This window comes from Kribbella sp. CA-293567 (genome assembly GCF_027627575.1).
In the GTDB taxonomy this organism is placed as follows: domain Bacteria; phylum Actinomycetota; class Actinomycetes; order Propionibacteriales; family Kribbellaceae; genus Kribbella.
The window spans coordinates 2,331,286-2,387,489 of sequence record NZ_CP114065.1 but is presented as its reverse complement, the minus strand read 5'-3'; the positions used below and the strand labels follow the sequence as shown (position 1 = coordinate 2,387,489).

57 protein-coding genes and 1 tRNA gene (2 of these 58 only partly in view) are annotated in these 56,204 nt (G+C 69.0%); 20 read left to right on the top strand and 38 right to left on the bottom strand.

The features are described from left to right. The 11 genes from atpD to OX958_RS11495 form a co-directional block, all read right to left on the bottom strand. Window positions 1–57: the beginning of a F0F1 ATP synthase subunit beta gene (atpD, locus tag OX958_RS11545; protein WP_270137289.1), read on the bottom strand. Its footprint begins 1,398 nt before the window's first position; 57 of the gene's 1,455 nt are visible here — the first part of the coding sequence; the start codon lies at window positions 55–57; its stop codon lies off the left edge, out of view. 5 nt (window positions 58–62) lie between these two features. Further along, on the bottom strand, window positions 63–974 hold the full coding sequence (locus tag OX958_RS11540) for a F0F1 ATP synthase subunit gamma (protein WP_270137288.1): 912 nt from the start codon (window positions 972–974) through the stop codon (window positions 63–65). 6 nt (window positions 975–980) lie between these two features. After that, window positions 981–2,618: a F0F1 ATP synthase subunit alpha gene (gene atpA, locus OX958_RS11535; RefSeq protein WP_270137287.1), complete on the bottom strand. Its 1,638-nt coding sequence runs from the start codon at window positions 2,616–2,618 to the stop codon at window positions 981–983. 87 nt (window positions 2,619–2,705) lie between these two features. Beyond that, window positions 2,706–3,503, bottom strand: coding sequence for a F0F1 ATP synthase subunit delta (locus tag OX958_RS11530; RefSeq protein ID WP_270137286.1), 798 nt, complete (start codon window positions 3,501–3,503; stop codon window positions 2,706–2,708). After that, window positions 3,503–4,069, bottom strand: coding sequence for a F0F1 ATP synthase subunit B (locus tag OX958_RS11525; RefSeq protein ID WP_270137284.1), 567 nt, complete (start codon window positions 4,067–4,069; stop codon window positions 3,503–3,505). Before OX958_RS11525 ends, OX958_RS11530 begins: the two co-directional genes overlap by 1 nt. A gap of 29 nt (window positions 4,070–4,098) precedes the next feature. Beyond that, window positions 4,099–4,326, bottom strand: coding sequence for an ATP synthase F0 subunit C (gene atpE / locus OX958_RS11520; protein WP_270137283.1), 228 nt, complete (start codon window positions 4,324–4,326; stop codon window positions 4,099–4,101). Window positions 4,327–4,397: 71 nt separating this feature from the next. Beyond that, a complete protein-coding gene (atpB, locus tag OX958_RS11515; RefSeq protein WP_270137282.1) occupies window positions 4,398–5,180 on the bottom strand; it encodes a F0F1 ATP synthase subunit A in 783 nt (260 codons plus the stop codon). A 97-nt stretch (window positions 5,181–5,277) separates the two neighbouring features. Beyond that, window positions 5,278–5,490 (bottom strand): hypothetical protein, encoded by a 213-nt coding sequence (locus tag OX958_RS11510; protein ID WP_270137281.1) that lies wholly within the window; start codon window positions 5,488–5,490, stop codon window positions 5,278–5,280. 126 nt (window positions 5,491–5,616) lie between these two features. After that, on the bottom strand, window positions 5,617–6,081 hold the full coding sequence (locus OX958_RS11505) for a hypothetical protein (RefSeq protein ID WP_270137280.1): 465 nt from the start codon (window positions 6,079–6,081) through the stop codon (window positions 5,617–5,619). A 204-nt stretch (window positions 6,082–6,285) separates the two neighbouring features. After that, window positions 6,286–7,404, bottom strand: coding sequence for a glycosyltransferase family 4 protein (locus OX958_RS11500; RefSeq protein WP_270137279.1), 1,119 nt, complete (start codon window positions 7,402–7,404; stop codon window positions 6,286–6,288). After that, window positions 7,404–8,159, bottom strand: a complete 756-nt coding sequence (locus OX958_RS11495; protein WP_442913260.1) for an L-threonylcarbamoyladenylate synthase — start codon at window positions 8,157–8,159, stop codon at window positions 7,404–7,406. The genes OX958_RS11500 and OX958_RS11495 overlap by 1 nt, the downstream gene beginning before the upstream one ends. Window positions 8,160–8,269: 110 nt before the next feature. Here OX958_RS11495 and OX958_RS11490 point away from each other — a divergent pair, with 110 nt between their 5' ends. Continuing rightward, window positions 8,270–9,286, top strand: a complete 1,017-nt coding sequence (locus tag OX958_RS11490) for an adenosine deaminase (protein WP_270137277.1) — start codon at window positions 8,270–8,272, stop codon at window positions 9,284–9,286. Window positions 9,287–9,332: 46 nt separating this feature from the next. Further along, the gene (locus OX958_RS11485) at window positions 9,333–10,292 is read left to right on the top strand and encodes a hypothetical protein (protein ID WP_270137276.1); all 960 of its coding nucleotides are present in this window, start codon (window positions 9,333–9,335) and stop codon (window positions 10,290–10,292) included. Here the strand turns inward: OX958_RS11485 and prmC are convergent, their stop codons facing one another. The 11 genes from prmC to OX958_RS11430 all read right to left on the bottom strand — a co-directional run bounded on the left by prmC (window position 10,293) and on the right by OX958_RS11430 (window position 22,432). Beyond that, a complete protein-coding gene (prmC, locus tag OX958_RS11480; RefSeq protein WP_270137275.1) occupies window positions 10,293–11,126 on the bottom strand; it encodes a peptide chain release factor N(5)-glutamine methyltransferase in 834 nt (277 codons plus the stop codon). It abuts the gene before it with no gap. After that, entirely contained in the window at window positions 11,123–12,199 is a 1,077-nt protein-coding gene (gene prfA, locus OX958_RS11475; RefSeq protein WP_270137274.1) for a peptide chain release factor 1, read from the bottom strand. Before prfA ends, prmC begins: the two co-directional genes overlap by 4 nt. A 98-nt stretch (window positions 12,200–12,297) precedes the next feature. Beyond that, window positions 12,298–12,504: a 50S ribosomal protein L31 gene (rpmE, locus tag OX958_RS11470; protein ID WP_270137273.1), complete on the bottom strand. Its 207-nt coding sequence runs from the start codon at window positions 12,502–12,504 to the stop codon at window positions 12,298–12,300. Window positions 12,505–12,650: 146 nt separating this feature from the next. Beyond that, complete coding sequence (gene rho / locus OX958_RS11465; RefSeq protein WP_270137272.1) at window positions 12,651–14,888, bottom strand: transcription termination factor Rho; 2,238 nt, start codon at window positions 14,886–14,888, stop codon at window positions 12,651–12,653. 268 nt (window positions 14,889–15,156) lie between these two features. After that, window positions 15,157–16,197 (bottom strand): homoserine kinase, encoded by a 1,041-nt coding sequence (gene thrB / locus OX958_RS11460; protein ID WP_270137271.1) that lies wholly within the window; start codon window positions 16,195–16,197, stop codon window positions 15,157–15,159. Window position 16,198: 1 nt separating this feature from the next. After that, on the bottom strand, window positions 16,199–17,275 hold the full coding sequence (gene thrC / locus OX958_RS11455; protein WP_270137270.1) for a threonine synthase: 1,077 nt from the start codon (window positions 17,273–17,275) through the stop codon (window positions 16,199–16,201). Window positions 17,276–17,277: 2 nt separating this feature from the next. Beyond that, entirely contained in the window at window positions 17,278–18,576 is a 1,299-nt protein-coding gene (locus OX958_RS11450) for a homoserine dehydrogenase (RefSeq protein ID WP_270137268.1), read from the bottom strand. Then, window positions 18,573–19,976 (bottom strand): diaminopimelate decarboxylase, encoded by a 1,404-nt coding sequence (gene lysA / locus OX958_RS11445; RefSeq protein ID WP_270137266.1) that lies wholly within the window; start codon window positions 19,974–19,976, stop codon window positions 18,573–18,575. The genes OX958_RS11450 and lysA overlap by 4 nt, the downstream gene beginning before the upstream one ends. Continuing rightward, entirely contained in the window at window positions 19,973–21,634 is a 1,662-nt protein-coding gene (argS, locus tag OX958_RS11440) for an arginine--tRNA ligase (protein ID WP_270137264.1), read from the bottom strand. Before argS ends, lysA begins: the two co-directional genes overlap by 4 nt. Window positions 21,635–21,706: 72 nt before the next feature. Further along, window positions 21,707–22,219, bottom strand: a complete 513-nt coding sequence (locus OX958_RS11435) for a hypothetical protein (RefSeq protein ID WP_270137263.1) — start codon at window positions 22,217–22,219, stop codon at window positions 21,707–21,709. A 27-nt stretch (window positions 22,220–22,246) separates the two neighbouring features. After that, the gene (locus OX958_RS11430; protein WP_270137262.1) at window positions 22,247–22,432 is read right to left on the bottom strand and encodes a PspC domain-containing protein; all 186 of its coding nucleotides are present in this window, start codon (window positions 22,430–22,432) and stop codon (window positions 22,247–22,249) included. 154 nt (window positions 22,433–22,586) lie between these two features. On the opposite strand from OX958_RS11430, the gene OX958_RS11425 reads away from it, so the two are divergent. The 4 genes from OX958_RS11425 (at window position 22,587) to OX958_RS11410 (ending at window position 26,600) form a co-directional block, all read left to right on the top strand. Continuing rightward, window positions 22,587–22,658 (top strand) — tRNA-Arg (locus OX958_RS11425). A gap of 280 nt (window positions 22,659–22,938) precedes the next feature. Continuing rightward, window positions 22,939–24,024, top strand: coding sequence for a serine hydrolase domain-containing protein (locus OX958_RS11420; RefSeq protein WP_270137261.1), 1,086 nt, complete (start codon window positions 22,939–22,941; stop codon window positions 24,022–24,024). A gap of 69 nt (window positions 24,025–24,093) precedes the next feature. Further along, window positions 24,094–25,605, top strand: a complete 1,512-nt coding sequence (zwf, locus tag OX958_RS11415; RefSeq protein WP_270137260.1) for a glucose-6-phosphate dehydrogenase — start codon at window positions 24,094–24,096, stop codon at window positions 25,603–25,605. Window positions 25,606–25,619: 14 nt separating this feature from the next. After that, window positions 25,620–26,600, top strand: coding sequence for an alpha/beta hydrolase (locus OX958_RS11410; RefSeq protein WP_270137259.1), 981 nt, complete (start codon window positions 25,620–25,622; stop codon window positions 26,598–26,600). Between the two features lie 18 nt (window positions 26,601–26,618). Here the strand turns inward: OX958_RS11410 and OX958_RS11405 are convergent, their stop codons facing one another. Further along, a complete protein-coding gene (locus OX958_RS11405; protein ID WP_270137258.1) occupies window positions 26,619–27,734 on the bottom strand; it encodes a DNA alkylation repair protein in 1,116 nt (371 codons plus the stop codon). Between the two features lie 83 nt (window positions 27,735–27,817). On the opposite strand from OX958_RS11405, the gene cobF reads away from it, so the two are divergent. Further along, entirely contained in the window at window positions 27,818–28,597 is a 780-nt protein-coding gene (gene cobF, locus OX958_RS11400; protein WP_270137257.1) for a precorrin-6A synthase (deacetylating), read from the top strand. 127 nt (window positions 28,598–28,724) lie between these two features. After that, the gene (locus OX958_RS11395) at window positions 28,725–29,810 is read left to right on the top strand and encodes a chitinase (protein ID WP_270137256.1); all 1,086 of its coding nucleotides are present in this window, start codon (window positions 28,725–28,727) and stop codon (window positions 29,808–29,810) included. Here OX958_RS11395 and OX958_RS11390 read toward each other — a convergent pair. Then, window positions 29,801–30,424 carry a TMEM175 family protein gene (locus OX958_RS11390; RefSeq protein ID WP_270139036.1) on the bottom strand — a complete coding sequence of 208 codons (624 nt, stop codon included), beginning with the start codon at window positions 30,422–30,424 and terminating at the stop codon, window positions 29,801–29,803. The genes OX958_RS11395 and OX958_RS11390 overlap by 10 nt on opposite strands. Window positions 30,425–30,507: 83 nt before the next feature. On the opposite strand from OX958_RS11390, the gene OX958_RS11385 reads away from it, so the two are divergent. From OX958_RS11385 to OX958_RS11355, 7 genes are all read left to right on the top strand, one after another. After that, on the top strand, window positions 30,508–31,662 hold the full coding sequence (locus OX958_RS11385; protein WP_270137254.1) for a N(5)-(carboxyethyl)ornithine synthase: 1,155 nt from the start codon (window positions 30,508–30,510) through the stop codon (window positions 31,660–31,662). Between the two features lie 105 nt (window positions 31,663–31,767). After that, complete coding sequence (locus OX958_RS11380) at window positions 31,768–32,904, top strand: precorrin-3B synthase (RefSeq protein ID WP_270137253.1); 1,137 nt, start codon at window positions 31,768–31,770, stop codon at window positions 32,902–32,904. After that, on the top strand, window positions 32,904–33,539 hold the full coding sequence (locus OX958_RS11375) for a precorrin-8X methylmutase (protein ID WP_270137252.1): 636 nt from the start codon (window positions 32,904–32,906) through the stop codon (window positions 33,537–33,539). The genes OX958_RS11380 and OX958_RS11375 overlap by 1 nt, the downstream gene beginning before the upstream one ends. After that, window positions 33,536–35,053 carry a precorrin-2 C(20)-methyltransferase gene (locus tag OX958_RS11370; protein ID WP_270137251.1) on the top strand — a complete coding sequence of 506 codons (1,518 nt, stop codon included), beginning with the start codon at window positions 33,536–33,538 and terminating at the stop codon, window positions 35,051–35,053. Before OX958_RS11375 ends, OX958_RS11370 begins: the two co-directional genes overlap by 4 nt. A 63-nt stretch (window positions 35,054–35,116) precedes the next feature. Then, window positions 35,117–35,788 (top strand): hypothetical protein, encoded by a 672-nt coding sequence (locus OX958_RS11365; RefSeq protein ID WP_270137250.1) that lies wholly within the window; start codon window positions 35,117–35,119, stop codon window positions 35,786–35,788. A gap of 63 nt (window positions 35,789–35,851) precedes the next feature. After that, window positions 35,852–36,499, top strand: coding sequence for a hypothetical protein (locus tag OX958_RS11360; protein ID WP_270137249.1), 648 nt, complete (start codon window positions 35,852–35,854; stop codon window positions 36,497–36,499). 29 nt (window positions 36,500–36,528) lie between these two features. Then, complete coding sequence (locus OX958_RS11355) at window positions 36,529–37,590, top strand: FAD-dependent oxidoreductase (protein ID WP_270137247.1); 1,062 nt, start codon at window positions 36,529–36,531, stop codon at window positions 37,588–37,590. On the opposite strand, the gene OX958_RS11350 is transcribed toward OX958_RS11355, so the two are convergent. Both OX958_RS11350 and OX958_RS11345 read right to left on the bottom strand, forming a co-directional pair. After that, a complete protein-coding gene (locus tag OX958_RS11350; protein WP_270137246.1) occupies window positions 37,507–38,784 on the bottom strand; it encodes an MFS transporter in 1,278 nt (425 codons plus the stop codon). The two genes, OX958_RS11355 and OX958_RS11350, sit on opposite strands and share 84 nt — an antisense overlap. 53 nt (window positions 38,785–38,837) lie before the next feature. After that, window positions 38,838–39,902, bottom strand: a complete 1,065-nt coding sequence (locus OX958_RS11345; RefSeq protein WP_270137245.1) for an ArsR/SmtB family transcription factor — start codon at window positions 39,900–39,902, stop codon at window positions 38,838–38,840. A gap of 174 nt (window positions 39,903–40,076) precedes the next feature. Between OX958_RS11345 and OX958_RS11340 the strand changes: the two genes are divergently transcribed. Beyond that, on the top strand, window positions 40,077–41,366 hold the full coding sequence (locus OX958_RS11340; RefSeq protein WP_270137244.1) for a glycoside hydrolase domain-containing protein: 1,290 nt from the start codon (window positions 40,077–40,079) through the stop codon (window positions 41,364–41,366). Window positions 41,367–41,370: 4 nt separating this feature from the next. Here the strand turns inward: OX958_RS11340 and OX958_RS11335 are convergent, their stop codons facing one another. Continuing rightward, entirely contained in the window at window positions 41,371–41,742 is a 372-nt protein-coding gene (locus OX958_RS11335) for a cupin domain-containing protein (RefSeq protein WP_270137243.1), read from the bottom strand. Between the two features lie 63 nt (window positions 41,743–41,805). Between OX958_RS11335 and OX958_RS11330 the strand changes: the two genes are divergently transcribed. Next, window positions 41,806–42,270 carry a MarR family winged helix-turn-helix transcriptional regulator gene (locus OX958_RS11330; RefSeq protein WP_270137242.1) on the top strand — a complete coding sequence of 155 codons (465 nt, stop codon included), beginning with the start codon at window positions 41,806–41,808 and terminating at the stop codon, window positions 42,268–42,270. A gap of 33 nt (window positions 42,271–42,303) precedes the next feature. Here the strand turns inward: OX958_RS11330 and OX958_RS11325 are convergent, their stop codons facing one another. From OX958_RS11325 to OX958_RS11300, 6 genes are all read right to left on the bottom strand, one after another. Then, window positions 42,304–45,153, bottom strand: coding sequence for a DEAD/DEAH box helicase (locus tag OX958_RS11325; protein WP_270137241.1), 2,850 nt, complete (start codon window positions 45,151–45,153; stop codon window positions 42,304–42,306). A gap of 137 nt (window positions 45,154–45,290) precedes the next feature. Next, window positions 45,291–46,163 (bottom strand): chitosanase, encoded by an 873-nt coding sequence (locus OX958_RS11320; RefSeq protein ID WP_270137240.1) that lies wholly within the window; start codon window positions 46,161–46,163, stop codon window positions 45,291–45,293. A 108-nt stretch (window positions 46,164–46,271) separates the two neighbouring features. Next, entirely contained in the window at window positions 46,272–47,144 is an 873-nt protein-coding gene (locus tag OX958_RS11315) for a diacylglycerol/lipid kinase family protein (protein WP_270137239.1), read from the bottom strand. Then, a complete protein-coding gene (gene tatC, locus OX958_RS11310; RefSeq protein WP_270137238.1) occupies window positions 47,144–47,905 on the bottom strand; it encodes a twin-arginine translocase subunit TatC in 762 nt (253 codons plus the stop codon). Before tatC ends, OX958_RS11315 begins: the two co-directional genes overlap by 1 nt. A gap of 76 nt (window positions 47,906–47,981) precedes the next feature. Next, on the bottom strand, window positions 47,982–48,290 hold the full coding sequence (locus tag OX958_RS11305; RefSeq protein ID WP_270137237.1) for a twin-arginine translocase TatA/TatE family subunit: 309 nt from the start codon (window positions 48,288–48,290) through the stop codon (window positions 47,982–47,984). A gap of 50 nt (window positions 48,291–48,340) precedes the next feature. Continuing rightward, window positions 48,341–48,532, bottom strand: coding sequence for a hypothetical protein (locus OX958_RS11300; protein ID WP_270137236.1), 192 nt, complete (start codon window positions 48,530–48,532; stop codon window positions 48,341–48,343). Window positions 48,533–48,648: 116 nt separating this feature from the next. On the opposite strand from OX958_RS11300, the gene OX958_RS11295 reads away from it, so the two are divergent. Next, on the top strand, window positions 48,649–49,845 hold the full coding sequence (locus OX958_RS11295) for a winged helix DNA-binding domain-containing protein (protein WP_270137235.1): 1,197 nt from the start codon (window positions 48,649–48,651) through the stop codon (window positions 49,843–49,845). 1 nt (window position 49,846) lies between these two features. Here the strand turns inward: OX958_RS11295 and OX958_RS11290 are convergent, their stop codons facing one another. Both OX958_RS11290 and OX958_RS11285 read right to left on the bottom strand, forming a co-directional pair. Next, window positions 49,847–50,827 (bottom strand): helix-turn-helix transcriptional regulator, encoded by a 981-nt coding sequence (locus tag OX958_RS11290; protein ID WP_270137234.1) that lies wholly within the window; start codon window positions 50,825–50,827, stop codon window positions 49,847–49,849. After that, on the bottom strand, window positions 50,824–51,786 hold the full coding sequence (locus tag OX958_RS11285) for a helix-turn-helix transcriptional regulator (protein WP_270137233.1): 963 nt from the start codon (window positions 51,784–51,786) through the stop codon (window positions 50,824–50,826). The genes OX958_RS11290 and OX958_RS11285 overlap by 4 nt, the downstream gene beginning before the upstream one ends. Before the next feature lie 103 nt (window positions 51,787–51,889). Here OX958_RS11285 and OX958_RS11280 point away from each other — a divergent pair, with 103 nt between their 5' ends. Next, complete coding sequence (locus OX958_RS11280) at window positions 51,890–52,960, top strand: DUF3866 family protein (RefSeq protein ID WP_270137232.1); 1,071 nt, start codon at window positions 51,890–51,892, stop codon at window positions 52,958–52,960. On the opposite strand, the gene OX958_RS11275 is transcribed toward OX958_RS11280, so the two are convergent. After that, complete coding sequence (locus tag OX958_RS11275) at window positions 52,957–53,412, bottom strand: hypothetical protein (protein WP_270137231.1); 456 nt, start codon at window positions 53,410–53,412, stop codon at window positions 52,957–52,959. The two genes, OX958_RS11280 and OX958_RS11275, sit on opposite strands and share 4 nt — an antisense overlap. A gap of 151 nt (window positions 53,413–53,563) precedes the next feature. Next, the gene (locus OX958_RS11270; RefSeq protein WP_270137230.1) at window positions 53,564–54,748 is read right to left on the bottom strand and encodes a hypothetical protein; all 1,185 of its coding nucleotides are present in this window, start codon (window positions 54,746–54,748) and stop codon (window positions 53,564–53,566) included. A gap of 374 nt (window positions 54,749–55,122) precedes the next feature. On the opposite strand from OX958_RS11270, the gene OX958_RS11265 reads away from it, so the two are divergent. Next, window positions 55,123–55,392: a hypothetical protein gene (locus OX958_RS11265; RefSeq protein ID WP_270137229.1), complete on the top strand. Its 270-nt coding sequence runs from the start codon at window positions 55,123–55,125 to the stop codon at window positions 55,390–55,392. Between the two features lie 19 nt (window positions 55,393–55,411). On the opposite strand, the gene OX958_RS11260 is transcribed toward OX958_RS11265, so the two are convergent. Next, window positions 55,412–56,204: the 3' portion of an FKBP-type peptidyl-prolyl cis-trans isomerase gene (locus OX958_RS11260; protein WP_270137227.1), read on the bottom strand. 179 nt of this gene lie beyond the right edge of the window; the window shows 793 of its 972 coding nt (coding positions 180–972); its start codon lies beyond the right edge, outside the window; the stop codon is at window positions 55,412–55,414.

Below are 56,204 nucleotides of genomic sequence, written 5' to 3'. Positions count from 1 at the left end.
GCGACCAACGGCGCCTGCCGCGCCGCTGTTGTCCTTCTCGGTAACCGTGGCAGTCATCTCTCTCACTCGCTCCCGGCGTTGGCATCGGCCAGCGCGTTCGCGCCACCGACGATCTCGCTGATTTCCTGGGTAATGGCCGACTGCCGCACTTGGTTGTACTCGCGGGTCAGTCGTTCGATCAGATCCTGCGCGTTGTCCGTCGCGGACTTCATCGCGCGCTGCCGGCTGGCCAGCTCGGAGGCCGCCGCCTGCAGCATGCAGTAGTGGATCCGGCTCGCGACGTACTTCGGCAGCAGTCCGTCGAGCACGTCCTCGGCGGACGGCTCGAACTCGTACAGCGGCAGTACGTCCTCGGCGGCCGGTGCCTCCTCGCCCTCGACGACCTCCAACGGCAGCAACCGGATGACATCCGGGCGCTGGGTCAGCATCGACACGAACCGGGTGAAGACGATGTGGATCTCGTCCACGCCGCCCTCCTCGGTCGGGGTCAGGAAGGCCTCGATCAGGGCGTCGGCGACCTCACGCGCCCGGGCGAACGACGGCGCGTCGGAGTCACCGCTCCACGACTGCGCGATGTCGCGCTGCCGGAAGGTGTAGTAGGCGATCCCCTTGCGGCCGCTCAGGAACGGCACGATCTCCTTGTCGTCCTCGCGCAGCAGCTGGTTCAGCCGCTCACCTTCGCGAATCACGGACGAGGAGTACGCGCCGGCCTGGCCGCGGTCGGAGGTGATCAGGAGCACCGCGGCCCGCTTGGGGTTCGGCTTCTCGGTGGTCAGCGGGTGGTCGACGTTCGAGAACGTCGCCACCGCCGACACGGCTCGGGTGAGCTCACGCGCGTACGGTCCGGCGGCCTTGGCGCGTTGCTGCGCCTTGACGATCCGGGACGCCGCGATGAGCTCCATCGCACGGGTGAGCTTCTTGATCGTGGAGACGGAGCTCCGCCGATCCTTCAGCTCACGTTGGGTTGCGGGCATGGACGATCAGCCCCGCTTCTGCTTGGTGATCTGCTCCTGCTCGACGTCCTCGGAGTCCATCGCCTTCGTCTCCTCCTTGCCGGCCAGCAGCTGGCCGTCGGAGGTCTGGAAGGTCGGCTTGAACTTCTTCAGCGCCTCGGTCACCGCGTCGCCCGACTCCTCCTCGAACTTGCCCGACTCGCGGACGGCGTCGAGCACGTTGCTCTCCCGGCGCAGGAAGTCCAGGAACTCACGCTCGAACCGGAGCACGTCGTTGACCGGGACGTCGTCGAACTTGCCGGTGGTACCGGCCCAGATCGAGACGGTCTGGTCCTCGACCGGGTACGGCGAGTACTGCGGCTGACGCAGCAGCTCGACCAGTCGCTGACCGCGGTCCAGCTGGCGGCGCGAGGTGGCGTCGAGGTCGGAGGCGAACATCGCGAACGCCTCCATCGCGCGGAACTGGGCGAGGTCCAGCTTCAGCGTGCCGGAGACCTTCTTCATGCCCTTGACCTGGGCGGCGCCGCCGACCCGCGACACCGAGATGCCGACGTCGATGGCCGGCCGGATGTTCGCGTTGAACAGGTCGGACTGCAGGAAGATCTGGCCGTCGGTGATGGAGATGACGTTGGTCGGGATGAAGGCCGAGACGTCGTTGGCCTTGGTCTCGATCACCGGCAGACCGGTCATCGAGCCGGCGCCCAGCTCGTCGCTCAGCTTCGCGCAGCGCTCGAGCAGCCGGCTGTGCAGGTAGAAGACGTCACCCGGGTAGGCCTCACGGCCCGGCGGGCGGCGCAGCAGCAGCGACATCGACCGGTAGGCCTCGGCCTGCTTGGTCAGGTCGTCGAACACGATCAGGACGTGCTTGCCCTGGTACATCCAGTGCTGGCCGATGGCCGAACCGGTGTACGGCGCGACGTACTTGAAGCCGGCCGCGTCGGACGCCGGGGAGGCGACGATGGTGGTGTACTCCATCGCGCCGGCCTCTTCGAGCGCGCCGCGGACGGCGGCGATCGTCGAGCCCTTCTGGCCGATCGCGACGTAGATGCAGCGAACCTGCTTCTTCGGGTCGCCGGAGTCCCAGTTGGCCTTCTGGTTGATGATCGTGTCGATCGCGATCGCGGTCTTGCCGGTCTTGCGGTCACCGATGATCAGCTGACGCTGGCCCCGGCCGATCGGGATCATCCCGTCGATCGCCTTGATCCCGGTCTGCAGCGGCTCGCGGACCTCCTGGCGGTCCATCACGCCGGCTGCCTGCAGCTCCAGCGCGCGGCTGCCCTCGATGCCGGTGATCTCACCGAGGCCGTCGATCGGCTTGCCCAGCGGGTCGACGACGCGACCCAGGTAGCCCTCGCCGACCGGGACCGAGAGGACCGTGCCGGTCCGGCGGACCTGCTGGCCCTCCTCGATACCACCGAACTCGCCGAGCACGACGACGCCGATGTTGCGGACGTCGAGGTTCAGCGCGATGCCCTGGGTGCCGTCCTCGAACACGAGCAGCTCGTTGGTCATCGCCGAGGGCAGTCCCTCGACGTGCGCGATGCCGTCGCCCGCGTCGATCACGGTGCCGACCTCTTCGCGGGCGGCCTCGTCCGGCTCGTAGTTGCGGACGAACTGATCCAGGGCGTCCCGGATCTCCTCCGGCCTGATCGTGAGCTCAGCCATTATCTTCCGTCCCTGCTTCCTTGACCTTCTGGCCTGGTGATGGGCTCTAGAGGCTTGCTGACCACTAGCGCCGTTATGTCGTTAGGGTCAGCCCGCGATGCGCCGTTGCGCCTCGTCGAGCCTGGCCGCGATGGTTCCGTCGATCACTTCGTCACCGATGTCCACCCGGACGCCGCCGACGACCGAGGGGTCGACGATCACGTTCAGCTGGATGTCGCGGCCGTACTGCCGGCCGAGCACCGCGGCGAGCCGGGTGCGCTCCGCCTCGGACAGCTCGGCGGCGACCCGGACGGTCGCGATGCTGGCGCTGCGCCGGGCCGCGGCCGCGACCTGGTAGGACCGCATGGAGCCCGCGAAGTTGCGGCCCCGGCCGTCCACCGCCCGCTCGGCCAGCCGCACGGTGGCGGGGTCGGCCTTGCCCTGCAGCAGTCCGTGGATCAGTTCCTGCCGGGCCGTCACCGCGATGTTGCGGTCGCTCAGCTTGTCGTTGAGCTGCCGCTCGGCGGTGACCACCCGGTCGAGCCGGAACAGCTCGTCCTCCAGTTCGTCCAGCTTGCGCTGGCCGTCGGCGTACGCGACGTCGGCCTCCACGCTCAGCTGGTCGAGCGCGTCGGCGAGGTCACGGCCGCTGACCCAGCGGCCGGCCACGGCGGCGGACAGGATCGTCTGCGCCGGGGCGGAGATCTTGCCACTGAACAACTGCTCGGCGAGCTCGGTCTTGGTCGCGCCCGAGCGGCCCGGGTCGGTCAGCGCCCGCCGGAGCGAGCCGTTGCCGTCGAGCAGCTTGGCCACCGAGAACAACTCGGCGCCCAGGCCTTCGGTGACGGTGACACCCGCCAGGGCCTCCTGGGCCCGGGCGAGTGACTCCCTCGATGCGCCGCGCATCAGCCGTCCGTTCCAACTGCCTGGCGAGCCGACTCCGACGCTTCCAGGTCCGCCAGGAAGCGCTCGACGGTGCGGCGCTGACGCGCCTCGTCCTCGAGCGATTCGCCGACGATCCGGCCGGCCAGCGTGGTCGCCATGGTGCCGACCTCGCTGCGCAGTGACGCGACGGCCTGAGCCCGCTCGGCCTCGATCTGGGTCCGGGCGTGCGTCACGATCCGCTCGGCTTCGGTGTTCGCCTGCTCGCGCAGCTCCGCGATGATGAGCGCACCCTGCTCACGCGCGTCCTCGCGGATCTTCGCAGCTTCCTGCCGGGCTTCCGCCAGCTGCGCGTTGTACTTGTCGAGCGCTGCCTTCGCCTCGGTCTGAGCCTGCTTGGCCGCCTCCATGCCGCCTTCGATGGCCTGGGTCCGGTCGGCGTAGGCCTTCTCGAACCTCGGGACGACGAACTTGCGGGCAAGGATGGTCAGCAGGATCAGGAAGACGAAACCGAAGATCACCTCGGACAGGTGCGGCATCAGCGGGTTGTTCTCGCCCGCTGCCGACAGTGGAAGCACTTTCGTCAGCATGTCTTGATCCTGTCAGTCGGAGAGTTCGGTCAGCTGCCTTGGAAGACGAAGGCCAAGGCGATACCGATGATCGCCAGCACCTCGACGACGCCGAAACCGATCCAGGCGATGGACTGCAGCTTGCTCTGCGCCTCCGGCTGACGGGCGGTTCCGTTGATCACCGCGGCGAAGATCAGACCGACGCCGATACCAGGTCCGAGCGTGGCCAGCCCGTAGCCGAGCATGACGATGTCGCCGGTGATTTCAAGAGCCATCATTGGAGTGTGGTTCCTTTCGATACGGATAAAGCTGTGGGGTCAGGGGTGGTGCGGGGTCCGAAGCGGACCGGTCAGTGGTCCTCGGCCAGCGCGCTACCGATGTACTGCGCCGAGAGGATGACGAAGATGTAGGCCTGGATGCACTGGACGAACAGCTCCAGTCCGGCGATGGCCAGCCCCATCAGGAAGGTGACGACACCGGCGCCGGCGACGGCGATGCTGCCGGACTCGAACAGCATGTACTCGCCACCGAGCACGAACACCAGCAGCAGGATGTGCCCGGCGAACATGTTGGCGAACAGCCGCACGGCCAGCGAGAACGGCCGGACCACGATGTTCGAAACGAACTCGATCGGGATCATCAGCGGCAGCAGGGCCAGCGGCACACCGGCCGGCATCGTCTGGTGCTTGAAGTAGCCCCACAGTCCGTGCCTGCGGATACCGACCACGTTGTAGACCAGCCAGCTGGAAACACCGGCGGCGTAGGCCCAGCCGACGTGGCTGAAGGTCGGGAACTGGAGGAACGGGATCGACGCCGCGACGTTGTTCAGCAGGATGAAGAAGAACAGGCCGAACAGGTACGGCACGAACTTCATGTACTCCTTGGTGCCGATCGTGTCCCGGGCGATCGTGTTGCGGACGAAGTTGTAGCCCAGTTCGCCGGCGAACTGCAGGCGGCCGGGCACGACCGCGGACTTGCGGGCGGCTCCCCAGAAGAACCAGGCGATCACGACGACCGACAACGTGGCCACCAGGACAGGCTTGGTGAACCATTCGACGCCGTCGATGATGGGCGGTAGGTCGAAACTTCCCGGACCGGGCGGGATGAACTCGGTCGAAACTCCGGCGATCACCGGGTCTCCTCTCGCGTCGTGCTCAAGTCGTTCGCCATATGGCTAAGGGCAGGGCGGCTCAGGGCAAGGCGGTCAACTACGTCAGACCCGGCAGGACTCAGGATCGCCCGTACCGGAACAGCAGCATCGCAATGGTCAGTCCGGCACCGACGATGATGCCCAGCGGAAGAAAGAAAGGGGTGTCCAGCCAGCGATCCAACCCGAATCCGATGCCCCCGTAGACGACGATTCCGCCGATCAAGTAGGACAGGACCCGCCAGCCATCGCCGGATGTGTTCGGCGTCGGCTTCGGATCCTCGGGCTGGCTCATTGGCACCCGAAAGGTACCAGTCGGCGACACGCCGGGTCACATCGGCCCGGGCGGAGGGCGCAGTGCGGTTCACCACACCCTCGATCAGGCCGGGAAGACGGCCACTGGTGGTGTCACGCAGCGTGCTCACGTGTTCACCTCGTGGTCAAGATCGTAGATCGGGACCCGCAGCCGCGACCAGGCCCAGATCTCGCCGGCCATCCAGCCCATCACCACGAGGATCGCACTGACTCCCAGCGTGGTCAGGTTGACGTTCGCGGCGAGGCTGTCGGAGCTGAGGGCAATGATCAGCAGACCGCCGAAGACGGCGATCCGGCCGGTGTACGAGCCCATCGCCACGGCCAACTGCAGGGTGGGCGAGGCGTGCCGGGCCAGGTGCAGCGCCAGCAGACCGGCGCCGGAGAAGATGATCACCATCAGCAGGCCCAGCAGGGCACCCCACAGGCCCTTGAGACCGGCAGCCACCACCGAGACCGCCGCCGCGTTGAGCCCTACGACGACGCCGGCCACGAGAGCGCCGCGCAACATCGCCAGAGCCGGGTGCCTGGTCGCTTGACCGGCTTCGCTCGGGGGGCTTGCCTGGGGAGCCATCTGGTGGTTCCGTCCTGCTGGCGACCGGGATTGCTGCCCTCGGTCGTCTGGTGGGCGGGGTCAGGGTGAAGCTGTTCCTGCTGGTGCTTGTGAAAACTAGCACAAAGTCTGTCACGTCAGCAAAACGAGCATCCCTGCCGCTGTACACGCACACCCTATCGGTAGGCCAGGAGGCCCACTGGTCTGGTCCCCGTCAGGCGTCCGTCAGACCTTCGAGAGGGTCCGTCCGGCGCGCCGGGGCAGGCCGGTGGTGAGCAGGATGGCGGTGACCGCGACCGCGAGCACGAGCAGGGCCGTCCACCACTTCAGTTGCAGCCCGAGGACCACCACGCCGAACGAGATCAGGAACGTCCACAGGTACATCAGCAGGACCGCGCGACGGTGCGAGTGGCCGCGTTGCATCAGCCGGTGGTGGAGGTGCAGCTTGTCGGCCGCGAACGGCGAACGGCCGGCCTTCGTCCGGCGGACGTAGGCCATCGTCAGGTCGAGCGCCGGGATCGCCAGCACCGCGATCGGCAGGATCAGCGGGAGCAGCGCGGGCAGCAGGCTGGAGCCACCGACCTCGTACGGAACGGCGTTGGGGTCCATCTGACCGGTCAGGCTGATCGTCGACGCGGCCAGCATCAATCCGATCAGCAGGGCGCCCGAGTCGCCCATGAAAACCCTTGCTGGAAAGAAGTTGTGCGGCAGGAAGCCCAGGCAGGCGCCGGCCAGCGCGACCGTGATCAGCGTCGAGGTGGTGGCCCGGTCGAGGTTCTGCTCGACGTTCAGCAGGTAGGAGTAGGTGAAGAAGGCGCCGGCGCCGATCGCGGTGACGCCGGCGGCCAGACCGTCCAGGCCGTCGACGAAGTTCACCGCGTTGGTGGAGACCAGCAGGATGCCCGCGGTCAGTACGGCGAGCTGGGCCGGTGGCGGCGAGAAGATGCCGCCGGGCAGCGGCAGCCAGTACAGCTGGATGCCCTGGACAACCATCACGCCGACGGCCAGCACCTGACCGGCCAGCTTGGTGATCGCGTCCAGTTCGTACAGGTCGTCGATCACGCCGACGGCGCAGATCACCACCCCGCCGACCAGGATCGCGCGGGCGTCGTGGGCGACCTGCAGGCTGTCGCCGAGGAAGGGCAGGTTGGAGGCGACCGCGAAGCCGGCGATCAGGCCGGCCAGGATCGAGACGCCGCCGAAGTACGGGATCGGGACCTTGTGCACGTCCCGGGTCCGGACCTTGGCGACGGCGCCGTACCGCAGGGCGATCTGCCGGGCCACACCGGTCAGCAGGAAGGTCGTGGCCATCGCCACGAACAGGACCAGCAGATACTCGCGCACTAGTCCGCAGGCCTCACATCGGTCGCCTTCTCCTGCTTCGCGGTGGGCTCGTCGTCCTTCTTCGTCTCTTCCTCTGACGCCTCGGGTGCGACTTCGGTTGGCTCGTCGTCCGTGGTCGCCTCGGGCACGACGTCGCGGATCTGCCGCACCGACAGAGCGCCGATCCGGACGATGTGCGGGAAGTCGCCGGTCAGGTCGACGATCGTCGACGGCTCGCCGCCGTCCACCGCGCCACCGTCGAGGTAGACGGCCACGGTGTCCAGCAACTGCTCCTCGGCGTCGTACACGTCCAGCGCCGCCGGCTGACCGCTCAGGTTGGCGGAGCTCACGGCCAGCGGTCCCGTGCGCGACAGCAGCTCGCGGGTGTTCTCGTGGTCGGGCACCCGCAGCGCGACGGTTCCCTGGGTGTCCCCCAGGTCCCACATCAGCGATCCCTGCGCGTGGCAGATCACCGTCAGCGGACCCGGCCAGAACGCCTCGCACAGCTTCCGTCCGGCATCCGGTACGTCGGTCGCCAGCGCGTCCAGCGACTCGACCACCGAAATCAGTACCGGGGGCGGCATGTCGCGGCCACGACCCTTGGCGTCCAGCAGCCGCTGGACGGCGTCGGCCTTGAAGGCGTCGGCGGCAATCCCGTAGACCGTGTCGGTCGGCAGCACGACCAGGTCGCCCGCCTCGATCGCGTCCACGGCCGCGCGGTAGGCCGGCGCCAACTCGTCACCGGTGAAGTCAAAGCGCTCGCTCACGGGGTGCATCGTGTCACCAACGGGCCTCCGCGCTCCACTTGGGTTCACGCAGCGCACTTCTGACAATCGATTGTCAGCTTCCCGGCGCGGTACCGGTGGGCGTGCATAAGATCCCCGCCATGACTGTGACGCGTGAGTTCCTGGCCGGCCTGCCGAAGGCCGAACTGCATGTCCACCACGTCGGTTCGGCCTCGCCGCGGATCGTCGCCGAGCTCGCCGCCAGGCACCCCGGGACCCGGGTTCCGGCCGATGCCGCCGCGCTCGCGGAGTACTTCGTCTTCACCGACTTCGCCAAGTTCATCGAGATCTACCTGTCCGTGGTCGACCTGATCAGCACGCCCGAGGACGTCCGGCTGCTGACCTACGAGGTCGCCCGCGAGATGGCCGGCCAGAACATCCGGTACTGCGAGCTCACCGTCACGCCGTACACGTCGGTACTGCGCGGAGTCGCGCCGGAGGCGTTCTGCGAGGCGATCGAGGACGCCCGGACCGCGGCGGAGAAGGAGCTCGGCGTGGTCCTGCGCTGGATCTTCGACATCCCCGGCGAGTCCGGTCTGCCCGCTGCCGCCGAGACGCTGCGGATCGCGACCGAGCTCCGCCCCGAGGGTCTGGTCGGCTTCGGCCTCGGCGGCCCGGAGATCGGCGTACCGCGGCCGCAGTTCGCCCCGTACTTCGATGCTGCCCGCGCGGCCGGGCTGCACAGCGTGCCGCACGCGGGCGAGACCACCGGCCCGGAGACCATCTGGGACGCGCTGCGGGTGCTGAAGGCCGAGCGGATCGGTCACGGCACCTCCGCCCTGCAGGACCCGGCGCTGGTCGACCACCTGGGTGAGCACCGGATCCCGCTCGAGGTCAGCCCGACCTCCAACCTGGCCACCCGCGTGGTCGCGTCGTACGACGAACACCCGCTGCGCGGGATGGTCGAGGCCGGCCTGGTGGTCACCATCAACTCCGACGACCCGCCGATGTTCGGCACCGACCTGGTCAGCGAGTACGCCGTCGCCGCCGACCTGCTGAACCTCGACAACCAGGGCGCGGCCGACCTGGCCCGTACCGCCGTCGAGGTGTCCTTCGCCGATGACGGCACGAAGACCGCACTGCTCGCGGAGATCGATGAGTACGTCGCCCAGGCGTGACACGCCTCCGCGTGGGTTTGGTGGGACGGCATGGTTGTCTGGTCCGGTGCGTACGACGGCTGTGGTGCTTCTGAGTTCGATGCTGCTGGTGGCGGCGGGCTGTAGTGAGGGCAAGAGCGACGACCGGGCCGAGGCGGGTTCGACGCCGCCGAGCCAGACCGTCGCCAAGCCGTCCGCGTCGGGGACCAGCCCGGCGCCCGCTCCCGTGGCCGATGGCGATCTCCCCCGCGGCGGGCGGCAGCTCTTTCCGAAGTACCAGCTCGTCGGGTACGTCGGCCTGCCGGGCTCGCCCGCGCTCGGGCCGCTGGACAAGGACCTGGACGCCAAGGCGGACAAGCTGGAGAAGCTCGCCAAGGCCTATGCGGTCGGCCGGACCCCACTGCCTGTGCTCGAACTCATCGTGGTGGTCGCCAACGGCAGTCCGGGCAAGGACGGCAAGTACCGCAACCGGATCTCCGACGAGAAGATCGCCGACTATCTCGAGGTCGCCCGCGCGCACAAGATGCTGCTGCTGCTGGACATCCAGCCGGGCCGGGCGAAGATCCTCGACGAGGTGAAACGGCAGGAGCGCTGGCTGAAGGAGCCTGACGTCGGGCTCGCCTACGACCCGGAGTGGGCCGTCGGGCCCGGTCAGGTGCCGGGCAAGGTGTTCGGGCGAACGACCGGCGCCGAGCTGGACAGCATCGCGCAGTACCTGTCAGGTCTGGTCGCCGAGCACGATCTGCCGGAGAAGGCGTTCGTCTTCCATCAGTTGTCGGCGCGGATCGTCAGCAACGAGAAGGCGCTGAAGCAGCACCCGGGAGTTGCCGTGATCAAGTCGGTCGACGGCATCGGCAGCCGCTCGGCCAAGGAGTCCACCTGGCGCAAGCTGACGCCAGGGATGGCACCCGGCGTGCACGGGGGCTTCAAGCTCTTCTACCAGGAAGACACCCGGCACGGGCCGCTGATGACGCCCGCCGAGGTGATGGCGCTCAAACCCCGCCCGGAGTTCGTGGTCTACGAGTAGTCAGACCCGGCGGCCGGTGGCGAAGCGATGGCGGCCGGCCAGGTCCAGCTGGTCGCGGACCTCGGTGAAGAGCCCTGTCGAGGCGAACACCGCCGGCGCGGACTCCCCCTGTACGTCGGCGTGCTCGCAGCCGAACCAGCCACCGGGCTTGAGCAGCCGGCCGGCCGTGGCCGCTACGATCTTGATCTCGTCCAGGCCGTCATCGCCCGACCACAGCGCGAGTGCCGGGTCGTGGTCCCGTACTTCGGCCGTGACGGACTCCCACGCGGTCAACGGAATGTACGGCGGGTTGGAGATGACTGCGTCGATCTGCCCGTCCAACTCCGGCAGGCAGCCGTCGATGTCGCCCTCGTGGAGGGTGGCACCGGTCCCGGCCAGGTTGCGGCGAGCCCAGACACAGGCGTCGGCCGACAACTCCACTGCGTGCACAGTGCTGTCCGGTCGCTCGGTGGCGACAGCTCCGGCGATCGCACCCGAGCCGCTGCAGAGGTCGACCACCAACGGGTTCTCGATGTCGGCGAGCTTGTCCAGAATCCACCCCACGAGCACCTCGGTCTCCGGCCGCGGCACGAAGACCCCTGGCCCGACAGCCAGGTCCCGGTAGCGGAAGGCCGCAGTACCGGTCAGGTGCTGCAGTGGCTCGCGTTGGGCCCGACGGGCCAGCAGTGCGGCGTACTGCGCTTCCTGGTCGGCTGTGGGCTTTACGAGGCCCAGCTGCATGCGGCGTACGCCGGTGACGTGGGCAAGGAGCTCAGCGGCGTCGTAGTCGGGTGAGGCGACACCTGCCTCCGCCAGCTGGTGGGTGGCTTCGGCGAGCAGAGTGCGGACGCTCACTGGCTGTCGACGGCCTCTAGGCGAGCGGTGAGATCCGCTTCGGTCAGGGCCTGGATCACGGCGGCGATGTCACCGTTGAGCACCTGGTCCAGGTTGTGCGCCTTGTAGCCGACCCGGTGGTCGGAGAAGCGGTTCTCCGGGAAGTTGTAGGTGCGGACGCGCTCCGAGCGGTCGACCGTGCGGATCTGCGAACGCCGGGCGTCGGACGCCTCCTGGTCGGCGGCCTCCTGGGCGGCGGCGAGCAGCCGGGACCGCAGTACTCGCATGGCTTGCTCACGGTTCTGCAGCTGGGACTTCTCGTTCTGCATGGAAACGACGATGCCGGTCGGGAGGTGCGTGATCCGGACCGCGGAGTCGGTCGTGTTGACGCTCTGGCCGCCCGGACCGGAGGAGCGGAAGACGTCGATCCGCAGGTCGTTCTGGTCGATCTCGACGTCCACGTCCTCGGCCTCGGGCAGCACCAGGACGCCGGCCGCGCTGGTGTGGATCCGGCCCTGCGACTCGGTCACCGGCACCCGCTGGACCCGGTGCACGCCACCCTCGAACTTCAGCTTCGCGTACGGCGCCTCGCCGGGCTCGGGCGTGCCCTTGGCCTTCACCGCGACGGTGATCGACTTGTAGCCGCCCAGATCGGACTCGGCCGAGTCGAGCACCTCGGTCTTCCAGTTCTGCGACTCGGCGTACTTCAGGTACATCTTCAGCAGGTCGCCGGCGAACAACGCGGACTCGTCGCCGCCCTCACCGGCCTTGATCTCGAGGATCGCGTCCTTGTCGTCGCTCGGGTCGCGCGGGACCAGCAGCACCTGCAGCTTCTCGGCCAGTTCGTCGCGCCGGTGCTCGAGCCTGGTCGCCTCCTCGGCGAAGCTCGCGTCCTCGTGCGCCAGCTCCTTGGCCGCCTCGATGTCGTCGGCGGTCTGCAGCCACTCGTCGTAGGTGCGGACCACCGGTGCCAGCGCGGCGTACCGCTTGCCGACCTGACGGGCCACCGCCTGGTCGGAGTGCAGCTCGGGATCCGACATCCGCCGCTCGAGCTCGGCGTACTCCGCCTTGAGCGTCTGTACAGCTTCGAACATGTCCGCACTCCTTCCTCGGGCCTCAAGATCTCCGGGACAACGCAACGGCGCCGGTCCCGAATCCTCTGGGGGACTCTTGGACCGGCGCCGGAAAGCAGCTACTTCTTGGCGTACCGCTTCTCGAAGCGGGCGACGCGGCCACCGGTGTCGAGAATCTTCTGCTTGCCGGTGTAGAAGGGGTGGCACTGCGAGCACACGTCGGAGTGGATGGAGCCACTCTCGGCGGTCGAGTGCGTGTCGAACGAGGCACCGCAGGCGCAGGTGACCTTGGTCGCCACGTAGTTCGGGTGGATGTCGCTCTTCATGGATCTCCTCGAGTTTGGCGCTCCGGGTCGTCCGCCAGGTGCGAACGTGAACCGGAACCAACAGGCAAGTTTGCCATCAGATCCCCCAACCGCGCGAATCGCCCCGGTATTCCGGGGCGATCCAGGCAGTTCAGGAGTACCGCGGTCTAGCTGCCGTCGTCGGTACTGCGGCCGTTGCCGCCGCCCGTGGACGGGGTGGTCTTGTTGACCTGCATCAGGAACTCGATGTTCGACTTGCTCTCCTTGAGCTTGCCGATCAGCAGTTCCAGCGCGGCCTGGCCGTCCAGGGCGGACAGCACCCGGCGGAGCTTCCAGACCACGGCGGTCTCGTCCTTGGACATCAGCAGCTCTTCGCGGCGGGTACCGGAGGCGACCACGTCGATGGCCGGGAAGATCCGGCGGTCGGCGAACTCGCGGCGGAGCCGGAGCTCCATGTTGCCGGTGCCCTTGAACTCCTCGAAGATGACCTCGTCCATCTTGGAGCCGGTCTCGATCAGCGCCGTCGCGAGGATGGTCAGCGAACCGCCGTCCTCGATGTTGCGGGCCGCGCCGAAGAACCGCTTCGGCGGGTACAGCGCCGACGAGTCGACGCCACCGGACAGGATCCGGCCGCTGGCCGGGGCCGCGATGTTGTACGCCCGGCCGAGCCGGGTGATCGAGTCCAGCAGCACGACCACGTCGTGACCCAGCTCGACCAGCCGCTTGGCCCGCTCGATCGCCAGCTCCGCGACCGTGGTGTGGTCGTCGGCCGGCCGGTCGAAGGTGGAGGCGATGACCTCACCCTTGACCGTGCGCTGCATGTCGGTGACCTCTTCGGGCCGCTCGTCCACCAGCACGACCATCAGGTGTACTTCGGGGTTGTTCGTGGTGATCGCGTTCGCCAGCGCCTGCAGCACCATCGTCTTGCCGGCCTTCGGCGGCGAGACGATCAGGCCGCGCTGGCCCTTGCCGATCGGGCTGACGATGTCGACGATCCGGGTGGTGAGGATGTTCGACTCGGTCTCGAGCCGGAGCCGCTCGGTCGCGTACAGCGGGGTCAGCTTGTTGAAGTCCTGACGCTGCTTGGCGACCTCGGGGTCCGACCCGTTGACGGTGTCGATCCGCACCAGCGGGTTGAACTTCTCCTTGCGCTCGCCGTCGGACGGCTGCTTCACCGCACCGGTGATCGCGTCACCCTTGCGCAGGCCGTAGCGCTTGACCATCGACAGCGCGACGTACACGTCGTTCGGGCCGGGCAGGTAGCCGCTGGTCCGGACGAAGGCGTAGTTGTCGAGCACGTCGAGGATGCCCGCGGCCGGGACCAGGACGTCGTCCTCGCTGATCGTCGGCTCCGGCTCGAACCGGTCGTTGCGGCCACGGCTGCGCGGGTTGTCCCGGGGGCCGCGGTCGTTGCGGTCACCGCGGTCGTTGCGCTCGTTCGTGGGGCGGTCGCCGGTACCGCGCTCGCGGTCGCGGCCCCGGCGGCGACGGCGGCGGCCCTCGCCCTCCTCGCCACGGTCGGCCTGGTTCTGCCGGTCCCGGGGGTTGTCGCGGTTGCCGTCCCGATCGGTGCGGTTCTGCTGACCGTCGCGGTTGGCGTCCCGGTCGGCGCGGTTCTGGCCGCCGTCCCGGTTCTGCTGGCCGTCGCCGCGGTTCTGCTCACCGTCGCGGGACTGGTTGTCGCGACCGTCGCGCTGGTTGTCGCGGGACTGGTTGTCGCGAGCCTGGGCGTCGCGGCCGTCGCGCTGGTTGTCGCGGGACTGGTTGTCGCGGGCCTGGTTGTCACGGCCGTCGCGCTGGCTGTCGCGGCCACGATTGCGGTCGCGGGTGCCCTCGTTGCGGTCGCCACGATCGTTGCGGTCGCCGCGGTCGGAGTTGTCGGCCGGCGAGTTGTCGGTCTGCTCGCGGGTCCTCTCCGGCGCCTGCACGGCAGCCTCGACCACCGGGCTGGTGGTCTGCGCCACGGCCGGGGCCGTCTCTGCCACCGGGGTGGCGCCGTTCTGGGTGGCCGGCTCCGCGGTGCTCTGGGTGGCGGCGGCGCGGGTCCGGCGGCTGCCGGTGCGCTGCGGCGCGTCCTGGGCGGGCTCGGCCTTGGCGGCCGGCTGGGCCTTGGCGGCAACGGGCTCCGCGGCGGCCTCGTCCAGGGTCGGCTGGCTCGACCGCGAACGGGAACCGCCCGAGCCGATACTCGCCTGGTTGGCCTTGATCGCCTCGATCAGCTGGCCCTTGCGCAGCGCGCCGGTGCCCTTGATGCCGAGCGTCCCGGCGAGCTGCTTGAGCTCGGGGAGCAGCATGCCTTCGAGGCCGCCTCCGGACTTGCGGCGCCGCGTTCCGGCAGCAGCCGTCGCGTCGGTGCCCGGGGCCGAGGTACCGGCTCCGCTGGAGGCTTCAACAGTTTCTGTCACGTGAGGTCCTTCCCACACGGATGGACGAGTCGCAGAAGGCTCATCGCCCGGAATCATCTCCCGCGACCGACGAAACGGCGACGCGGGGTACAGAGAGGCGGCTCTCGCTGAATCTGGGGTCCCCCGGAAATGTCCGGCGCAGGCGGCGCAAGTCTTCCACTGGGAGATCGCCACGTACACCTGGGTGCCGGGACCTTGGCCCGATGCGGCGAGAGTTCGCCGATCACCTGGAGGGGATCGGGTGATCCGAGACTAGCACCACCAAGGGTCAGTCTGCTGCCTCGAGGTGTTCAACGCGTGTCCGGGATCGTTCATTCCCGCCCTCGGCGAGCAGTCTTTCTGCATCCGCCGACCAGACCTGTACGCCCAGTGGATCGATGCCGAGCTCGAATCGATGCCAGCCGTCGGGCGCCTCCGGGACCACGTTCGGCCCGGCATCCGTCGAGGTCACAGGGGGTTTCGACAGATCTTCGTCGTCCACCAGGTCGTCGCCGCCGAGTCCTTCCGGTGGGCTGCCCAGCACCAGTACCGTCGGTCCGGCCCCGCTCACCACCGCGGGCAGACCGCTCCCCCGCAGTTTGTGCACCAGGGCAAGGCTTTCGGGCATGGCGGGTTCGCGGTACTCCTGGTGCAGCCGGTCCTCGGTGGCTGTCATCAGCAACTCCGGCCGCGAGGTCAGCGCCGCTACCAGCAGAGCGGCTCGGCCCGCGTTGGCGGCCGCATCCGCATGCGGTACGGCGGCGGGCAGCAACCCGCGAGCCTCCTTGGTCAGCACCTGCGTCGACGGGACGTAGGCGATCACCGACAACGCGGCCACCGGCTCCAGCCGGATCGCCCGGCCGGTCTCGCCGTCGGTCCAGGCGATCGTGAACCCACCCAGCGCGCTGGCGGCAACGTTGTCGGGATGACCCTCGATCTCGTTGGCCAGTGCCACCAGGTGATCGCGATCGAGCGGCACCCCGGCCAGCCCGTACGCCGCCGCGATCCCGCCGACGATCGCGGCCGACGACGATCCCAGGCCGCGGCCGTGCGGGATCCGGTTCTCACAGCGCAGCGTGAAACCGGGGACGGCGGCGCCCAGCGACTCCAGCCCGGCGCGGATCGAACGCACCACCAGATGGGTCTCGTCCAGCGCGACCTCGCCCTCGCCGGAGCCGGTCACCTCGACGGTGACCCCGGCGCCGCCGGGGATCACCGTGAGTTCGTCGTACCGGGTCAGGGCCAGACCGAAGGCGTCGAAGCCGGGGCCCAGATTCGCACTGGTGGCCGGGACCCGGACCCGGACCGGTCCACCCGTCGCCGGTGCCAACTCACACCAGTCCGGCGACGCGCGCCACGGCGTCGGTGTCGGCCGGCGTGACCGGCGACTCGGCGACGGTCGCGTACGACAAGGCGGTGTCGATGTCCTTGAGGCCGTGGCCGGTCACCGTGATCACGATGGTCGATCCGGCGTCGAGCCGGCCCGCGGCCTTGGTGGCCAGCAGTCCGGCGACGCCGGCCGCCGAGGCGGGCTCGACGAAAACGCCTTCCCGCGCGGCCAGTTCACGTTGCGCCGCAAGGATCTGCTCGTCGCTGACCGCCTCGATCCGGCCGCCCGACTCGTCCCGCGCGGCCTCGGCCAGCGTCCACGACGCGGGGTTGCCGACCCGGATCGCGGTCGCCTGGGTGTCCGGCTTCTCGACGATCCGCCCGGTCACCAGCGGCGCGGCACCCTCGGCCTGGAACCCCCACATCCGCGGGGACTTCGAGGAGATCTTGTCGCGCTCGTACTCCAGATACCCCTTCCAGTACGCCGCGATGTTGCCGGCGTTCCCGACCGGGAGCAGGTGCAGGTCCGGTGCGTCGCCGAGCGCGTCGACCACCTCGAACGCCGCGGTCTTCTGGCCTTCGAGCCGGACCGGGTTGACCGAGTTCACCAGCGCGACCGGGTAGTGCTTGCCCAGCTCGCGGACGATCCGCAGGCAGTCGTCGAAGCCGCCGTCGATCGAGACCAGCTTCGCGCCGTGCACGATCGCCTGGGCCAGCTTGCCCTTCGCGATCCGGCCGGCCGGGATCAGCACCAGCGGCAGCAGGCCCGCGCGGACCGCGTACGCCGCGGCGGAGGCCGAGGTGTTGCCGGTGGAGGCGCAGACGACGGCCTTGTCCCCGGCCTGCGCGGCCAGCGAGATCGCCATCGTCATCCCGCGGTCCTTGAACGAACCGGTCGGGTTGTTGCCCTCGATCTTGAGCCAGACCTCGCAGTTGGTCTGCTCGCTCAGCCACTGCGCGGCCACCAGCGGCGTACCGCCCTCGCCGAGGGTGACCACCGGAGTGTCCGCCGAGACCGGCAGCCGGTCGCGGTATTCCTCGATCACGCCTCGCCATTGGTGAGGCCGCTGTTGCGCCATCTTCAGTCCCCTTCGACCCGCATCACACTGCTGACTTCACGGACGATGTCCATGTCGCGCAGGGCTTCCACGGTCGCGGAGAGGCTTGCGTCGGTGGCGGTGTGGGTGACGACGACGAGCTGCGCCTCCCCGCCCCGGCCCTCCTGGCGGACGGTCTGGATCGACACGCCGTGCTCGGAGAACGCGTGGGCCACCGCCGCCAGCACGCCGGCCTTGTCGGCCACGTCCAGCGACACGTGATAGCGAGTCCGGGTCGCTCCCATCGGGCGGACGGCCCGCTGGGTGTACGACGACTCGCCGACCCCCGGCACGCCCTTGAGCCGGTTGCGCGCGGCGGATACCAGATCCCCGAGGACAGCGCTGGCCGTCGGGGCACCGCCGGCACCACGACCATAGAACATCAGCTGGCCGGCCGCCTTGGATTCCACGAAGACGGCGTTGTACGCGTCCCGGACGGAGGCCAGCGGATGGCTCAGCGGGATCATCGCCGGATAGACCCGGGCGCTGACCGAGTCGTTCGCCTCGTCGAGCTCGCAGATCGCCAGGAACTTCACCACGCAGCCCATCTCGCGGGCCGAGGCGATGTCGGTCGCGGACACCTCGGTGATGCCCTCGCGGTGCACGTCGGCGATCGAGACCCTGGTGTGGAAGGCCAGGCTGGCCAGCAGCGCGGCCTTGGCCGCGGCGTCGAAACCCTCGATGTCGGCGGTCGGGTCGGCCTCGGCGTACCCGAGCGCCTGGGCCTCCTCCAGCGCCTCGTCGAACCCGGCGCCGGTGGAGTCCATCTTGTCCAGGATGTAGTTCGTGGTGCCGTTGACGATGCCCATCACCCGGGTCACGTCGTCACCGGCCAGCGACTCGCGCAGCGGCCGCAGGATCGGGATCGCGCCGGCGACGGCGGCCTCGAAGTACAGGTCGCGCTCGAACTTCTCGGCGGCCGCGAACAGGGTCGGGCCGTCCTCGGCCAGCAGCGCCTTGTTGGCGGTGACCACCGAGGCGCCGTGCTCGAGCGCGGTCAGGATCAGGCTGCGGGCCGGTTCGATCCCGCCGATCACCTCGATCACCAGGTCCAGGTCACCGCGCGAGACCAGCGCCTGCGCGTCGGTGGTGACGAGGGCGGGATCGACCGCGATGTCGCGGGCCCGGCCGGCCCGGCGGACGGCGATGCCGGCGATCTCCAGCGGCGCACCGACCCGCGCCGCCAGGTCGTCGGCCCGCTCGGTGAGGATCCGGACCACTTCGGTCCCGACGACGCCGCAACCCAGCAGCGCCACCTTCAAGGGTTTGCCTGACGGTTTCACTCGGCCCCCATGTCCAGTGCAAGCATGTCGTCCTCGGTCTCGCGACGAACCACGACCCGGGTCCGGCCGTCCTTGACCGCGATCACCGGTGGCCGCGGTACGTGGTTGTAGTTGCTCGCCATCGAGCGGCAGTAGGCGCCGGTGCCCGGTACGGCGACCAGGTCGCCGGGCGTCACGTCGGCCGGCAGGAACTCGTCCTTGACCACGATGTCGCCGGACTCGCAGTGCTTGCCGACCACCCGGGCCAGCGTCGGAGTGGCGCCGGCGTACCGGTTGGCCAGGGTGCAGGAGTAGTCCGCGTCGTACAGCGCGGTGCGGATGTTGTCGCTCATCCCGCCGTCGACGGAGACGTAGGTGCGCTGGGCGCCGGCGTCCAGCGCGACCTCCTTGACCGTGCCGACGGTGTAGACCGTGCAGACGGCCGGGCCGACGATCGCGCGGCCGGGCTCGATCGACAGCCGCGGCGCCTCGACGCTGTACGCGCGGCACTCGTGCTCGATGATCTTGGCCATCTCGGTGGCCAGCTGGGCGGGATCGGCCGGGTCGTCCTGGGTGGTGTAGGCGATGCCGAACCCACCGCCCAGGTCGAGCTCCGGCATGTCGGCGCCGAGCTCTTCGGAAACCCTTGCGTGCAAGGCGATCAGGCGCTTGGCGGCCAGCTCGAAACCGGACGTGTCGAAGATCTGCGAGCCGATGTGGGAGTGCAGACCGAGCAGCTCCAGCTCGGCCGCTTCGTTGACCCGGGCAACGGCTTCGAAGGCCGCGCCGGAGGTGATCGAGAAGCCGAACTTCTGATCCTCGTGCGCGGTCGCGATGTACTCGTGGGTGTGCGCCTCGACGCCCGCGGTGACCCGGACCATCACCGGCGCGACCACACCGCGCTCGGCCGCCAGCTCGATCAGCCGGGAGATCTCGAACTGGGAGTCGACGATGATGCGGCCGACGCCGGCGTCCAGCGCGCGGGCCAGCTCCTGCTCGGACTTGTTGTTGCCGTGGAAGCCCAGCCGCTTCGGGTCGGCTCCCGCCCGCAGCGCGACGGCCAGCTCACCACCGGAGCAGATGTCGAGGTTGAGCCCCTCCTCCATCACCCAGCGGACCACCGTCGTGCAGAGGAAGGCCTTGCCGGCGTAGTACACGTCGGAGTCCTTGAACGCCACCTTGAACGCCCGGGCGCGGGCGCGGAAATCGTCCTCGTCCAGCACGTACGCCGGGCTGCCGTGCTCGGCGACCAGCTCACGCAGGTCGACGCCGCCGACCTCGAGGGCACCGTCGTCGTTCTTCCTGGCCGTGGTCGACCACAGCGCCGGGACCAGGTCGTTGGGGTCCCGCGGCGCCCGCAGCCACGGCGGCGCCTTGTGCCCGATGTCGGCGTGCAGCGTGCCCGCCTCGTGCGCCCTCACATCCGCTCCGGGGCGGAGACGCCGAGCAGGTCCAGCCCGTTGGCGAGCACCGTCTTGGTCGCGCCGACCAGCGTCAGGCGGGCCTGGTGCACCGGTTCGGTCTCCTCGTCGCCGCGCGGGAGCACCCGGCAGACGTCGTAGAACTTGTGGAACGCCGCGGCGGTGTCCTCCAGGTAGCGGGCGATCCGGTGCGGCTCGCGCAGCTCGGCCGAGGTCGCCACCACCCGCGGGAAGTCGGCCAGCGCGCGGAGCAGGTCACCCTCCTTCTCGTGGCTGAGCAGACCGGGCTCGAACTCGTCCAGCTTGATGCCGAGCTCGTCGGCGTTGCGCAGGATCGAGGCGAGCCGGGCGTGCGCGTACTGCACGTAGTACACCGGGTTCTCGCTGACCTGGCGGGTCATCTCCTCGATGTCCAGGGTCAGCGGCGAGTCCACCGGGTAGCGGCACAGCGTGTACCGCAGCGGGTCGACGCCGCTCTCCTCGACCAGCTCGGCCAGCGTGACGATGGTGCCGGCCCGCTTGGACAGCTTCATCTCCTCGCCGTTCTTGAGGATCTTCACCAGCTGGCCGATCAGGATCTCGATGTTGTGCTCGGGGTCGTCGCCGGCACAGGCCGCGATCGCCTTCAGCCGGTTCACGTAGCCGTGGTGGTCGGCGCCGAGCAGGTAGATCGCCACCTCGAAACCGCGGTCGCGCTTGTTCACGTAGTACGCGGCGTCGGAGGCGAAGTAGGTCGGCTCGCCGTTGGTCCGGATCAGCACCCGGTCCTTGTCGTCGGTGAAGTCGGTGGTGCGCATCCAGAGCGCGTCGTCGGCCTCGTACAGGTGGCCCTGCTCGCGCAGCTTGTCGATCGCGTGACCGACCCCGTCCTGCTCGTGCAGGCTGCGCTCCGACATCCAGACGTCGAACTCGGTCCGGAAGTGCGCCAGCTGGTCCTGCTGCTCCTTGAGCTGGCGCACGTAGCCGGCCTCGCGGAAGGCGACCGGCTGCTCGCTCTCGGGCAGCTCCAGGATCTGCGGCTCCTCGGCGACGATCCGCGCGGCGAGGTCGTTGACGTACTCCCCGTGGTAGCCGTCCTCCGGCACCGGTACGCCGTGGGCGGCCGCCTGCAGCGAGGCACCGAACTTGTCCATCTGGGCGCCGCGGTCGTTCACGTAGAACTCGCGGGTCACCTTGGCGCCGGCGGCGATCAGCACCCGGGCCAGCGCGTCACCGACGGCGGCCCAGCGGGTGTGACCGAGGTGCAGCGGCCCGGTCGGGTTGGCGGAGATGAACTCCAGGTTGATCGGCTGACCCTTGAGCGAGTCGGTCGACCCGTACGCCGCGCCCGCCTCGAGGATCTGCGCCGCGATCCTGCCCTGGGCGTCGGCGGCGACCCGGATGTTGATGAAGCCGGGACCGGCGATCTCGACGGCCGTGATGGCGTCGTCGTCCTGCAGTCTGGCGGCCAGCAGCTCGGCCAGCTTGCGCGGGTTGCCCAGGCTGGAGCGCTTGCCGAGCTGCATCGCGATGTTGGTCGCGTAGTCGCCGTGCTCGGGGTTCTTGGGTCGCTCCACCTTGTGCTCGCCAGGCAGGCCACCCTCGACCGTCAGCGTGCCGTCGTCGACGAGCGCGGTCAGGGCCAACAGGATCTTCTCAGCGAGCTGTTCCGGAGTCACCGGCCCAGCCTAATGGCCACGCGCCCAAACCCTTGACTCAGTATCCACAGCGCGGTACGGCAGCCTGCCGGGTCAGTGCCGGGCGTCGACCTCGATCCGGCTTTCGCGGGGCAGCCGGGTGTCCCAGGGAGCCGGGGCGCCGTTGACGCGGACGGTCAGGGAGGCGCAGGCGTCGGCCAGGCAGCGGGCGTCGTACCGGACTCCCCAGAGGGCGAAGAACTGGTTCAGGGTCGGGCGCTCGGCCTTCGTCTTGGCCTCGACGTAGATCACGCCGTCGGTGGCATGGGTGTGGATCGCCGCCTGCTCGGCGCGGACCCGGTCGATACCGACGTCCGCCGGGATCTCGACCGGTTTCCCGTCCACGGTGACCGACAGCTTCACCGTGTACGGCGCCGGGCCGCTGAAGTCGAGCGGCAACCGCTCGAACCCCGCCTTGTCGACGTACGAGACCGCGTCGCGCGGCGCGTCCCACGGCGGCGGACCGGTCCTGATCTCGGCCGGACCCGGCGCCGCGGGGCCGACCTGGCAGCCGCTCACCACGGGAACCAGGCTCAGCGCCACGGCGACTACCAGACCCGCTCTCATGGGAGGCAGGGTTTCATGCCACCCGCGTCAGCGCTCCGACGGCATCAGCAACCACAGCGCGATGTAGAGCAGGATCTGCGGGCCGGGCAGCAGGCAGCTGATCACGAAGATCAGCCGGACCGTGTTCGGCGTCATGTTGAACCGGCGCGCGAGTCCCGCACAGACGCCACCGATCCAGCGACCGCCGGCCGGACGGACCAAAGAGCTAGCCATGAGTCAGTTTTCCTTTCGGTGCTTGGACTTACGACCACTATGACGGCTTCCCGGACGCCTTGGATCCCGCCGCGCGGAGGACCCAGGGACGGGTCAGGGCCTCCCCCGTGCAAACCCGCACCGAAATCCCTGCTAATGTTCTGCTCGTTCCTGAGCCCCCGTAGCTCAGGGGATAGAGCACCGCCCTCCGGAGGCGGGTGCGCAGGTTCGAATCCTGCCGGGGGCGCGGTTGATCTGGGCGTTTCATATTCGCGGAGTGCGCGAGTGTGGATCGCCCTTTGTGTTTTCTGGGGGCGCGGCCCCCAGGCCCCGCCCGGAGGGGCTTCGCCCCCCGGACCCCCCATCGCGGTGGTTGGGTTGGGTGGGTGGGGCGGGTGGGGTGGGTGTTTGGGTGGGGTGGGGGTTTGGGCGGGGTGGGTGTTTGGGGTGGGGTGGGTGGGTGGGGCTGCTGTGGGTGGAGCACGCCGCCTCCGCTGTCGTTTCGTCGTCGGGTTTGAATACTGTCCATGGCGGAACTCCGGGGCACCTGTGACGAACGATTCGCGGCGGTTCGCGAGGCTTTGGCGGCGAGCCTCGACGATCAGGACGTCGGTGCCTCCGTGGCGGTGTACGTCGGGGACCAGCCGGTGGTCGACCTCTGGGGCGGGTACGCCGATGCGGAGCGCACCCGGCCGTGGGAGCGGGACACGATCACCTGCGTCTGGTCGACCACCAAGACGATGGCCGCGTTGTGCGCGTTGATCCTGGCCGACCGCGGCGTTCTCGACCTGGACGCGCCGGTGGCGCGGTACTGGCCCGAGTTCGGTGCCGCTGGCAAGGAAAAGGTGCTGGTGCGGCAGGTGCTCGGCCACACCTCCGGGTTGCCGACCTGGGTGGAGCCGGTGCAGACCGAGCAGCTCTTCGACTGGTCGCAACTGACGGAACTGCTGGCCGCGCAGGAGCTGCTGTCGACACCCGGCACGGTTGGCGCGTACCACTCGATGACTCAGGGCTATCTGCTCGGCGAGGTCGTCCGGCGGGTGACCGGCCGGAGCCTCGGCACCTTCTTCGCCGAGGAGGTCGCCGGTCCGCTCGGGGCCGACTTCCACCTCGGTCTGCCGGCCGAACACGACCACCGGGTCGCACCGATCATCCCGGCCCGGACCAGAGCACCGGGATACGTCACGCACGAAAGCAATCCCCTGGTCCCGGCCGAGATCGCCAACACCGATGCGTGGCGACGCTCGGATATTCCATCGGCCAGCGGCTTCGGTAACGCGCGGTCGATCGCGGCAGTCCAGTCGCTGCTGGCCAACGGCGGCGAGGCCCGTGGGGTCCGGCTGTTGTCCCCGGCCGGCTGCCGGCGAGTGCTCGACGAACAGTTCTCCGGCGAGGACGAGGTGCTGCAGCGGACGGTCCGGTACGGAATGGGCTACAGCTTGATGCAGGGCAGCATCTGCACCTGGGGCGGCTGGGGCGGCTCCCTCGTCCTGGTCGACCTCGAACAACGCCTCACCGTCGCCTACGCGATGAACCAGATGCTGGAAGAAGGCCCGCTGGGCGACGAACGAGGCCTGACCATGGTGATGGCCGCCTACGAGGGCCTGTACTAGCAGATCCCCACCCGGCGGCCCGCCTACACTGAGGTCGTCGCTGGCCGGTCGTCTCCAGGAGGACTCAGAATGACCGATTCCCGTACTCAGACGATCGCCTATCCGGCGGCCGCTTCGAGGCCGTCGCGGCGCGGTCCCGAGCCGCTCGCGCCGCACGTGATCGTGCTGTTCGGGGCGACCGGCGACCTGGCCAAGCGCAAGCTGCTGCCCGGCCTGGCCTATCTGCAGCAGAACCGGTTCGCGCCCGACGTACGGATCATCGGGACGGCGATGGAGGAGCTCACCTCGGACGAGTTCCGGGCCCGCGCCCGGCTCGCGGTGGACACCTTCGGGACGCACCAGATCACCGAGGAGGAGTGGGCCCAGTTCTCCGAGCGGCTCGAGTACGTCTCCACCTTGCAGGGCCCGGACGCGCTGGCCGCCGCCGTGAAGACGGCCGAGGCCGCGCTCGGTCCGGACGCCTGCCGGCTGCACTACCTGTCGGTGCCGCCGAAGGCCGCCCGGTCGGTGATCCAGATGCTGCGCGACGCCGATCTGGTCGACCGGGCCCGGGTGGTGATGGAGAAGCCGTTCGGTGACGACCTGCAGTCGGCGATCGAGCTGAACGACTTCGTGCACGAGACCTTCGACGAGTCGCAGATCTTCCGGATCGACCACTTCCTCGGCAAGGAGGCGGCGCAGAACATCCTCGCCTTCCGGTTCGCCAACGGGTTGTTCGAGCCGATCTGGAACCGCAACTTCATCGACCACATCCAGATCGACATCCCCGAGTCGCTCGGGCTGGACCAGCGGGCCACCTTCTACGAGCCGACCGGTGCGTTCAAGGACATGGTGGTCACGCACGTGCTGCAGGTGCTGGCGTTCGTCGCGATGGAGCCGCCGACCGCGCTGGAGCCGCGGGCCATCTCGGAGGAGAAGAACAAGGTCTTCCGGTCGATGCTGCCGATCCAGCCGGCCGACGTCGTCCGCGGCCAGTACGGCGGCTACCGCGGCGAGGCCGGCGTCGCGCCGGACTCCGACACCGAGACCTTCATCGCGATGAAGGTCGGGATCGACAACTGGCGCTGGGCCGGCGTGCCGTTCTACCTGCGGACCGGCAAGAAGATGGCCGAGGGGATGCGGATCATCTCGATCGCCTTCAAGGAGGCGCCGAAGACAATGTTCCCGGCCGGCTCCGGGGTCGGCTCGCAGGGCCCGGACCACCTGACCTTCGACCTGGCCGACTCGTCCCGGGTCTCGCTGTCCTTCTACGGCAAGCGTCCCGGCCCGGGGATGCGGCTGGAGAAGCTGTCGATGCAGTTCTCCACCCAGGAGACCGAGACGGCGGGCGACGTACTGGAGGCCTACGAGCGGCTGATCCTGGACGCGATGCGCGGCGACCACACCCTCTTCACCACCGCCGAGGGCATCGAGTCGCTCTGGGAGAACTCCGCCCTGCTGCTGGAGGACCCGCCGCCGGTCAAGACCTACGCCCCGGGCACCTGGGGACCGAACGCCATCCACCAGCTGATCGCCCCGCACGCCTGGCGACTCCCGTTCGAACGCGAATGGCGAGAGAAGAAGACGGACACCGAGGCCTAGGCCCTACAGAACAGATGAAAACGACGCTCAGCTGGAAGCCCGACCTGCTCGGTGACGACTACCAGCAGCACACCATCATCCTCGGACTCGACCCCGACGGCGAAGGAGAGGTCGAGGCGACCCTGGTACGGCGTACCGCGCCGGCTGATCCCCGCGGCGTGGTGCTCTACGTGCACGGCTTCGCCGACTACTTCTTCCAGACCGAGCTGGCCGACTTCTTCACCGGTCGAGGCGCCGCGTTCTATGCCCTCGACCTGCGCAAGTGCGGTCGCGCCCGTCGGCCCGGCCAGACCGCGCACTACGTCTCCGACCTGGCGTTCTACGACAACGAGCTCGACCGAAGCCTCGACCTCGTCGCCGCTGAGCACCCGGGACTGCCGATCACCGTCGTCGCCCACTCGACGGGCGGTCTCATCGTGCCGCTCTGGCTGGACAGGCGACGCCGCAACGGGCAGTTGAGCCGGATCGACGCGCTGGTACTCAACAGCCCTTGGCTCGACCAGCAAGGCAGCGCGATGCTCCGCGGCCCGGTCACGTGGGCGCTGGTCCCCCTGGCCCGCGTCATCCCTCAGCGAGTACTGCCCGCTCCGCCGGGCGCCTACGGCAGCTCGATCCACATCACCGGAACCGGCGAGTGGGACTTCGACACGACCTTGAAGCCACTGAGAGGGTTTCCGGTCACCGTCGGCTGGCTCAACGCCGTACGCCGGGCTCATCGCAGGATCCACCGCGGCATCGAGGTCGGAGTGCCGACCCTGGTCCTGCACTCCGCCAAGACTCATTTCTCCCGCACCCACAGCGATCTCGTCGATCGCGCCGACGCCGTCCTGGACGTTCGGCAGATCGCCCGCTGGGCGCCGCACCTCGGAGCGCACGTCACCGTCGTGGTGATTCCCGACGCGCGCCACGACGTCTTCCTCAGTCAGGTCGAGCCCAAGACGACGGCGTACCGCGCGGTGACCGCCTGGCTCGACGGGGTTCACCGCTCCGAGTAGCGGCGCAGCTGCCGGAGTTCAGGGAGCGATCTCCAGGTGGGTGGTGAGGGTGAAGGTGGAGCGGCCGAAGGGACGGCCGTTGATCTGGAGTTCCAGCGCGTGCTCGCCCGGATAGTAGCGGCGGGTGGAGATCGGCTTGAACGAGTGCAGCTTGGTGATCGTGGCCGACTCGCCCGGCGCCAGGGTGCGGGTGGTCAGCTTGAAGACCTTCGGCGTCAGGGTGCCGTTCGCCTTGACGTGGTGGACGACGTAGTCGATGGCCAGGAGCAACGACTCCGGCCCCTGGTTGTGAGCGGTGAACTCGAAGCTCAGCGACTCCCCCACCGCCACCGCCGGTACGGCGAGCAGCGGGCCTTCGACCACCAGACCGGCGGGCGGCTCGAATCCCAGCAACGCAAGGGCTTCTGGGTTCGCGGCCTTGATCAGGGTGCGGAGGGCGTGACGCACGAGCCGCTCGGTGGTCGGCGCCGGCGAGGACAGCCAGTCGCCCGCGATCGAGACGGCGAGCGCGGGATCCAGGCGGCTGAGATCGTTCAGGTGGTTGGCGACGGAGCGGCGTACGTACTCCGATTCGTCGCGGCGCAGCGCTTCGAGGATCGGCCGCGTCACCTCGGGCCGCTCGATCAGGCCAGGAACGCGCTTGGCCCACGGCAACCGCGCCCGGGTGCCTTCACTCGCCAGCCGGCGGACGTGCTCATCAGGATGGCCGGTCCACTCGGCGACCACTGCGAGGGTGCGGTCCAGATCCGCCGTCAGGAAGGTCCGCAGCGCGAACTCCCCGGTCAGCCGGGACGTCAGCTCGGACAGCAGTTCCAGCCCGGCCTCGAACTCCCCGGCCTCCCCCGCGACAGCGCGAACGGCGACCGCCTCCGTGACCGGCCAGATCATCCAGCCGGTGAACCGCGGATCGTCGAGCGCCGTACGGAAGATCTTCTCCAGCGGCGCGTACCCCGGTGGCAGGTCGGCCAGCAGCGCATCGCGGACCAGCCGCCCGCGCTCACTGAACGCCGCACCGGCCAGCCGGCCGGGCGCCGCGTGAACGGCAGTCAGCTCCAGCGAGGGCGCGACCGCGCGCAGGCAGCTGCCCAGAGCAACCACGGACGCAGTACCGAGCATTTCTTCCGCAGTGGGCACGGTGACCTCTCGACCAAGTTACTTCTAAATTAGCAGTTACCAGCCGGACCGCCAACCGGAGGGTCCGCACTACCCTCGGCGCCATGATGGAGATGAAGGTGATCGGGGTGGGGGCCGGCGATCCGGATCACGTCACGATCCAGGCCGTGAAGGTGCTGCAGCGGGTCGACGTGTTCTTCGTGCTCGACAAGGGCGAGGTCAAACAGCAGCTGGTGGACGTCCGTGCGGAGATTTTGCGCCGGCACGCCGGCGAGCGGGAGTACCGGGTCGTCTTCGGGCGGGATCCCGAGCGCGACCGGGGCAGCGACGCCTACGTCGAGTCGGTCGACGACTGGCGCCGGCGCCGCGCGGACGTCTGCGCGGAGCTGATCGCCGCCGAACTGCGGGACGGCCAGGTGGGCGCCTTCCTCGTATGGGGTGACCCGTCCCTGTACGACAGCACGCTGGCGATCCTCGACGACATCGTTGCCCGCGGTGAACTGGACTTCGAGATCGAGGTCGTTCCCGGCATCAGCAGCGTCTCGGCACTCGCGGCCCGGCACCGGATCGGCCTCAACCAGGTGGGCCGGCCGTTCCAGGTCACCACCGGCCGGCAACTGGCGAAGAGCTGGCCGGACGCCGTCGACGACGTCGTGGTCATGCTCGACGCGCAGACCGCCTTCACCCGGCACGTCGACCAGGACGCCGACATCTACTGGGGTGCCTATCTCGGCACTCCGGACGAACTGCTGATCTCCGGGCCACTGGCCGAGGTGTCCGGCCAGATCGTCGAAGCGCGCGCGGAAGCGCGCCGGAACAAGGGCTGGATCATGGACACGTATCTGCTCCGCCGACTCCGGAAAGAATTACCAAAGGATCTTTAGAAAGTCTAGAGCGGGCGCTCTTCTCCTCACCGCCCCGGCGGTTCTAGCCTGACCGGACCGTTGTCCACCGCCCCCACGACCGTGCGCCGCCCCCGTCCCACGGTCGAAGGACAAGAGGAGTCCCTCGATGAAGCTGCCCCGTTTCCTGCGCGCTCTGCCGGTCCTCGCGACCGTCGGAGCAGCGCTGTCTCTGCTGATCACCGCCCCCGCCGAAGCACAGGTCACGGCGCCCACCGCGATCCAGGCCTGCAACTACCCGAACTGGGTGGCCGGCGCCAGCTACGTCCCCGGCAACGTCGTGAAGTACACGAACGGCCAGTACTACGTCGCCGAACACGCCAACCCCGGCTACGACCCGGTCATCAGCACCTGGTTCTGGAACCCGTTCCCCTGCAGCGACGGCGGCAACCCCGCCCCGGCCTGCAACTACCCGAACTGGGTCGCCGGCGCCAACTACGTCACCGGCAACATCGTGAAGTACACCAACGGCCAGTACTACATCGCCGAACACGCCAACCCCGGCTACGACCCCGTGGTCTCCACCTGGTACTGGGAGCCCTACTCCTGTGACGGCGGCGGAACCCCGCCCGCCGGCGGCTTCCCGGTGAGCGAGGCGCAGTTCAACTCGATGTTCCCGAACCGGAACTCGTTCTACAGCTACGCCGGCCTGATCAACGCGCTGGGCGCCTACCCGGGCTTCGCGAACACCGGCGACGACGCCACCAAGAAGCGTGAGGCCGCTGCCTTCCTGGCGAACGTCAACCACGAGACCGGCGGGCTGGTCTACATCAAGGAGATCAACGAGGCGAACTACCCGCACTACTGCGACTACGGCCGCCCTTACGGCTGCCCCGCCGGACAGGCGTCGTACTACGGCCGTGGCCCGATCCAGCTGAGCTGGAACTTCAACTACAAGGCCGCGGGTGACGCGCTCGGCATCGACCTGCTCGGCAACCCCTGGCTGGTCGAGCAGAACTCGGCGATCGCCTGGAAGACCGGGCTCTGGTACTGGAACACCCAGACCGGACCGGGCACGATGACGCCGCACAACGCGATCGTCAACGGCGCCGGCTTCGGCGAGACCATTCGCAGTATCAACGGCTCGATCGAGTGCAACGGCGGCAACCCCGCCCAGGTGCAGGCCCGGGTCAGCGCCTACCAGCGCTTCACCCAGGCACTCGGCGTCTCGCCGGGCAACAACCTCTACTGCTGAGCCTGCTGCGCGCTCCTCGTGCTGAACCACCGGATGATCCTGTTGTCGAACGCGGTGAGGATCAGCACGAGGAGCGCGTAGAACTTGATGCCCGGGACGAGGACGGCGAGCAGCAGGGCCACCGCGCTGAAGACCGTGAAGCCGTAGGCGCCGATCACCTCGTCCCTGCTGACCGGGTTCGACTCCTGCTCGAGTTCCCGGTGGTTGCGGATCAGCAGCGTCAGCCCGAGCTGACAGATGCTCAGGGCAAGCAACGCGCCGATGTAGAGCCCGGCGGTGAACCTCGTGCTCGGGTAGGTGCCGACGATCTCGGTCGGGAACGGCAGCACCACGATGCACAGCAGCCAGACCATGTTCAGCTGGACCAGCCGCGAGTTGTACGCCTTCACGTGCTCGAACATCCGGTGATGGGTCAGCCAGAAGCGCGAGATCACCACGAAACTGAGCAGGAACCCGTAGATCTGCGGCAGGTGCTCACTGATCACCGCCTGCGCGTCCAGCCCCTCACCCCGCGACTCGGTCACCACTTCGACCAGCGGCAGGATCAGCAGGGTGATCGCGATCGCCACCACCGCATCGGTGAACAGCACCAGCCGGTCGGGGTTTCTCGACATGCTCACGGCCGACCACGGTAGCGCAGCAGCGATGGCCGTCAGCACCGATGTGCTAAACAGGCGGTAACCAAAGGGGCCGCATCGTGAAGCAGTCAACGCTCGGCGTCATCGGCCGTTCCCGCAAGGAGAACGAGCATCGGCTGGCGATTCATCCGCACCACCTGGAGCGCATCGACGAGGACCTGCGGCAGCGCATCTTCCTCGAGTCCGGGTACGGCGAACGTTTCGGCGTGTCCGACGCGGAACTGTCCCGGTCGGTCGCCGGCGTGCTCGACCGCGACCAGCTGATCGCGACCACCGACATCGTGCTGCTGCCCAAGCCGCAGCCCGAGGACCTGGCCGAGTTCCGCACCGGACAGGTGCTGTGGGGCTGGCCGCACTGTGTCCAGGACGACAAGATGACGCAGCTCGCGATCGACCGGGAGCTGACCCTGATCGCCTTCGAGGCGATGAACCACTGGGCCGCCGACGGCGGCTTCAACCTGCACGTCTTCCACAAGAACAACGAGCTGGCCGGCTACTGCTCGGTGCTGCACTCGCTGGAGATGATCGGCTCGACCGGCGACTACGGCCGCCGGCTCAACGCGGCGGTGATCGGCTTCGGCGCGACCGCGCGGGGAGCGGTGACCGCGCTGGCCGCGCACGGCATCCACGACGTCGACGTGCTGACCGGGCGCGGGGTGGCGGCGGTCGGTGCGCCGATCCACTCGGCGCGGATGATCCAGTTCGACCACGACGAGGCCGACGACTCCTCCGACCCGCGCCGCAGTCACGCCCTGATCGACGACGAGCGGGTGCCGCTGGCGGGGTTCCTGGCCCAGCACGACATCGTGGTGAACTGCGTACTGCAGGACCCGGACGCGCCGCTGACCTTCCTGATCGAGGAGGACCTCGCGCAGTTCGCGCCCGGCAGCCTGATCGTCGACGTCTCCTGCGACCTGGCGATGGGCTTCAGCTGGGCCCGGCCGACCAGCTTCGCCGAACCGACCTTCACGGTCGGCGACAACGTCACCTACTACGCCGTCGACCACACCCCGTCGTACCTGTGGAACTCGGCCAGCTGGGAGATCAGCGAGGCGTTGCTGCCCTACGTGCGGACCGTGCTCGACGGCCCGGAGGCCTGGCACGCCGACACCACGATCGACCGCGCCATCGAGATCGAGGGCGGCCGGATCCGCAACCCCGGCATCCTCTCCTTCCAGCAGCGCTCCCCCGAGTACCCGCACGAGCACCTCTGACCCGAACCGGGCCGCCGGTGGGGTCGACAGTCGCCGGGAAGTAGCATCACGGCCGTGGGGGCTCGTGAGAGGACTGTGCCGGACCGTTGTCCGGGGGTTCTGGCTGTGCACGAGGCCGCTGACGGCGGGCTCGCCCGCGTGCGGCTCCCCGGCGGCGTACTGAGCGCGGAGCAGCTGCGGGTGCTGATCGCGGCGGCGGTGGGGCTCGGCGACGGGCACCTGGAGCTGACTTCACGAGCGAACGTGCAGCTCCGGGCGCTGCAGCCGGGTGCGCCGATCGAGCTGTCGGATCGGCTGTATGCGGCTGGGCTGCTCCCGTCGATCAGCCACGAGCGGGTGCGCAACATCCTCGCCTCGCCTCTCGCCGGGCTCGACCAGCACAGCCAGTACGACGTACTGCCGCTGGCGACCGAGCTGGATCAGTTGCTGTGCGCTCAGCCTGCGCTGGCCGAGTTGCCTGGGCGGTTCCTGTTCGCGCTGGACGACGGGCGCGGCGATCTGGTGACTGCGAAGGCTGATGTGGCCGTGCGGATGGTTGACGGCTCTCGGGGTGAGCTGGTGCTCGCTGGAGTCGGTACCGGAGTACTGGTGGAGGCTGGGCGGGTAGCTGGGGTGATGGTTGCTGCGGCGGAGGCGTTCCTGGTGGAGCGTGCCGAGCAGCGGTCTGAGGCTTGGCGGCTTGGCGAGCTGGTGGAGGGGGCGCAGCGGGTTTTGGGGCGGCTGGGATTCGAGAGAGTAGCCACTGCGGGACTGGACGCTGGTTCTTCGGCGGCGGGAAGTGCCGTAGCTGGAGTCTTTGGGGAGCGGTCTGACGTGCTGGTTGCTGCTGTGCCGCTGGGTGTGTTGGCTGCCGAGCAGGCGGAGGCGCTGGCTGAGGTGGCTGGGCGGGGCGGGCTGCGGGTCACGCCGTGGCGGTCTGTGGTGGTGGGTGGCGTGGCTGACGCTGAGCGCGCGGTACGGCGGTTGATGGCGACCGGCTTGGTACTGGAGGCGTCTTCGCCCTGGAACGGCGTCACCTCGTGCGCGGGGCGGCCGGGATGTGCGAAATCCCTGGCTGATGTGCGCGGGGACGCCAGGCGCGTAGTACCGGCGTGGACGGCCGGGCGGCGGGTAGTGCACTGGTCCGGGTGTGAGCGGCGGTGCGGGCGGCCCGGTGGGAAGTTCGTGGACGTGGTGGCGCTCGCGGGTGGCGGCTACTCGGTTGATGGGGTCGCGATGACTGTTGACGAAGTGAGGGCGTAGTGAAAGAGCAGTACGAGTACGTGGCCGACGGCGCGGAGATCTACCGGCGGTCGTTCGCCGCGATCCGCGAGGAGGCGGCGCTGGACGGGCTGCCGGGTGACGTGGCTCAGGTCGCGGTGCGGATGATCCACGCCTGTGGGATGACCGATCTCGTCCGGGACCTGGCCTGGTCCGGCGGCGTGGTGACGGCTGCCCGAACCGCCTTGCGGAGTGGCGCGCCGATCCTGTGCGACGCGACCATGGTCGCGGCCGGGATCACCCGCAAGCGGCTGCCGGCCGGCAACGAGGTGATCTGCACGTTGGGCGATCCCTCGGTGCCGGAGCTCGCCAGGAAGCTGCAGACCACCCGCAGCGCCGCCGCGATCGATCTGTGGACCGACCGGCTGGCCGGTTCGGTGGTTGCTATCGGCAACGCTCCGACCACGTTGTTCCGGCTGCTCGAACTGATCCGCGACGGCGCGCCCCGGCCGGCCGCGGTACTGGGCATCCCGGTCGGTTTCATCGGCGCCGCCGAGTCCAAAGAGGCCTTGGCCGCCAACGACCTGGGGCTGGAGTACCTGGTCGTCCGCGGCCGCCGGGGTGGCAGCGCGATCACCGCTGCCGCCGTCAACGCGATTGCGAGCGAGGAAGAATGACCGGACGGCTCTGGGGTGTCGGGCTCGGCCCGGGCGACCCCGAACTCGTGACCGTGAAGGCGGCCCGGCTGATCGGCGACGCGGACGTCATCGCGTACCACAGCGCCCGGCACGGCCGCAGCATCGCGCGAGCGGTGGCAGCGCCGTACCTGCGCGAAGGGCAGGTCGAGGAGCTGCTCCGCTATCCGCTGACCACGGAGACGACCGATCACCCCGGTGGCTACCAGGGCGCGATGGACGACTTCTACGCCGAGTGCGCGGAGCGGCTGGCCGCGCATCTCGACGCCGGCCGCAACGTCGTCGTACTGGCCGAGGGCGACCCGTTGTTCTACGGCTCCTACATGCACATGCACAAACGCCTCACCGACCGCTACGACTGCGAGGTCGTGCCCGGCGTGACCTCGGTGAGCGCGGCGGCCGCCGTCCTCGGCCGGCCGCTGTGCGAGCGCGACGAGATCCTCACCATCCTGCCCGGCACGCTGCCGCCCGAGGTGCTGGCCGAGCGGTTGCGGACCACGGACGCGGCCGCGGTGATGAAACTGGGCCGCACCTTCACCGGGGTCCGCGAGGCCTTCGAGCAGTCCGGCCGGGCCGGCGAGGCCTGGTACGTCGAACGCGCGACCACCGACGCCCAGCGCACCGCGCCGCTGACCGACGTCGACCCGGACTCGGTGCCGTACTTCTCCCTCGCCCTGCTGCCCAGCCCGATCAACAACCCGGCACCGGTCCCGGCGCCCGTCCAGACCGCCACTGAGGGTTCAGTCACGGTGGTGGGTCTGGGACCGGCGGGGCCGGAGTGGATGACGCCGCAGGTCCGCTCGGCGATCGCCGAGGCCGACGACGTGATCGGCTACGGCCCGTACGTCGACCGGCTGCCCGACCGCGCTCGGCAGCGCAAGCACAGCTCGGACAACAAGGTCGAGTCCGAACGCGCCGCCTTCGCCCTCGACCTGGCCCGCAAGGGCTCGCGGGTGGTCGTCGTCTCCTCCGGCGATCCCGGCGTGTTCGCGATGGCGAGCGCGGTCACGGAGGTCGCCTCCGCACCGGAGTACGCCGATCTCGCCGTCAGCATTTTGCCCGGGATGACAGCGGCCCAGGCCGTGGCGAGCCGCGTCGGCGCACCGCTCGGCCACGACTACTGCGTGCTGTCCCTGTCGGACCGGCTCAAGCCGTGGGAGATCATCGCTGCCCGCCTGACCGCGGCAGCAGCAGCCGACCTGGCCATCGCCATCTACAACCCGGCCTCGAAGTCGCGGACCTGGCAGGTCGGCGCCACTCGCGACCTGCTGCTGGAGCACCGCGCTCCGACCACTCCGGTGGTGATCGGGCGCGATGTCGGCGGTCCGGCGGAGTCGATCACGGTCACCACGCTCGCCGAGCTCGACCCGGAGCAGGTCGACATGCGCTGCCTGCTGCTGATCGGCTCGTCGCAGACCCTGACGGTGGACCGGCCGGCCGGCTCGCTGGTCTTCACTCCGCGCCGCTACCCCGCCGGGCCGGCAGAGGATCGTTAATTCCCCCGGTTTCCCGCATGAGTGGCCCACCGACCGGGTAGGCCCCGGGCGCAGGGCGAACTGATGAGGGGAACCGCAGTGGATCAGACCAGCACCATGCCGAAGCTCGAAGCCGACTCGTCGACCCAACGGTACGAGGAGGCCCGGGCGGCTGCCCACCGTGCGATGACCAGCGCCACGGTGGTGCCCGACCGGCCCGAGCAGCCCACCGATCCCGACCGGCTCTCCTACCGGGGCTTCAAGTTCGGGGCGGCGTTCTTCGGCTGGCTGATCATGGTCTCGATGGTGGTCCTGCTCAGCGCGCTGGTCGCCGGGACCGTCGCCGGCACCGCCCTGGTGATGGGCTACACCAAGTTCGACATCGAGCAACGGGCCGGTACGGCGGCCGTCACCGCGGCGGCCACCGTGGTCGTGGTGCTGTGCCTGGCCTTCTACACCGGCGGGTACGTGGCCGGCCGGCTGGCCCGCTTCGACGGCGCCCGGCAGGGTTTCGGCGTCTGGATGATCACCTTCCTGCTGCTCGTACTGGCCTCGTCGGCCGGCGCGTTCCTGAACAGCCGCTACGACCTGACCGGCCGGGTCGACCGCCCTGACGTGGCGATCACTAACGACAGTCTGCTGACCGGCGGACTGATCACCGCCGCCGCGCTGCTGATGCTGCCGCTGCTCGCCACGCTGCTCGGCGGCAGAACCGGTCAGCGCTATCACGACAAGATCGACAGCCTGCTCGGCTGAGCGCATACGGCCGGGTACGAGAAGAGGACCAACGGGGCTGTCGCAGCGTGAGGAGACGGCGAAATGGTTCAGCAGTACCGGGACGAGCCTGACACCCAGCAGTTCGCTCCAGGCAAGCAGTTCACCGAGGACACCGGCGAGCGCACCGCGCCGACGCACCGCGCCGATGTCAAGACCTCCACCGCCGCCGAGGTCGATCCGGCGTTCCGGGGCTTCAAGTCCGGGGCCGCGTTCTTCGGCTGGCTGATCGCGATCGGCCTGACCGTGCTGCTCACCGCGGTGATCAGCGCGATCGCGGCCGCGGTCGACTACGCCGTCACCATCGACCGCTCGACGGCCGAGGACAACGCCGGCACCATCGGCCTGGTCTCCGGCATCCTGCTGGTGCTGATGATGGCCGTCGCCTACTACAACGGCGGCTACGTGGCCGGGCGGCTGGCCCGGTTCGACGGCGCGCGGCAGGGCTTCGGCGTCTGGGCGATCGGCCTGATCGTCACGCTGGTCGTCGCCGGGATCGGCGCGCTGGCCGGCTCGCAGTACGACGTGCTGAATCGGGTCGACCTGCCGTCCATCCCGATCAACGACCAGGATCTGACCACCGGCAGCCTGATCCTGGCCGCGGCGGTGCTGGTGGTCAGCCTGCTGGCCGCAGTGATCGGTGGCAAGGCCGGGCAGCGCTACCACAAGCGGATCGACAACAGCTGGGAGTAAACCGGGCCCGTCCGGCTGTTGCACCTGAGGTGAAGCGGACCCAGGTGGTGGTGATCGGAGCCGGCCAGGCCGGGCTCTCCGCGGCGTACCACCTGGTCCGGCTGGGCTTCACCCGGTACGACGGGGTGGTGGTCCTCGACCGCAACCCCGCGCCGGGTGGCGCCTGGCAACACCGCTGGGACTCACTCACGATGCACGACGTGCACGGCATCGCGAACCTGCCCGGCGTCGCAGTACCGGAGAGCTCCGACGACGAGCGGGCCAACGACTTCGTACCCCGGTACTTCGCGGACTACGAAGCCAGATTCGACCTTCCCGTGGTCCGGCCGGTGGTCGTGCGGAGCGTGCGGCGCGACGGTGACCGCTTCGAGCTGACGACCGACCAGGACACCTGTCAGGCCGAGGCGATCGTCAACGCCACCGGCACCTGGAACCGCCCGTTCGTGCCCTGGTATCCCGGCATCGAGACGTTCGAGGGCCGGCAGTTGCACACCTCCGACTACGACGGCGCCGAAAAGTTCGCGGGACAGCGCGTGCTGGTCGTCGGCGGAGGCGCCTCGGCCGTCCAGTTGCTCGCCGAGATCTCGGAGTACGCCGACACCAGGTGGGTGACCCGCCGGCCGCCCGAGTGGCGAACGCCCGGTACGGAGTTCGGGCCGGAGATCGGGCGCCAGATCATCGCCAAGGTGGAGGAACGCGTACGCGCGGGGCTACCGCCGAAGAGCGTGGTCGCGGTGACGGGACTGCAGTTGCGCGAGCAGGAGCAGGCGGCGTACCGGAAGGGTGTCTACACGCGGCTGCCGATGTTCAGCCGGATCACCCCCGGCGGTGTCGAGTGGGCCGACGGGCGGTCCGAGGCCTTCGACGCGATCCTGTGGGCGACCGGCTTCCGCGCCGACCTGGCGCACCTGGCGCGGTTGCAGCTGCGCGAGCCTTCCGGAGGCATCCGGATGGACGGCACCCACACTGTCCTCGAGCCCCGCGTGCACCTGATCGGCTACGGCCCCTCAGCCAGCACGATCGGCGGCAACCGGGCCGGCTTCGCCGCTGCCCGCCAGCTTCGCGACCTGCTGCGGCCCGTCGCTGTCTGACCGCTGGCTCCACCGGACGACAACCGGGACGAACGCGCCGGCCAGCAGGAAGATGGTGGCTGTCAGCAACCATCCTGGCCAGCCCCAGCTGACCGCGACGACGGTCAGCACGAACGGCGCGAGCAGGTCACCGAACTGGTGGCCCATCGCATAGGCCCCCTGGTACTGACCTTGGGCGCCCGGCGGCGCCAGCTCGAAGCTGATCCCCCAGCCCCCCGCCGACTGCAGCATCTCCCCCAGGACGTGGACGACCGCGGCGGTCACGAGCAGAGCGATCGTCACCGCACCCGAGGTCACGTCCGTCACCGCGAGGACGCCGCAGGCCAGAGCGAGCAGCAGCCCGGCGCGACGACCCGCCCGCGCGGCGCCGGCCAGCTGTTCGGTGCCGCGGGCAACTCTGATCTGCAGCAGGATCACCGCGACCGAGTTCGTCACCAGCAGGACCGAGATCAGCCAGGCAGGAGCGTCGGTGGCGGTCGCCACCCAGAGCGGGATGGCGATCCGGGCCATCGCGTTGTGCATGCTGAGCAGACCGTCGAGCCCGACGAAGACCAGGAACGGCCGGTCCTTCAGCGCGGTGAACCCCGACGGGCCGGTCGCGGACGGGACCGCGGGCAGCCTGGGCATTCCCCACTGCACGATCGCGGCCGTGAGCAGGAACGTCGCGGCGTTGGTGAGCAGCGCGATCAGGTAGACCTCGCGCCGGTCGACCGCGAGCACGATCCCGGCCAGGCCCATTCCGACGCCCATCCCGATGTTCGTCGTCACCCGCAGCATCGCCCGGGTCCGGACCCGCTGGTCGGACGGAGCCAGGCCGGCGATCAGAGCGCCCTTCGCGCCTCGCTGGCCGGCGTCCGCGACCGCGGTCACCGCCGCGACGGCGACGTACAGGGGAAAGGCGAGCACCTGGGTCAGTGCGGTCATGGTGACGGCCTGGAGCAGCAGGAAGGCGACGTACGCGCGGTTGGGGCCGAGGCGATCGGCGACCACTCCGAGCGGCGTACTCACGAGCAGGCCGGCCAGTCCGGCGATGGTCAGGCCCAGCCCGACCTCGGCAACGGAGAGGCCCGCGATGCGGGTGAGGTACAGGGCGCCGACGGCGGCGTACACGCCGTTGCCGAAGGTGTTGACCAAGGTGGCGGCGACGAGCCGGCGGACCTGCGGCGGCAGGCCCGATGAAGGCGGAGAACTCATGGTGACAGCCAACTGCCTGGCCGGCCCCGGCGGTCCTGGATTGACGGAAGTCGTCAGCGCATCACGAGGTCGAGCAGATCTGTGCCGATGCTGCGCAGTGCCTGCTCGTCCAGCCGGTACGCGACGAACCGGCCCTGCCGCTCGGCCGTCACCAGTCCGGCCCTGGTGAGCGCACGCAGGTGCCGGGTGACCTGGGTCGGGTTGAGGTTCCAGAGCGTCGCGATCTCACCCGCGGTGCGCGGCTCGCTCGCCACCGCCCGGCAGATCTGCAGCCGGTCGGCGACCGCGAGTGCCTCCAGCCGGAGCCGAATCGTCTGCGCGGTCGGTACTGCGGCCGGCCCACGACCGCCGGCCGGGTAGATGATCGTCAACGGCTCCCCCGGTACCTCGCCGAGGAACAGGTGCGGCGCGATGAAGTTGCTGGGCACCAGAAGCAGCGAGCGCTGAGCCAGGTCGATGCGCTTGTTCTGGATCTTCTGCACTACCAGGGAGTCGGCGTCCCGGACCTCGATCGAACCGTCCAGGGCCCGCAGCATCGTGCTCAGCCCGTCTCGCACGGCCAGGTCGCGATCCTGCCGTCCACGCGCGGCCAGCTGATCCCGCGACGAGGTCCAGATCTCGCCGAACCAGCTGTCCCAGCAGTCGTCGAGCAGGTCGAGGAACCGCCCGACCGGCTCGGCCGGGGAGGTCAGCAGCGACTCCACCAGCTCGGCCACCGGCCTGCCGCGGCTCAACGCCCAGCGCCGTACGGCGTCCGGGTCGGTGCCCTGACTGGCGAGCGGTCGCCCGCGTAGAGGCCGGACCAGTTCGGCGGCCAGCTCCTCCGGTGAGCGGGAGCGCAGCGCAGCCAGCTCGTCGGCGAAGGAGGGCAGACCGGTGGCCGCACTGGTGGCGAAGAACCTTGCCCGGACGGCACGAACGGTCCAGGTCCAGGTGGCAAGCTCGTCACGCAGTGCCGCGGGCATCGACGCCCGCGTCTGCTCGGCCCATTCAATCCGCTGGTGGTGGTGTGGTTCGGCGAGGACGTGCAACGCGGAGCCGAGCTCGATCAGCGGTGACGCGACGTGGCGGATCCGCTCGGGATCGAGCCGGCTCGCTCCGGCCAGGATGGTGGGCAAGTGATCAGCCGCGGAGGGTCTCGGGCGTGCGGTCGGCGATCGTGGGTTGCATCTCCGCTCCTTTGTTGTCTGCTGCCTGGTGGTCCGCTGCACATCCTGCCCGAACTCCGGGGCTGGGCATTGCAGGACGCCGGTGGGAGGCGTCTACTGCAAGTGACTAGGGGGCTGGTTGATATGAGGCGTTTGCTGGTGCTGTTGCTGTGCAGCGGGATCGGTCTGGGGATGGCAGTCCCGGCGGCAGCAGAGCCGGCGACGTCTGTCGGGTATCCGGTCGGTGCAACGGCGACCAGATACACCGGACTGGCGTTCGACACCTGCACTGCGCCGACAGTGGCGCAGATGTCGGCGTGGCTGGCATCGCCGTACAGGGCTGTGGGGATCTACTTCGGCGGGGTGAACCGTGGGTGCGCGCAGCCGCAGCTCACCCGCAGTTGGGTGAGCAGTGTGACCCGGATGGGATGGCGGCTCATCCCTATCTACATGGGCTATCAGGCGCCCTGCACTACGCGCACGAACGCGGTGAAGATGACAGTGCCGTCTGCGGCGACCCAGGGGACGGCCCAGGCGGCTGATGCGGTCGCGCAGGCTGCAGCACTCGGGATCCTGCCGGGCAGCGCGCTCTACGGCGACATGGAGCACTACACCGTCTCCGACGCGACCTGCCGGGCGACAGTACTGCGGTACCTGTCCTCCTGGACGAAGGAACTGCATCGCCGGGGCTACCTCTCCGCGGTGTACGTCCACCAGGACTCCGGGGCTCGCCACCTCGCCGAGGTCTACAACTCGACCGCCTACGCGCGCCCGGACGCGGTCTGGATCGCCCGCTGGGACCTCAGCTCCACCCTGACGGGCTGGCCACTGATCTCCGATCGCTACTGGTCCGCCGGCCAACGGGCCAAGCAGTACCGGGGCGATCACGACGAGACGCACGGCGGCGTCACGATGAACATCGACAACGACCGCTTCGACGCACCGGTCGCGTCCGTTTGGTACACGTACACGCTGCGGACCTCGGTCCACACGTACAGCGGCCCGTCCACCGCCTACCCGATCAGAGCGACTCTCGCCCAGAACTCCGGCGTTCGCATCGTCTGCCAGACCTACGGCCCCAAGATCGGCACCACCACGGTCTGGAACAAACTGCTCAACGGCACCTACGTCACCGACTACTACGTCCGCACTCCCGGCAAACCCGGCTACAGCGCACCGATCCCCGGCTGCAGCTACCCGTACCAAACGACCACGGACAACCTGGCCAGACGCCGCGGCCCCGGTACGGCGTACTCGGCCTATCCAGGTCTCCTACCAACCGGCTCCCTGGCCTGGGTCACCTGCCAACGAGCCGGCACCACAGTCGGCACCACGGCAGTCTGGGACCGCCTGACCGACGGCAGCTGGGTCACCGACTACTACGTCGCCAACCCCAGCAACACCACCTACAGCAGCCCCATCCGCCGCTGCTAGCTGTTCACTGCGCCCAGGGTGGTTGCACGGTGGTGCCGTCGGCCATCGTGCCGGTGAACCCGGCGGTGATGGCGACGTAGACCTCGGCTTCGGTCCCGCCGGGGTTGCAGAGCTGGATCTGCTCGCCTGCCGGTACTACGGCAGCGTCGCCCGGGCCGAGCCTCTCGCCACCGGGGGTGAGCTGGACAGTGCCGGACAGAACCATGAAGACCTCGTCGCGGTCGAGCGTGTGGGGCACGTCGCTGCTGAGGCCCGCTTCGACCTGCAGCCTCCACGTACACAAGCCGTTCGAGCCGCGACTCGGTGCGGCCAGGCCGGTGAAGCGCACACCGGGCAACTGGAACTGCGGCGCCTCGGCCGCACGAATGATCGGCATTCTTCCCCCTTGAAGATTTAGACAAGCTGACTTGTTCAATTTGCCTTGTCTATCATGAGGCGCATGGCAACCGATGGCAAGCCCGATTTCGGCATCCTGCTGCTGCTCGCCGAGCAGGAGTTCGTCCGCGAGTTACGCGCGACGGCCGCGGCACGGGGTTTCGACGACCAGGGCCGTTCGGACGGCTTCGTACTGCGGACGCTCGGCGCGGCGCCATCGACGATCAGCGCACTCGCGGAGCGGCTGGACATCAGCAAGCAGGGCGCGGCGCAGATCGTCGACGACATGGAGCGACGCGGGTATGTGGAGCGTCATCCTGACCCCACCGATGGCAGAGCACGGCTGATTCGGCTGTCGGAGCGCGGCCAGGCGGCGCTCGCGGCGGCCAGGCGGTTCCACCAGGCCTACGAACGCAGGCTTCGCAAGACCCACGGCGACGCGGCGATCGATGCCGTCCGGGCTGTCCTCACCTCGATGGGCGGTGAGGACAGCAGCACGGATCCGCACTTTCGTGCGTTGATGTTCTAGGTCGGCAAAGCACGCCGCCGGACACAGCGCGGTTTACGGTTCGTCGACCACCGAAGCGTAGGAGATCACGCCGCGGCGGATCTGGTCGGTGACCTGGCGGGCGGTCTTGCGCAGCGGCGTCGGGCCCGCCGCGTCGGCCACCTGCTCGGTCAGGTCGATCAACTGCTTGACCCAGCGGACGAAGTCACCGGCGGCCAGATCCGACTCGTACAGCACCTCGGCCAGTGAGGCACCCGACGCCCAGCGGAAGGCGGCCCAGCTGAAGCCGAGATCCATCGGCCGCAGGAAGTCGACCCGCATGTCGCGCTCGAGGGCCGACAGGTCGCGCCAGATGACGCCCATCCGGTCCAGCGCTTCGCGCACCTCACCGCGCGGCAACCGGGGCGACGACGGCTCGTCCTTGGACCGCGACTCGTAGACCAGCGCCGCCAGCGCGGCCGCCAGCTCCGGTACGTCGAGGTCGTCGAAGACGCCCTGGCGCAGACACTCCGCCGCGACCAGGTCGAGCTCGGTGTAGATCCGCGACAGCCGGTCGCCGGCCTCGGTGGTCTTGTCACCGTCCAGGTAGTGCAGCGCGTCGAGCACCTGGCAGACCCGGTCGAACTGGCGGGCGATCGTGTTGGTCCGCTGCTCGATCTTGCGCTGGGTGTCGCGGTTCTCCCGGTCGAGCCGGAAGTACCGCTCGGCCCAGCGGGCGTGGTCCTCGCGGTCGGCGCAGCCGTGGCAGGGGTGCGCGCGCAGCTCGGCGCGCAGCTGCTGCAGCTCCGGGTCGTCCGCGTGGGTGACGACGTCGCCACTGCGGCTGCGGGAGGACGGCGGACCGTCCTCGCCGATCATGTCGGTGCGCCCGCGCAGTACGTGGGCGAGCTCGCGGCGCTGCTGCGGGTTGCGGGGGTTGAACTTCTTCGGCACCCGTAGCGTGCTGATCGCGGCGACCGGCGTCGGGAAGTCGATCATCGACAACTTCCGCACCTGCCGGTCGAGGGTCAGCACGGTCGGCCGCGGCCCCTCCCGCTCGGACCGCACCCCGGCGTCGAGCACCAGCGCCCAGCCCGCGCTGCGGCCCGCCGGGATCCGGATGATGTCGCCGATCCGCAGCTTCTCCAGCGAGGCCTGCGCCTCGACCCGGCGGTCCAGCTTGCGCGCCTTGGAACCCGACGACTCGCGATCGCCGATCCGGCGGCGGAGCGCGGCGTACTCGAGGAAGTCGCCGAGGTGGCAGTTGATGGACTCCTTGTAGCCCTCCAGCGCCTCGGTGTTGCGCTGCACCTGCCGGGCCAGCCCGACCACGGCCTGGTCGGACTGGAACTGCGCGAACGACAACTCGAGCATGTCCCGCGCGCGGCCGCGCCCGACCTGGCGGACCAGGTTGACGGCCATGTTGTACGACGGGGAGAACGACGAGCGGAGCGGGTACGTCCGGGTGGAGGCCAGACCGGCGACGGCACGCGGGTCGAACCCGGGCTGCCAGAGCACCACCGCGTGCCCCTCGACGTCGATCCCGCGGCGGCCGGCCCGGCCGGTCAGCTGGGTGTACTCCCCCGGGGTGATGTCGACGTGCGCCTCGCCGTTCCACTTGCCGAGCTTCTCCAGCACCACCGTGCGCGCCGGCATGTTGATGCCGAGGGCAAGCGTCTCGGTGGCGAAGACGACCTTGATCAGGCCGCGGGCGAACAGCTCCTCGACCACCTCCTTGAAGGCCGCCAGCATGCCCGCGTGGTGCGCCGCGATGCCGCGGCTGAGCGCCTCGGCGAAGTCGTGGTAACCGAGCACGCCGAGATCCTCGTCCGGCAGGTCCGCCGTCCGCTCGGCCAGCACCCGCTTGATCTCGTCGCGCTCGCTCGGCTTGGTCAGCCGCAGGCCCGACCGCAGGCACTGCAGCATCGCGTCCTCGCAGCCCTTGCGGGAGAAGATGAAGTAGATCGCCGGCAGCAGCGCCCCGGCGTCCAGTTCCTCCACCACGTCGGACCGGTACGGCGTGAAGTTCGACCGGGCGGGCCGGGTCTTCGGCAGGTCCCGGCGGCGACGCGGCTTGCGCGAGTCGTCGCGGTGGATCCGGCTGTCGTCGCGGGCGATCTTGACCAGGTGCGGGTTGACCATGTCCTTGAGGTCGGGCCCGCTGCCGGCCTTCGCCGGGTTGCCCGACTTCTGCTTCGCCGGACTCTGGGGCCCGTACTGCGCCACGCCGCCGGCGCGCGCGGTCGGCGCCTCCCCCGCGAACAGGTCGTGCAGCCGCTTGCCGACCATGACGTGCTGGAACAACGGCACCGGCCGCTTCTCCTCCAGCACCACCACGGTGTTGCCGCGGACCGTCTCCAGCCAGTCGCCGAACTCCTCGGCGTTGCTCACCGTCGCCGACAGCGAGACCACCGAGACCGACTCCGGCAGGTGGATGATCACTTCCTCCCAGACCGCGCCACGGGCCCGGTCGGCCAGGTAGTGCACCTCGTCCATCACCACGTAGGACAGGCCGAGCAGCGTCTGGGACCGGGCGTACAGCATGTTGCGCAGCACCTCGGTCGTCATCACCACGATCGGCGCCTCGGAGTTGATCGAGTTGTCACCGGTGAGCAGCCCGACGTTGTCGGCGCCGTACCGGTGCACGAGGTCGCTGTACTTCTGGTTGCTCAGGGCCTTGATCGGGGTGGTGTAGAAGCACTTCTGCCCCCGCTGCAGCGCCAGGTGCACCGCGAACTCACCGACCAGCGTCTTGCCCGACCCGGTCGGCGCGGCCACCAGCACCTGATGCCCGTCCTCCAGCGCCGCACACGCCCGCAACTGGAACTCGTCCAGCCGGAAGTCGTAGAGCGACCGGAACTCCTTGACCGCGGGATGCTCCTGGTCCGAGCGGAAAACGGCGTACTTCTCGGACGGGGTGCTCATACCCCCAATCTATGCGACGCCACCCCCAGAACCACGCCAGGTCCGATCCGGTGGCGCCGAAGAAGCCCCCGCCTCCCGGGGACACTCGGGGGGCGGGGGCCTGTCATCGGCCGTCAGGGGCGGCCGATGGGTACGGGTCAGCTGATCCGGAAGGAGTCGCCGTAGACCTTCCAGTCCAGCGGGGTGTTGAGGTTCAGGTTGCCGTTGCGCAGGAAGACCCGCTGGGCGGTGTCGACCCGGCTGGTGTCGCTGTGTGCCTCCTCCTGCTTCATCGCCCAGACCCGGGCGTCCAGGAAAGCGTTCAGCCAGGTGGTCTCGTTGCCGCCCTGGGCCGGCGGCTTGGCCTTGGTCAGGGCGCGCTTGCGGATGTTGCGGAAGCTGGTCGAGTCGCCGCCGTCGCCGTGCATCACGATGGCGTCGTAGTACATGAACTGCCCGAGTACGCCGACGCCGTCCGACTTGCCCTGGCGGACCGAGGGGTTGAAGTAGACCCGGTCCCGCTCGTCGTTCTGGGCGGTCTTGAAGGCGCTGTCGCCGGCGGCGGTGGCCCAGTCCCTGGTGTAGTTGGGGTCCAGCCCGGCGTGCGAGTCGGAGCCGTCGACGTTGCGCAGCGCGGGCAGGTACTTCGCCAGTACGTTGCCCGGCTTCCGCGCGGTGTAGAGCTCGACCAGGTCGAGCATGTCGCCGGTGCCCGAGCAGAAGCCGATGATGCCGGCCGTGTAGCCGCGACCGTCGTCGATGTCCTCGATGTACTTGTACTGCGCCTTCCAGTCCAGCGAGGAGTTCTCCGCGCTGGAGACCAGCTTCATCGCGATTTCCTTCTTGGCCGGATCGTCCAGGCCGACCGCGGCAGGCGCCGGTACTGCGCTGTGGGTCGCGGCGACGTCCTGGTACGGCTGGAACGGCGAGGCGAACGCGGTCGCCGGCGTGGCGGCGACGGCCAGGCCGAGCAGGACCGCGGTGAGGCGCCGGCCGGTGCTCTTCGGGTGCTTCGTGGGGCGATCGAGCACGATCTCTCCTTCGAGGGGGCGTCGAGAGGAATTCATCTGTTAGGAAGCTTTCCTATCAGATAAAGCTCGTAACGACCAGAGATCGAGCAGATTCGTTCGGTGATCGGATCAGGCGAAAACGGTCAGCGCGCCCGGCACGATGCCGATGTCGAGCGGCAGCGGGCCGAGGATCTCGCCGTCGCCGTACGCCGTCACCCCGGCCGCCTCGAGCCGGACCGACCGGCCGCGCAGCGTGTGCACCGCCGGGTGGCCGACATGGCTGCCTTTGGCAAGCTTCGGGAACATCTGCAGCAGCGTCAGCCGCGACACCGGCTTGATCACGGTGATGTCGAGCAGCCCGTCGTCGATCTCGGCGCCGGCGCAGATCTGCAGTCCCCCGCCGTACGTCGGTCCGGTGCCGACCGCGATCAGCATGGCGTCGGTCTCCAGCACCTCCCCGTCGACGGTGAGGACGTACGAGATCGGCGTGAAGGTGCGCAGCTCGGCCAGCGTCGCGAGGGTGTAGCGGGCGTTGCCCTTCGGCCAGCTCATCGCGTTGGCCCGCTTGTTCACCAACGAGTCGAAGCCGCCGGCCACCACGGTGGTGATGTACTCGTCCTTCGCGGTGGCCAGATCGACCGCCCTGGTCCGGCCGGTCACGATCAGCGCGGCCGCGGCCTTCGGATCCTTCAGCGGTACGCCGATGCCGCGGGCGAAGTCGTTGCCGGTACCGGCCGGGATCACGCCGAACGCCATCCCGGACCCCGCCAGCACCTGGGCGCCGAGGTGGACGGTGCCGTCACCGCCGATCAGCGCGACGGCATCGGCGCCGGAGGCAATCACCTCGGCGGCGATCCGGCCGACGTCCTCGGCGCAGGTGGTGGTGTACTCGTCGACGGTCAGGCCGCCGGTCTCCAACTCGGCCCGGACCACCGGCGCGACCCGCGCGCCCAGGCCGCGACCGCTGGTGGGGTTGACCACCAGCGCGATCCTGCGGGCCATCAGTCGGCCAGCAGTTCTTCGACCTTGCGGCGTTTGCGGCGGTCGTTCAGCTTGGCGATGATCTCGGCCGCGAAGAACAGCAGGCACATCGGCACGGCCAGGAACATCAGCGAGAACGGGTCACCCGACGGCGTCGCCACCGCGCCGAAGATGAAGATCGACAAGATGATGTACGGCCGGAACTTCGACAGTGCCGAGGCGGGGACGATGCCGAGGATGTTCAGCAGCACCACCACCAGTGGCAGCAAGAACGCGATCCCGAAGACCAGCATCGTGCGCAGTACGAAGTCGAGGTACTCCGGCAGGGTGATCAGGTTCTGGGCGAAGTCCGGGGTGAAGCCGATCAGGATCTCGATGCCCTTGGGGAGCGTCCAGTACGCGACCCAGAGGCCGGCGGCGAACAGCGGGGTGGCGATCGCCGCGAACAGGAACGCCCACTTCTTCTCGCTGCGGTGCAGGCCGGGCGCGATGAACGCCCACAGCTCGTACAACCAGACCGGGCTGGCCAGGATCAGGCCGAAGACCAGCGAGATCTTGATCTGGAAGGTGAACGGCGAGGTGACCGAGTTGAAGGTGAGCTCGGGCTCCTTCCCGCCGTTCTTGCTGGCGATCAGGTCCCGGACACCCTCGTCGAACGGCTTCTTGAGGAAGTCGAGCGCGTAGTCGTAGAAGATGTAGCCGAGGACCGACATCAGCAGGATCGCGAGCACCGCGATCAGCAGCCGGTTGCGCAGCTCCGCGATGTGCTCGCGGAGCGTCATCCGGCCCTCTTCGTCCTTCGGCCGGCGCTCTTTCCGCCGGCCGAACCTGACCATCGTCACAGGTGGTGCGCGGAACTCAGTTGGCCGTGTGCGTCGGCGGCATGCCGTCGCCCGGCGCCTGGCCGTTCACCTGGTTCGGCTGCTGCACGGGCTGCTGGCTCGGCGCCTGGATCGGCGGGTGAACCTGCTGGGACGGCGCCTGGGTGCCCTCGGTCAGCTCGCCGTCCTTCTTGCGGCCGGGACCGACCTCTTCTTCCCAGATCTTCTTCGACTTGCCGAGCTGCTTGACCAGGGCCGGCAGCTTGGCCGATCCGAACAGCAGCACGACGATCGCGAGAATGATCAGCCACTCCGCGCCCTGAGGCATTCCGATCTCCGGAACCATGACGAACTCCCTACCGACTTCTACTCGTGGCTCGACCGTGAGCGTCGATACTACGCCCGGGCGCGCGCGTCCTGCCCAGGCCCCGCGGGCCCGGTCTGTGACAGCGCGTCGTCGAGCTTGGACTGGGCGGTGACCAACTCACGTGTCAGTGCCTTGGTCTGGCCCCACAACCTCCGGGCCAGCAGCGCGAGGACCAGAAGCCACACCGCCACCACACCGAGGAAGAGCAGGAACCAATACATGCCCTGAGCCTAACCGGTGGACGGTGACACCCCCGCCTCGCAGTCCGTCGCCGGGGACAACGGTGTCGGAACGTGATGGTAAGAAAAGGGAACGCAAAGACCTCAGGGGGCGCGGGATGGAACGGATATCGGTCGCGGAGCGGCGAGTGCGGCTCGGCCGGCGGCACCGGCTGGCACCGGGGTGCCAGGCGAGCGGGCCGGTCGAGGCCGCCGAGTCGATGGTGGTGCTGCACGCGACCGACCCGGCCACCGTGCACCTGTCGGTCGCCGCCCGGGTGCCGGGCAGCGAGGTCGCGGGGACCGAGCGGGCGCTCTACGACGACCGGACCCTGATCCGGATGCTCGGCATGCGGCGGACGGTGTTCGTCGTACCGACCGGCTTCGCGCCGGTGGTGCAGGCGGCCTGCACGGACGAGATCGCGGTGAAGCAGCGCAAGTTGCTGATCAGGCATCTCGCCGAGGCGGGGATCGCCGCGTCGCCCGAGGAGTGCGCGGTCTGGTTACGCGCGGTGGAGGAGTCGACGGCGACCGCGCTGGCCGTGCGGGGGTCCGCGACGGCGCAGGAACTGTCGGCGGACGAGCCGCGGCTGCGGAGCCGGTTGACGATGTCGACCGACAAGTCGTACGCCACCCAGCCGTATGTGACCAGTCGGGTCCTGTTCCAGTTGTCGGCGGACGGGCGGATCGTCCGCGGCCGGCCGCTCGGCACCTGGCTGAGCGCGCAGCACCAGTGGTCACCGGTGGAGAAGTGGTTGCCTGACGGCTTCGGGGACAAACTCCGGGCCGACGACGCCCGGGCGACGCTGGCGCGCGCGTGGTTGGGCACCTTCGGCCCGGGGACCGTGACCGACCTGCAGTGGTGGAGCGGGTGGACGCTCGGTCAGACCCGGAAGGCTCTGGCCGCCGTGGAGGCAGTACAAGTGGAGCTGGACGAAGGCATCGGCTACGTGTTGCCCGAGGACGAGGCACCGGAGGCCGAGACCGAGCCGTGGGTGGCTTTCCTGCCTGCGCTGGACCCGACGGCGATGGGCTGGAAGGACCGCGACTGGTACCTCGGCGAGCACAAGGCGCGGCTGTTCGACACGACCGGCAACATCGGTCCGACGGTCTGGGCGGACGGGCGGATCGTCGGCGGCTGGGGGCAGCCGGAGTCCGGTGACGTCCGCTTCCAGCTGCTGGAGGACGTGGGCAGCGAGACCGCCACCGCGATCGAGGCAGCGGCAGACCGCTGGAGCTCCTGGCTCGCGGGGGTCCGCATCACTCCGCGTGGCCGCCGCGCGTCGCCGCTGGAGCTCCAACTCTCCAGAGGCTGAGTCAGGAGAGTTGGTCGTCGTACGCGGAGAGCGCCTCACGCGCGGTCTCGGCGATCTGCCGGCCCAGTTCCTGGGGGTCCAGGACCGTGGCGGAGCCGCCCAGGCGCAGGATCAGGCGTTGCAGCCAGGCGGTGTCGGCGACCCGGAGCTTGACGACCAGGGAGCTGCCGGGGCCTTCCTCGACCGACTCCATCGGGTAGTACTCCGCGACCCAGCGGGCCGGCGGTTCCAGCTTGACGGTGGCCAGCAGGTCGCGCTCCGACGGCTGGAACATGCCGTTGGACAGGTCGCGCGGAGTCGCCTCCGGCGGGGGCTCACTCGGCAGGTCGAGCAGCTTCGCGCCGGCGATCCGGTCCAGCCGGAAGAGCCGGACGTCCTCGGCCAGCCGGCACCACGCCTCCAGATAGCTGCGCCCCTCGGAGACCACCAGCCGCATCGGGTCGACATCCCGCTCGGTCGTCTCGTCGCGCGACGGTACGTCGTACGTCAGGTGCATCCGCTGTTTCCCGGCGAGCGCCTGGTTGACCAGGCCGGCGATCTCGGGCGCGGCCGGTTCGACGTGGACGTGCGCGGCGGAGCCCTCGATGGCAGCGGCTCCCTCCCCTGCGGCCTTCTCCAGTTTCGCGATCGCCCGGTCGACCGCATCGCGATCCTGACCGGCCGTCACCTCGCGCAGCGTCCGCAGCGCGGTCAGCAGCGCGAGCGCCTCGTCGGCCGCCAGCCGCAACGGGCGGGCCAGGTAGTCGGCGTTGTTGAGGTGGATGACTCCGTCGCCCTCGGCCGCGTCGATGTCGATCTCGATCAGATCGCCCATCTGCGCGCCGGGCAGACCGCAGAACCACAACACCTTCAGGTCGGCGATGATCTGCTTCGGCCGGACGCCGAACTCGGCGGCGACGTCGTCCACCCGCGCGCCGTCGTTCTCCCGCAGGTAGGGCACCAGCGCCAGCAACCGCTGCACCTGGTCCCGGGCGTTGCTCATGCCGGCACCCCCGCGATCGTCCGCAGCCTGCGCAGTACGCCGTCCAGCACGTCGCCAGGTCCCTCGACCACCGCATCCGGCCCGTACGACGCGATCTCCTCGGCAAGCACCTCGGAGTCGGCGTACGGGACGTGCAGCAGGTCCCAGCCCTCCTCGTACGGCTCGATCGCGTTGGAGCGGCGTCGCAGGCTCACGCAGGACCCCGTCCGGGCCCGGACCTTCGCCTCCGACGTCGGCCGCGGCGGCGCCAGCTCGCTGACCAGGGACCGCAGATCGGTGCCCTCGGGCACGGTGAAGGCGTTCGACGGGCCGACAGTTCTGACGTTCCCACCGATCCGCGACAGCCGGAACATCCGGGTCGCCTCGCGGTCACGATCGCGGCCCACGACGTACCAGCGGCCGTGCCAGGAGACGATTCCCCACGGCTCGAGGGTGCGGGTGGTCGAGGCCGAACCGCCGCTGCGGGTGTGCTCGAAGCGCACTGCCGTGCGGCTGACGACGGCCGACCACAGCGGGTCGAAGGCCGGCTCGGAGGCGCCGACGTGCGGCTCGATCGCGCTCAGCGCCGACTGGTCGGTCTGGATCCCGGCGGCCTTCAGCTTGAGCACGGCCGAGGTGGTCGCCTCGGCCAGGCTGGCGTGCTGCCAGACCCGCGCGGCGACACCGAGCACGGCGGCCTCGTCCGGCTCCAGGTGCACCTCGGGCAGCTCGAACACGTCGCGCCGGATCCGGTACCCGACGTCGTCGGAGAAGAACTTGTCGATGGTGCCCATCTCGATCGGGATGCCGAGGTCGCGCAACTCGTCCTTGTCGCGCTCGAACATCTTCTCGAAGGCGTCGTCGGCCTGACCGGCGTACCCCTCGACCACCTCGCGGATCCGCTCCTTGGTCACGTAGGTGCGCGCGACCAGCAGGCAGATCACCAAATTGAGCAGTCGCTCACTCTTCCGCGCCGACACCCGACCACCCTACGGGGTCATCGGTGCCAGTGCCGGGTTCCGCGCCGAACATCTGTTCGGACCCACTAAGGTCGGCCCTGTGATGCGGTGGCGTGAAGGAAACGTGAGCGAGCTCGGACGCAGCTGGACCGGCGCCCAGGAGCTGACAGTGACCGTCGGCGAGCAGGCAGTCCGCGCGCTGGCCTACCCGGACCTTGTGGGCTCCCCCGTGGTCGGTGACCGAGTACTGCTCAACGTCGGCGCTCTGGACCGGGGTCTGGGCACAGGAGGCTACGCACTGGTCGTGGCGATCCCCGACAGGCTGCCGGAGGATCCGCCGGAGACCGGGCATCTGGTCAAGGCCCGCTACACGCCGCTGCAGTCCATGGTGCTCGGTGCGGACGAGCAGGACTCGCCGGACCACGCAGTACTGCGGGATGCCGACGACCTCTTCGGTACGCCGGTGGTCGTGGCTGACCTCCACTCCGCGCTTCCAGCCGTACTGGCTGGAGTGTTCGAGGCACGGCCGGGCACTCGCGTCATCTACGTGATGACAGATGGCGGCGCGCTGCCGCTGGCGTTCTCACGCACCGTCTCAGCGCTGCGCGACGCCGGCTGGCTCGGCGGGACAGTAACCGTAGGGCAGGCCTACGGCGGCGACCGCGAGGCTGTCACGGTCCACACCGGCTTGCTGACCGCAGTACACGTGCTGGCAGCCGAACTGGTTGTGCTGACGCAGGGCCCCGGCAACTTGGGCACAGGAACCCGCTGGGGCTTCTCTGGCGTCCAGTCGGGTGAGGCAGTCAACGCAATCGGCACTCTCGGCGGCCGGGCGGTGGCGTCGCTACGGATCTCGGAGGCCGACCCACGTCCTCGTCACCGGGGCATCTCGCACCACAGCCTCACGGCGTACGGGCGAGTGGCGCTGCAGCCGGCGGACGTCGTCGTACCGGATCTCTCGGGTGAGTTCGGCGACGCTGTACGAGACGCTGCCGAACCGCTCAAGGCACGCCACCGCGTACTCCGCATCGGCGTCGACGGCCTGTACGACGCCCTGGCGGCGTCCCCGGTCAAGCTCTCGACCATGGGCCGCGACCTGGACGCCGACCGCGCCTACTTCGAGGCCGCCGCCGCGGCCGGACGCCACGCGGCCCGGCTGGTGGACATCCCTCCAGCTGCAACCCTAAGAAGCTAGACGCCCGCGTGAGCAAGTGGTCGAGTACACCACTTGGTGAACACCACGACTGAGACGATGGTGACTGCCGCGGCCAGTATCCCAGCGACGACGGTGGAACCGGCGGATGCGTCGAGTCGGTCCGCGAGGGTTGGGACGGCCAAGACCGATGCCACAATCGGTAGCGGAGCTACCCACCAGCGGTTCGGAGTCCCGTGAACCCGGGCGCTGACAGCAAGCAGTACAAGGTTGAGAAGCTGGACCAGAACGCCGAGCATGCTGCCGATCATCGCGCCGAAAGAGGCCCCTGTGAGCCACCATTGGTCCGGATCGTTGGCGTCGTAGGCGAGCACCCCACCGGCGACGGCCCCGGCGATCAGTCCGGTCGCAAAGCCCACGGCGATGAGTCGCCCGGCAGTGAGCAGTCGGGCGTCCGTCTGCCCTCGGCGCCCAGCAAGTTCATGAGCCTTCACGAGCCGTCTACCCTCCGCAATGGTCGGATGACTCTTGGCGCCATCCGAGGTTCACTCTAGACGGCCGGGTCCTTACCGCGGCCGCCGGGCGGCGCCCCGAAGCCGAAGGATCGACTCCGGAGCACCAGATCGCAGTACACCAGCACCTTGGTCAGTACGTTCCAGAGAACCCACCCATGTTGGCCCTGCGGCAGTTCACCGCCACAAGGCACTGTGGGCTGAGGTACGCCCGCCGGTAGGCGGTGGTGTAGCGAGGGTAACCAGCGGTGTGCCGACCCATGTAGATCTCGTGATTCGGCATCTGCTTGTGACTGCCCGACGTGATCGACCAGTTGCCAGAGCGCGTGACGATCATGGTGAAGACCGCCGAGATGGAGTTCGGGATTCCTGTGCAGAACGGATTCGTCGAATCCAGAGTGAACCGAAGGTCCGCTTTTGCCGTCGTACTGCCGGCCAACTTCCGAATTGACATACCCGAGTTGCTGGCGGTCTTGGTGCTGATCAGTTGCTTGTTTGAGGTTCGATAGACCTTGGTCGCCCCATTGACGTTCGACGTCTCGAGGGACGCGCTCGACAACCAGTTGACGCTGACAATCTGACGGGTCCGGTACGCAGTCGAGGTCTGCGACCAGGTCCGGTTATCACCACCGAAACTGTAGGCGGATCCGCTGTAGCTTCCGCAGCCAACCGGCGGAGCGCTGAGATACTGCTGCGGAATGAAAGTCTTGTAGGTCACCGAACTCTTGTCGATCGCCGCAACTGCCGCTGCGGTCTGCTCGGCTTCCTGCTTGAGCGCACTCAGATCCGAGCCAGAGGACTTCGGCACCGGGACATTGAGGCTCCAGGTGCGCCCTTCTCCCTCGACATCTTCTTTCGGCACGGCCTGAACGAGGTAGGTCGCCTCACTGCCGGGCGTGGCCGACCCGTCGAAGTAGCTACTTCCCGTGACCACACTGAGAAGCTCACCGTCGCGGCTCACCCGGTACTCCCGCACGGTGGCGTCCGATCCCCAAGAAAGTTGCACGCCTTCACTGGACGCCGCCCAGAGCGCGCGATCACGCGCGTCTTCCGCGCCGGCCAACGAGAGATCGGCGATCGTACTCGGCCCGGTCTTGGTCTCGAGGACCGTGATGCCGTAACTCTCTTCGACCGACGCCGACTTGGCAGCTACCGCGAAGCCGTCGACACTCCACTCGCTGATGCGCTCACCCTGCAGAACCCCTACCGACGCCCGCTGCCGGATAGCGTCCGGCCCGACCTCAGCACGCGCCGGAAGTGTCGAAGCCAGCAATACCGCCGCACCAGCCATCATGCCGAATTTCTTTAGCTTTGCCACAATTCGCTCCCCATGGAATACTCCGGCCGAATGATTTCAACCGCAGACGCAATGGAAAATAATCGATGTCAATTGCGATTGGGAAGGGTCTTTGCAGCTTGCTGCAAATCTGCACCGATCGGATCTGACCAATGGTGGCGGCGGCAATAGCGCCGCCACCATTCAATCAGTTTCGATAGTCGACTTCGAAGGCATCGTCCTGAAGACTGTTGCAGATTCCCTTAGACAGGGTCTGCGACCTGGTCACCCAGGGGCCGTAGACCCAGTAGGTACTGAAGGCACTCCTGCAATGCACTGCCGCCCGGACACGAGAACCGTTGTTCAGAACCTGACACTGCGCAACGCCACCGTTGTACTTTGTCGTCGGAGGCGTCATGTACCGGCCGACGGTGCACCCGATCGCCGCCGCATTCGCCGGCATGGCTGTCGCCACCACTGATCCACCAAGCGCCAGAAGCGCCACCGTGCCTGCACTGACGAGTCTTCCTGCCCTCATTTGCACTCCTCACTCATCACTACCCGATATTGATCTTGCACAGTCTGTGACAGGCGGCGGCGACAAAACAAAGAAACTGCAGGAAGTTGCAGAGCGCCGAAAACAACAACAGGTGGTAGCGGACACCGAAGTGTCCGCTACCACCTGACTGTGGAGCTAGGTTGCTGCTACTGCTTCGGCGCAGGGAACGCGTTCAGCACATCGATGACCGCGAAAGCGTTGGTCACCTTGCCTTTGGCGTCCTTGGCCGGCGGAAGCTCGACCAGCACGCGGCTGCCGACCGGCATACCGGCCAGGCCGTCCAGTGCGCCGGTCTCACCCTTGGGTCCCGGGCCAACCTGGAGCTTCTCGGTCGGGGAACCGGGCTGGGCCGGGGCCTGCTGCGACGCGGGCTGCGGGTCCCAGGTGCTGGCCTGCTTCTTGCCCGTGTAGTCGAAGACGACGTAGCGGCCGATCAACTGATCGCCCTTCGCGATCGGCTTGCCCTTGCCGGTGGCCAGGACGACCGGTTTGTTCGGCTTGGCGGGGGCCTTGGTGCCGGCCGGCACAGTGACCTTCGGCTCGGCATCCAGTGCGCCGGTCACCTTGAACGGGGTAGCGGCCGACGCGACCGGATCTGCGTCGAGCTTGGTGGAATTGGAGGCGGTACCGAACAGGTCGACAACAAAGATCAGCGTGTCGTCCTTGGTGATGCCCGCCTTTTCGTTGCCGCCGGCCGGGCCGTAGCCCTTGTCCGCGGGGATCGAGAGCACGACGCGGCTGCCGACCTTCTTGCCGACCAGTGCCTCGTCCCAGCCCTTGATGACGCCACCGACGCCGATCGGGAACGACGACGGCGCGCCGCGGTCGTAGGAGTTGTCGAAGACCTTGCCGTCGCGCCAGATCTGACCCAGGTAGTTGGCGGTCAGGTAGTCGCCCTTCTTGACCTCCGGGCCGTCACCTTCCTTGACCACCTCGGTC

Excerpts from the sequence above, each read along its gene's own strand:
- OX958_RS11540 (WP_270137288.1), bottom strand. The coding sequence starts at position 974 with ATGCCCGCAACCCAACGTGAGCTGAAGGATCGGCGGAGCTCCGTCTCC.
- atpA (WP_270137287.1), bottom strand. The coding sequence starts at position 2,618 with ATGGCTGAGCTCACGATCAGGCCGGAGGAGATCCGGGACGCCCTGGAT.
- OX958_RS11530 (WP_270137286.1), bottom strand. The coding sequence starts at position 3,503 with ATGCGCGGCGCATCGAGGGAGTCACTCGCCCGGGCCCAGGAGGCCCTG.
- OX958_RS11525 (WP_270137284.1), bottom strand. The coding sequence starts at position 4,069 with ATGCTGACGAAAGTGCTTCCACTGTCGGCAGCGGGCGAGAACAACCCG.
- atpE (WP_270137283.1), bottom strand. The coding sequence starts at position 4,326 with ATGATGGCTCTTGAAATCACCGGCGACATCGTCATGCTCGGCTACGGG.
- OX958_RS11510 (WP_270137281.1), bottom strand. The coding sequence starts at position 5,490 with ATGAGCCAGCCCGAGGATCCGAAGCCGACGCCGAACACATCCGGCGAT.
- OX958_RS11505 (WP_270137280.1), bottom strand. The coding sequence starts at position 6,081 with ATGGCTCCCCAGGCAAGCCCCCCGAGCGAAGCCGGTCAAGCGACCAGG.
- OX958_RS11495 (WP_442913260.1), bottom strand. The coding sequence starts at position 8,159 with ATGCACCCCGTGAGCGAGCGCTTTGACTTCACCGGTGACGAGTTGGCG.
- OX958_RS11490 (WP_270137277.1), top strand. The coding sequence starts at position 8,270 with ATGACTGTGACGCGTGAGTTCCTGGCCGGCCTGCCGAAGGCCGAACTG.
- prfA (WP_270137274.1), bottom strand. The coding sequence starts at position 12,199 with ATGTTCGAAGCTGTACAGACGCTCAAGGCGGAGTACGCCGAGCTCGAG.
- rpmE (WP_270137273.1), bottom strand. The coding sequence starts at position 12,504 with ATGAAGAGCGACATCCACCCGAACTACGTGGCGACCAAGGTCACCTGC.
- thrC (WP_270137270.1), bottom strand. The coding sequence starts at position 17,275 with ATGGCGCAACAGCGGCCTCACCAATGGCGAGGCGTGATCGAGGAATAC.
- OX958_RS11435 (WP_270137263.1), bottom strand. The coding sequence starts at position 22,219 with ATGAGAGCGGGTCTGGTAGTCGCCGTGGCGCTGAGCCTGGTTCCCGTG.
- OX958_RS11430 (WP_270137262.1), bottom strand. The coding sequence starts at position 22,432 with ATGGCTAGCTCTTTGGTCCGTCCGGCCGGCGGTCGCTGGATCGGTGGC.
- OX958_RS11420 (WP_270137261.1), top strand. The coding sequence starts at position 22,939 with ATGGCGGAACTCCGGGGCACCTGTGACGAACGATTCGCGGCGGTTCGC.
- zwf (WP_270137260.1), top strand. The coding sequence starts at position 24,094 with ATGACCGATTCCCGTACTCAGACGATCGCCTATCCGGCGGCCGCTTCG.
- OX958_RS11410 (WP_270137259.1), top strand. The coding sequence starts at position 25,620 with ATGAAAACGACGCTCAGCTGGAAGCCCGACCTGCTCGGTGACGACTAC.
- cobF (WP_270137257.1), top strand. The coding sequence starts at position 27,818 with ATGATGGAGATGAAGGTGATCGGGGTGGGGGCCGGCGATCCGGATCAC.
- OX958_RS11395 (WP_270137256.1), top strand. The coding sequence starts at position 28,725 with ATGAAGCTGCCCCGTTTCCTGCGCGCTCTGCCGGTCCTCGCGACCGTC.
- OX958_RS11390 (WP_270139036.1), bottom strand. The coding sequence starts at position 30,424 with ATGTCGAGAAACCCCGACCGGCTGGTGCTGTTCACCGATGCGGTGGTG.
- OX958_RS11370 (WP_270137251.1), top strand. The coding sequence starts at position 33,536 with ATGACCGGACGGCTCTGGGGTGTCGGGCTCGGCCCGGGCGACCCCGAA.
- OX958_RS11365 (WP_270137250.1), top strand. The coding sequence starts at position 35,117 with ATGAGGGGAACCGCAGTGGATCAGACCAGCACCATGCCGAAGCTCGAA.
- OX958_RS11360 (WP_270137249.1), top strand. The coding sequence starts at position 35,852 with ATGGTTCAGCAGTACCGGGACGAGCCTGACACCCAGCAGTTCGCTCCA.
- OX958_RS11350 (WP_270137246.1), bottom strand. The coding sequence starts at position 38,784 with ATGAGTTCTCCGCCTTCATCGGGCCTGCCGCCGCAGGTCCGCCGGCTC.
- OX958_RS11340 (WP_270137244.1), top strand. The coding sequence starts at position 40,077 with ATGAGGCGTTTGCTGGTGCTGTTGCTGTGCAGCGGGATCGGTCTGGGG.
- OX958_RS11335 (WP_270137243.1), bottom strand. The coding sequence starts at position 41,742 with ATGCCGATCATTCGTGCGGCCGAGGCGCCGCAGTTCCAGTTGCCCGGT.
- OX958_RS11330 (WP_270137242.1), top strand. The coding sequence starts at position 41,806 with ATGGCAACCGATGGCAAGCCCGATTTCGGCATCCTGCTGCTGCTCGCC.
- OX958_RS11325 (WP_270137241.1), bottom strand. The coding sequence starts at position 45,153 with ATGAGCACCCCGTCCGAGAAGTACGCCGTTTTCCGCTCGGACCAGGAG.
- OX958_RS11315 (WP_270137239.1), bottom strand. The coding sequence starts at position 47,144 with ATGGCCCGCAGGATCGCGCTGGTGGTCAACCCCACCAGCGGTCGCGGC.
- tatC (WP_270137238.1), bottom strand. The coding sequence starts at position 47,905 with ATGACGCTCCGCGAGCACATCGCGGAGCTGCGCAACCGGCTGCTGATC.
- OX958_RS11305 (WP_270137237.1), bottom strand. The coding sequence starts at position 48,290 with ATGGTTCCGGAGATCGGAATGCCTCAGGGCGCGGAGTGGCTGATCATT.
- OX958_RS11300 (WP_270137236.1), bottom strand. The coding sequence starts at position 48,532 with ATGTATTGGTTCCTGCTCTTCCTCGGTGTGGTGGCGGTGTGGCTTCTG.
- OX958_RS11295 (WP_270137235.1), top strand. The coding sequence starts at position 48,649 with ATGGAACGGATATCGGTCGCGGAGCGGCGAGTGCGGCTCGGCCGGCGG.
- OX958_RS11290 (WP_270137234.1), bottom strand. The coding sequence starts at position 50,827 with ATGAGCAACGCCCGGGACCAGGTGCAGCGGTTGCTGGCGCTGGTGCCC.
- OX958_RS11265 (WP_270137229.1), top strand. The coding sequence starts at position 55,123 with ATGTACCGGCCGACGGTGCACCCGATCGCCGCCGCATTCGCCGGCATG.